The organism is Bradyrhizobium sp. YR681, from assembly GCF_000282615.1.
Taxonomy (GTDB): Bacteria; Pseudomonadota; Alphaproteobacteria; order Rhizobiales; family Xanthobacteraceae; genus Bradyrhizobium.
Window position 1 is genome coordinate 1 of sequence record NZ_AKIY01000208.1, and the last position, 43,974, is coordinate 43,974.

A 43,974-nucleotide genomic window follows, 5' to 3' on the forward strand; every position below is an offset into this window, starting at 1 on the left:
AGGCGGGGGGAGGCGGAGCCGATGTAAAGGATGGGGGTGGAGTCCAGAGCGTTGGTCCGCCCATCATCGATTGAAGAGTTGCCGCAGCACGTCGTTCATCGGCTGGCTGTCCTGCTGCGCCATCGGCGGGTTGTCCTGCGTTTGGGCCGGAGGCTCGGGCGAGGCCTGCGGTGCCGGCGTGGACGGCGCCGCCGGCAGGCTGCGGCTGCGGCCGGTGCCTGTAGCTGCGCCCGTGCCGGTTGCCGCACCGCTGGAAAGCCCCTGCTGGATCAGATTGCCGATCGCCTCGCCCAGCTGGCCGCCGAGCAGATTGTTCTGCCCCGGCTGCTGGGTTTGCGGATTGGCATTGCCGGCTGCATTTCCGCCGCCCGGCGCGGTCGCGCCACCGAGCCCGAGGTTACCAAGGCTGCCCAAAATATTGCCGAGCCCGGCGCCGTCGGGGCCGAACAGGCCTTTGCCCATCTCGCGCAGTTTGGCATAGGCGGCGTCGGGATTGTCGAGCATGCCGGCCATGTCGGGGTAGATCCGCGGCTGCGACCAGCTGCCCGTGATCATCACGGGAATGCCGAAGCCGACCGGCTCGGAGGCGCGGCCCTGGCCTTCGGTCGTCATCACCAGCTTCGGCTCGACGCGAAAGCCCATCATCTTGGTGTCGAGCGCGATGGTGCCGGCGCCGGTCACGCGCACCAGCGGACCGATCAGATTGAGATCGGTCGTCACGGCCTGCCCCTTGTCGATGCGGAAGGACGCCGCGAGCTGCGACAGATCCGTGCTCTGGGCCTCACTGGAATTCTGGTTTTCTTGCCAGCCGGACAGCGTGCCCGACGTCAGCGAGCGGATCATCTGCGCGATATTGATGCCGCGAATGGCGCCGTCCTGGAAATTGACGAAGGCGGTGCCCTGCATGTTCGCCATCAGGGCGCGCTGGCTGGTGCCGGCGCTGCGCAGCGCGAGCTTGGCCTGCAGCTTGCCGTCGATGCGGTCGAATTCGGCGAGGCCCTGGAGCAGCGGCAGCGCGCGCACGCCGACGAGGTCGGAATGCATGGCAAAGCTCGGCGCGCCGGTGGTCGCATCGAGGATCACTTCGCCGGAGACCTGGCCGCCATAGGCGCCGAGATTGGCGGTGCCGGCCTTCAGCACGCCGCCGGCAAGCTTTGCATCGAGCGCGAGCGGCGCCAGTCGTGCATCACCGATCACGGCCTCGTTGGCGGAGATCCTGATTTGCGCATCGACATAATTGAGTCCGGACACGTCGATCGGCGCATTGCTCCAGGGCTGTCCCGACGTGCCTTGCGGCGATTTAGCCAGGGGGATCGCGAGCCGCTGGAAGTCGAGATCGACCTTGACCAGCGGCTTGCTGGCGATGTCGACCGAAGCCCAGCCGTTGAACGCGCCGTCGCCGAGGGTGCCGTTCACGCCGTTGATCATCACGAGATCGCCGCTCAGCCGCATCTCGGCGCGACCTGCGAGCTGGGACTTCAGCACATCGGGCATGTCGATGGCGAAGTCCACCGGAATGGTCGGCCGGTCGGCGGGCGGCGCCGGCGTGGTGGCCTTGATGTCGAATTTGGTCGGGTGATCGCCGACACGCGCGGTCCCGGTGATGCTGACCTTGCGGTCGCGGCCGACGGTTGCGTCGGCGTTGATGGCGCTGATGCGGCCCTCGATGCGATCACGCAGGCGCGAGAAGGCAACCTCGCCGTCGGTGACCTTGACGCGGTCGATGGTCGCCCCCTTCGTATCGAGTGCGGGCGGCTTCGACGAGGTGCCCGCATTCGGCAGGCGCTCGCGCAGCAGCGGCTGGTAGAGCACGGGATGGGTGACGATCAGCTCGTTGATCTTCGGGCTGCCCGACCAGACGCTGGCAAGCGACATGTCGGCCTGCACGCTGTCGACCGTGAGGCGGGTGATGCCGCTGCGGTCCTTGGGGTCCTGCAGCGTGAGATCGTTCAAGGTGACGTTCAGCGTCGGCCACAGGCTGATCTTCGTGGTGCCGTCGATCGACAGGCGATAGCCGGTCGCGCTCTCGACCCGCGAGGCAATCGTCGAGGACAGGAAGCCCGAGGGGATCCCGACCACGAGGAGAAGCGCGATCACGACGATGACAGCGGCGACCGCGGCGCCGGCGAACTTCACTGCTCTCATATCGACTTTCCAACGACGGACGTACGGCGCCGAACCCGGCCGCTCACCCGCCTGTTACGCGTGAGTTTATCCCGGGACGGCAAGCCGCTCCAGCCGGTCAAAAATAGTCAGGGGGTGCTGCAAAGTTATGTGACTTATGACACACTTCTCCGGCGCGGTTTTACGCGATCCTGACGTTGATGGTTCCAAACGATTTGCCGGCGAAATTGACAAGAAAGTTCACAAGGAAGTTGAAATGAGCAAACAGGCCGAATTTGCGGTCATCCTGAAGATGAACCCGATGTTCGCCGATCTCGGCGCGGACGAGCTCCAGCGGCTGTCCAATCTCTGCCACACCCAGCATCTGGGCAATGGCGAGGTGCTGTTCCAGAAGGGCGATGCCGGGGACGCGCTGTTCGGCGTGCGCCGCGGCCAGGTCCGCATCGAGACCGGCGCTTCCGACGGCAGCCGGCTGACACTGAATTTCATGGGCGCGGGCGACCTGTTCGGCGAGGTTGCGGTGCTGGACGGCCAGAGCCGGACCGCGGATGCGACCGCGGGGGAGGCCAGCGAATTGTTCGTGCTGCGGCGCGAAGACTTTCTCGCCTTCCTCGAACGCGAGCCGAAGGTCGCGATCAAGATCATCGCGCTCCTGTGCCAGCGCATCCGCTGGCAGAGCGAGCGCATGGAAGAGTCCATGCTGCAACCGCTGCCGGTTCGCCTCGCGCGACGGCTCTGTGCGCTTGCCGCGGATTTCGGCTCCGAGGTGCACATCTCGCAGGAGCAGCTCGGCGTCTTCGTCGGCGCCGCCCGCGAGAGCGTCAACCGCCAGCTTCAGGCCTGGCGCAAGGAGGCGATCCTGGATCTCCAGCGCGGCCGCATCCTGCTACGGAACATGACGAAACTGACGGCGATCGCGCGGAACGAGTAAAGAAGCTAGTTGATCGGGAGCCTGCGCCGGCGGACGCGATCCCGGTCAATGGTGATGATGCTCTGATGAATCTCGTCCTCGGTCAGGGCGGCTAAGACCTCTGCCAGTCGCGCTCGGACGCTTGCCTCTGTCCAGTCGCCGCCTCGGAAGAGAATGAGACTTGGGCTATCGCTGCGCGCGGCTGCAATGAGACGAGGATAGTCGAGGTCTGCCGTGACGACCGTGCGCGCCTCCTGCCTGGCGCGATTGATTATTTCAACATCGCTCGCAGCATGAAGTCCGATCACGGAAGCATGGACGGCATCATGTCCCATCTCTGTCAGCCAGCGCGACAATGCCGGCGAGAGAGGCATGTCGACGAGGAATTTCACTTCGCCGGGACTATGGGGTGCAGCTCAACGGTTTCATCCTCAGCAAGGAAGGCCGCGTAGCGCAACGCTTCGTCGATGTCTTCACGTTCGAGATACGGATAGTCGCTTAAAACGGATTCACGAGTCTCGCCGGCCGCCAGCAGGCCGAGCAGCCGCGCAACCGGAAAACGCAGCCCGCGAATACAGGGCTTTCCGGTGCAGACCGCAGGGTCGATCGTGATGCGCGTGAACGTCATCGACGTAACATAACGCCTGCGCACGGCTTTCGCCAGTGCACACCCGGGGGGCTTTGCCGGACGCTACTCCGCCGCCGGGTGCACGATGCCCTTCGGCGTTCGCAGGGCGTCCGTAGACGAAGCTCCGTGATGACCATCTGCCTCCGCGTCCTCGCTGTGCACGACCAGCCGCTTGCCGAAGCGCCAGATCAGGGCGCCGAGATCGTCCATCACCATGAACATCGCGGGCACGAACACCAGCGACAGGATGGTCGAGAAGATCAGGCCGCCGATCACCGCGAGCGCCATCGGCGAGCGGAACTCGCCGCCGGCGCCGACTGCGAGGGCGCTCGGCATCATGCCGGCGGCCATCGCGATCGTGGTCATCACGATCGGGCGGGCGCGCTTCATGCCGGCGTCTATCATGGCCTCGTCGCGCGGCTTGCCGGCGTGGATCGCTTCGATGGCGAACTCCACCAGCATGATCGCGTTCTTGGTGACGATGCCCATCAGCATCAGGATGCCGATCCAGACCGGCGTGGTGAGCTGCTTGCCGGTGATGAGCAGGGCCGCGATGGCACCGCCGATCGAGAGCGGCAGCGAGAACAGGATGGTGATCGGCTGGAGGAAGGTGCCGAACAGCAGCACCAGCACCGCGTAGACCATCATTAGGCCCGCCGTGATCGCGGTCGCAAAACCACCCGACAACTCGGCCAGGCTTTCGGCGTCACCTGAGGGATTGACCTTCACGCCGGGGGGCAGACCCTTCTTCACCGGCAGATCGTCGATCATCTTGGTGGCATCGCCGAGCGCGGCCGAGCCGACGAGGTCAGCGGCGACGGTTGCCTGTCGCTCGCGGTCGTAGCGGTTGATGCTGGTCGGACCCTGGTCGAGCTTGACGTCGGCAATGACGGAGAGCGGCACGCCGCCCTTCTCGCCGTGCTCGCCGAGCGGCACGCGCAACTGTTCGAGCGTCTTGAGATTGCCGCGCGCGGCATCCTCGAGCTGCACGCGGATCGGCACCAGGCGGTTGCCGACGTCGAACTTGGCGAGCGCGGGGCCGACGTCGCCGATGGTCGCGACGCGGATGGTCTGTGACAGGCTTTCGGTCGAGACGCCGAGCCGGGCGGCGAGATCGGCGCGCGGCTCGACGCGCAGCTCCGGGCGTTCCAGCGAGGTTTCCGATATCACATTGGAGATCGTCGGAATTCGCTTCATCTGCGTCGCAAGTTCGCTCGCGACATTGTTGACGATGTTGGCATCGGCGCCGGTCACCACGAGTGCGATCGCGCGCAGCCCGTTTTCGTCGAGGAACCAGAAGCGGATGTCGGGAACGTTCTCCATCTCCTTGCTGATCGAGAATTCCAGCTCGCGCTGGGTGATGTCACGCTCGGCCTTGGGGACGTAATTGATGATCAGGGAGGCCCGCCGGACCTCCTGGGTACCCGGCGGGACGCGCCCGCCGTCGACGAAGATGCTCTTCACCTCGGACCGCTTGCGCAGGCGCGCGACGATGTCCTCGGTGACCTTTTCGGTGTAGGCGAGCTGGGTGCCCGGCGGCAGCTCGAGGGCAAGCAGCGAACGCGCGCTGTCCTGCGCCGGCAGGAAGCCCTGCGGCAGCAGCGTGATGCTCCAGATCGAGGCGGCGAAGACGCCGAAGCCGACCAGCACCGTGATGAAGTAGTGCTTCACCGACCACGCCACGATCCGGTGATAGGACCGCAGCACGCGCCCAGGCGGCGGCTCCTCGTGATTGCCGTGCTTGAGGAAGTAGGCCGCCAGCACCGGCGTGACGAAGCGGGCCGCGAGCAGCGAGAAGAACACCTGCACCGACACGGTGATGCCGAACTGCTTGAAGAACTGTCCGGCGATGCCGGACATGAAGCTCGCGGGCGCGAAGATCGCGATGATGGTCAGCGAGATCGCGATGACAGCGAGGCCGATCTCGTCTGCGGCCTCGAGTGCGGCACGGTAGGGCGATTTGCCCATGTTCATGTGCCGGACGATGTTTTCGATCTCGACGATGGCGTCGTCGACGAGGATACCTGTCGACAGCGTGATGGCGAGGAAGCTGACGAGGTTGAGCGAGAAGCCGAGGATGTCCATCGCCCAGAAGGCCGGGAAGATCGACAGCGGCAGCGAGATCGCGGCGATGATGGTCGCGCGCAGATCGCGCAGGAACAGCAGCACGATGACGACGGCGAGGATGGCGCCTTCGAACAGGGTCGAGATCGCCGCCTCGTAATTGCCCTTGGTGTATTCGACCGAGGTGTCGATGAGCTTGAGGTCGACGTCGGGATAGGCGGCCTTGAGCGCGTCGATCCGCTTCTGCACGGCGGCGGCGACCACGACGTCGCTGGCGCCCTTGGATCGCTTGATGCCGAGCGCGACGATCGGCTCGCCGTTGAAGCGGGCGAAGGTGCGGCGGTCGGCGATGGTGTCGGTGACGGTACCGAGATCGTCGAGCCGGACCTCGCCGCCGCCGAACAGCGGGATCATGGTGCCGGCGAGGTCGCTCAGCGTCTTGGCGCCGGCCAGCGTACGGATCGCCTGATCGTTCTTGCCGATCTCGGCGCGGCCGCCGGCGACGTCGACATTGGTGCCGCGCAGGCTCTGGCTGACATTGACGGCGGTCAGCCCCATCGCCTGCAGCCGGTCGGGATCGAGCGAGACCAGAATCTCGCGCTCGACACCGCCGATGCGCTCGACCTGGGCGACGCCGCGCACGCCCTGCAGCGCGCGCTTGACCACGTCGTCGACGAAATAGGAGAGCTGTTCCGGCGTCTTGCCGGGCGAGATCGCGGCATAGGTGACGATCGGCAGGCCGATGACGTCGACACGCTGGATCAGGGGCTCGGTGACGTTCTGCGGCAGGTTGGAGCGCACGCGCGTCACCGCGTCCTTGACGTCGTTGAGCGCGCGGTCGGTGTTGGTCTCCAGCGCGAACTGGATGGTGGTCACGGACAGGCCGTCGGTGATCTGCGAGGTGATGTGCCTGACACCCTCGACGCCCGAGACGGCGTCTTCAACCGTCTTGGTGACCTGGGATTCGAGCTCTGCGGGCGCCGCGCCGAACTGCGACACCGCGACCGAGATCACGGGAATGTCGGCCGAGGGCAGCCGCGTGACCGCGAGCTTGGTGAAGGACACCCAGCCGAGGATCAGGAGGATGATCGAAAAGACGACCGACGGAAGCGGATTGCGGATCGACCATGCCGAGATATTGAGAGCCATCAGCGTACCCGCGTGCGATCGAGTTCATCGGCGAACATGGTCTTGATCTGGTCGCCGTCATGCAGTGAAGAGCCGGCGTCGGCCACGACGATTTCGCCGACGTCGAGGCCTTCCAGGATTTCCGTCGCGGTGTCGGAGGACAATCCGACCCGCACCTTGCGCGTCTCGATCGCGTTGCCTTTGACGACCTGCACGGTGAGATGGTCGATCGCGGTCTTGGGCACGGCGACGCCGCAGCTTCGCTTGGCGTCGATCGAGGCGCGGGCGAACACGCCGACCTTCAGCGAGGGATTGTTGGTGACGGCGATGCGGACGCGGCCGAGCTGGGTGGCGCGGTCGATTTCGGGCGCAACCAGCCGCACCCGGCCGATCAAATCGGGCGCGTCGTCGCGGCTGATGCGCACCGTGGCGCCGGCGCTCAGCTTCGGCATGTGCAGGGCCGGGACCTGAGCGTCGAGCTCGATCTCGTTGTTGACGGCGATGCGGAACATCGGACCGGCCTGCGGCGAGGCGGGTGCGCCGACGATGGTGCGAACCTCGGTGACGAGGCCCGGCGCGGGTGCCTTCAGCGAGACCGGGCCTTGCGGGCCGGGCCGCTGCGGCTGGCCCGGGATCTGCGGCGGTGCCGTCAGGCGCGCCAGCTCCTGGTTGTCGGTGACCATGGTGCCCTCTGTGACGAAGAGGTCGGTGACCCGGGAGCCTTCCTGGTCGGCGAGGACCACGGCCTCGCGGCGCGGCACGAAGAAGCCGGTGACCCGCACCAGGTCGGAGAAGCAGGCATTGGTCGATTTCGTCACGATGACGAGCGCCTCGCCCGGCGTTTCCTTCGCCTCGGGGCGATGCCGATGCTCGAACAGATAATAGCCGACGCCGAGCGCAACGACGAACACGATGGTTCCGGCCGGCTTGAGATATTCGGAGACGTTCATCGCCGGATTGTCCTGGCCTGGCTCACGGCCATCCGCACGAGGCCTGCTGAGAGTGTTTCCCTGAAATGAAGCGGCGTCCCGCAAGGTTGCGGGACGCGCGTTGGCAGCAAGACTTTACACCACATCACGACTTGTCACTTCGAAAGGATTGCGTCGTGCTTACTTCGATGCGGTGGTCTTGTTTTCCATGTTGACGACCTGCACGCGGCGATTGACCTCCGCCATCGGCTGGGCCGGGTCCTTCAGCTTGCTCTTGCCGTAGCCGACGGTGACGAGATCGGTCGCCGAGATGCTGTACTTCTCGACGAGGTAGCGCTTGATCGAATCGGCGCGGCGCTCCGACAGCTCCTGATTGTAGCCTTCGCCGCCGGCGGCGTCGGTGTGGCCGGCGACCACGAAGGTCGAGCCCTTCAGGTCGGAGCTGGTCAGCGCGCGGCCGAGCGCCTGCACCGAGGGCAGCGACTTGGCACTGATATTGGCCGAGTTGTAGTCGAAGGTGATTTCGAGATCGATGTTCGGCTTGTCCTTGGCGACTGAAGCGATTTCCTCGCGCTCGGTCGACGACAGCGAACGCGTCGAGCGGCCGCGCACGGACTGGATCAGCTTGGTCTCAGCCGCGCTCGGCGCGAGATCGGCCTGCGGGGCGATCGAGAGGCCCCGGGTCAGGGGCTTCTTCGCTGGCGGTGCCAGCGCGCGGACAATCTCGTCCTCGGTGACGTTCTTGCTGTTGCCGTCGTCGCCGGCGAATGCGGGCGAGCCTGCCAGCGACAGGGCGACACCGATGGTGATGACGGACAGGATAGCGGTCAGTCCTTTTGCAGCCATTCTCATTGCCAATCCCTCCTGCGCAGCAAGCCTGCGTGGTTCCAAATTTCCTGCAAGTAGCGCCCCCGGAAAGGCCGCCTGCGGCATCCGTTCATTAGTCTTCGCTCGGCCGCCCGGGGTTCGAGGCGTCAGTGGTCTCAACTCAAAAAAATACTAGCGTACTCCGTAACTTGCGAATTCCTGAACGATGTTCGGGTCCATCGCCTTGGCATTGGCGATGTCGAGGGCGCCTTCCTGGGCCGAGCCGTTGCGCTGCTTGGCGATTCCCCGCCCGAAGAGCGAGGAGGTCAGGCGCGGGTTGATCCTCAAGGCCGCGTCGAAATCTGCGATGGCGTTCTTGACCGCACCCGATTTCAGATTGACGAGCCCCCGGCTGTCCAGCGCATCGACGAAGTTCGGCCGCAGCCGCAGCGCCTCGTTGCAATCCTTCAGCGCGCCCTGGAGATCGCCGACCACGGTGCGGGTCCAGCAGCGGTTGTTCAGCGCCTCGACGTCCTTCGAATTGATCCGCAGCGTGTCGTCGAAATCCTTGATGGCAAGGCTGTAGGCACCCTTGCTGGCATAGACCTGGCCGCGCCGGTACAGCGCGTTGACGTCATCCGGATTGGCCGCGATCTTGGCCGTCAGGCCCTTGATGGTGGGGTCCTCCGCCAGCACGGCCGCGTTCGGCCCGCTATCCGCGTTCGGCGCGGGAGCGGGATCGGCCGGTTTCACCGGCGGGGGCGCCGGGGGCAGCGCGGCCTCGACCTGCGGCTTCGGTGACGGGGCGGGCACAGGGGGAGGCGCGGGAGCCGCAACGGTGTCAGCGGGTTTCGCTGCCGGGGGCGGTGATGGCGGCGCGGGCGGCGCCGGCGGCTGGTTGCTGGCGACGGGCGGCGGTGGCGGGGGCGCCGTCGTCGGGCGCGACCCTGCGGCACCCGGAATGAACGAAAAGTCCTCGGCCAATGAAGAGGATATCCACGGCACCTGCTCGCCGCGCGAGGCGCGGGTGACGCCCATCTTGGTACGGTTCAGCGTCTCTTCGGCCATCAGGTCGGGGACGCGGATTTCCTTGAGGAGTTCCTGGACGAACAGGCTGTGCTCGCCGCCGGCGTCCGAGACCACCGAGGCCAGCGCCGCCGAATACATCACCAGCGTGCCGTTCGGCGCGATGATGGGGGTCAGGCCGGCCGAGAAGCTGCGGAACCGGCGCTCGAAGGGGTTGCGCCTGCTAGCGTCGATCAGCGCGATCTTGACGCCGGCGCCGCGGGTATTGAGCTCGCCGAGCACGGTTTCGAGGCTGACACCGTCGCGGCGCACGTCGGATTCGGTCCAGATCTGCGCATCGACCGGCAGCATGTAGCTCTGGCGCGCCGACTGGATGCCGAACCCGCTGAAAAACACCAGCGCCACCGAGCCCGGCTTGATCTTGCCGTAGAGCTTGTCGAAGGCGCGGCGCATGCCGTCGCCGGTCAGGTTCTCGCCGATCTCGACGGAAAAGCCGTCGCGCTTGAGCTCGTCGGCGACGTCGTGCGCATCGTTGATCGGTTCCTTCAGCGGGGCATCCGCATCCGGGTATTTGGCGTTGCCGATGACCAGCGCGAAACGGTCGCCTGCGGCCAGAGAGGGCGCGGCGGGCACGAGCGAAACGAGCAAGGGCAGAAGAAAAAGGAAGCGAATTTTCATAATGAGCGCGGTCCAGCCAAAAAGGCGCCGTTACCAGCTTGCGCCGCGGCGACCTTAACTTACGCAATGTGCATTATCAAACCGGGGAAGGGGGGCGTCAACCGCTTGGAGATTCGGTGTTATCGCGACGATTGACCGCAACGCATGGGCGTGCGGCGAGGGGAATAAACGGACTGTCACGGTTATACTCGACGCCATCTGGTTGGGCATTGCAGTCGCCATGTTGGGGCGATCATGTCTTAGGGCAGTTATGGCGACGATAGTGTGATTGGTCTCACATTGCAGGCTTGCTTTCCGTCGCAACGCGCGCCGTTTGACCTTTAGGGCGGACAATGGCTTGGTTCACCCGATCGTCCCGCAAGATCCAACCATAGAAAAAGCAAGACCATGGGAAACGCCTACGAAATCTACGCCCTGCGCTATGCGACGATGTCGCCGCGCACCCCCAGCATGAATTTTCTGGCGCCCGACCCGCATGACAGCGCGGCGCAGGACCTCGACTATTTCGTCTGGCTGATCCGAGGGCACGGCCGCGATATCCTGGTCGATACCGGTTTCAATGCCGAGGAGGCGAGCGCGCGGGCGCGCAAGCTGACGCTCAATCCGGTCGATGCGCTGGAGGGTTTTGGCGTCGTCGCATCGAGCATTCGCGATATCATCGTGACGCATCTGCATTACGACCACGCCGGCAATCTCGACCGTTTCCCGAACGCGCGCTTCCATCTCCAGGAGCGCGAGATGGCCTACGCGACCGGTCGCTGCATGTGCAGCGGCCTGCTGCGACATCCGTTCTCGGTCGAGCACGTCACGCAGATGGTGCGTCATGTCTACGGCGAGCGCGTCAATTTCTATTCGGGTGACGGCGAGATCGCGCCCGGAATCACCGTGCACCGTGTCGGCGGCCATTCCGACGGCTTGCAGGTGGTCAAGGTCGAGACCGCGCGCGGGCCGGTGGTGCTGGCATCCGACGCCGCGCACTATTACGCCAATCTCCAGCGCAGAAGCCCGTTCCCGATCGTCTACAATGTCGGCGACATGGCGCAGGGCTGGGAGACGATCGAACGTCTCGCGGGGCATCCCGACAGGTTCATTCCCGGCCACGATCCGATCGTGACGGAGATCTATCCGCGCGCCAGTGACAAGGTCGATGCCTGGGCGCTGCATCTGCCGCCGTCGCGGTCGTTTGCGAAGTGACGGCGTAGACAAAGCGAGCTCGATTCCATCACCGTCAGCCTGAGGTGGCCGCTTCTTCAGCGGCCCTCGAAGGGCGACGGCCCGGCTGCATCGGGGGGGCCGCTCATCCTTCGAGGCTCCCCGCACGATGCTTCGCATCGCGCGCCTCGCACCTCAGGATGACGGGGCTGGCACTACGCGCGGGCGACTCGATCAATACGCCTGCTTGGCGTCGGCCTCTGCGCTGGTCTGGATCAGATCGAGACTCTCTTCGATCTTGCCGAGCAGCGCCGAGAGCTGCTTGCGCTCCTGCGCGGAGAGGCAGGCGAGGATTTCGTCCTCCCGCCGCAGCAATTGCGGGAAAAGCTCTTCGTAGAGCGCGCGGCCCTTCTTCGTCAGTTGCAGGCGGAATTCGCGGCGGTCGGCTTCGTTCTCGACGCGCTCGATCAGGCCGTCTTGCAGCAGCGTGGTCACCGCGCGGCTGATGGTGGATTTGTGTGTGCGGGTGCATTGCGAGATGTACTGCGCGCTACAGGCATCATTGCGGAAGCCGAGCGTCGCGATCACGCGCCAGGCCGGAATATCAAGGCCGTGCCGCTCCTGATATTCGACCGCGAGCGCGGAACTCACTTCCGCTGCAAGCCGGTTGAGACGGAACGGCACGAACTTGAACAGATCGAGCCGCGCCTTGGGCCGGGCTGAAGCCTCATGGGTGTCGCGCGTCTTCAGCGCGATGTCGCTGGATGTCCTCGCCAAGGAGAGCGCTCCGAATTCCAGTTGACGGCCGGCCGGCTCCGGTCCAAAATAGTTGCACGTGAGACTATCTAGCAGATCAGTCCTCTCCTGACCAGAGCCGAGGTTAGTGTATGGCGGGCGCCGATACGCATCAGGCCAAAACCCAGTTCGGCTATCGCCGTCACCCCGACCAGGATCGTGCCGGGCACAGCCCGGCCGAGCATCCGGTCGTGGTCGTCGGCGCGGGCCCTGTCGGGCTGTCGCTGGCGATCGATCTGGCCCAGCGCGGCCAGCGCGTCGTCCTTCTGGATGATGCCGACCGCATCGGTGAAGGCTCGCGCGCGATCTGCTTCTCGAAGCGCTCGCTTGAATATTGGGACCGGCTCGGCGTCGGCGACCGCATGGTCGCGAAGGGCGTCGTGTGGAGCGTGGGCCGCATCTTTCACGGCGAGTCGCAACTCTACCAGTTCAACCTGCTGCCTGAGGACGGTCACAAGCGGCCAGCCTTCATCAATCTCCAGCAATATTACGCCGAGGCCTATCTGGTCGACCGCATCGGCGATCTGCCTGATATCGATCTTCGCTGGCGCAACAAGGTGACGGCGCTGGAGAGCCGCAACGACTCCGCCCTGCTGACGATCGAGACGCCGGAGGGCGCCTATCGCCTGCACGCGCAATATGTCGTCGCCTGCGACGGCGCGCGGTCGTCGCTGCGGCAGATGGTCGGCGCCGAGTTTGCCGGCCAGGTGTTCGAGGATCAGTTTTTGATCGCCGACGTCAAGATGACCGCGGAATTCCCGACCGAGCGCTGGTTCTGGTTCGATCCGCCGTTCCATGCCGGGCGCTCGGCGCTGCTGCACCGGCAGCCCGACGACGTCTGGCGCATCGACCTCCAGCTCAATCGTTACGCAGATCCCGTGATCGAGAAGAAACCGGAAAACGTGCGGCCGCGGATCGCGCGCATGCTCGGCCACGACAAGTTCGAGTTCGAGTGGATCTCGCTCTACAAATTCCAATGCCGGCGGATGGACCGTTTTCTCCATGGCCGCGTGATCTTTGCCGGCGATTCCGCGCATCAGGTCTCGCCGTTCGGCGCGCGCGGTGCCAATTCCGGTCTCGAAGACGCCGAAAACCTGTCCTGGAAGCTCGCCCGCGTGCTGCGGGGTTCATCGCCCGCGAGCCTGCTCGAAAGCTACCATGTCGAGCGCAGCCTCGCGGCCGACGAGAACATCCGCGAATCCACGCGCTCGACCGATTTCATGGCACCGAACTCGCACCAGGAAGCGCGGCTGCGCAAGGCGGTGCTGTCGCTGGCCAAGGAGACCGAGTTCGGCAAGCGCATGGTCAATGGCGGCCGGCTCTCGGTGCCGTGCAGCTACGACTCGCCGCTGTCCTCGCCTGATGCCGAGGCATGGCGCGGCGGACCGCCGCCCGGCTGTTCCATGCTCGATGCGCCAATCGCGGGTGAGAATACCTATTTGGCGGACGTATTCCGGAAAGACGGAACGGACTTCACCCTGCTGTCGTTCAGCAATGGCGCAGCGATCGATGCGCCCGACGGCGTCAAGAATATTCGCATCGGCGGTAGGAGCGGGCTTGACGATCCCTCAGGGCTCGTCGCCAGGCGCTATGACGCCGAGCCCGGGGCGGCCTATCTGCTCAGGCCCGATGGCTACGTTGCGGCGCGCTTTCGTCATCCGACGCGGGAGGCGATTGCGGCCGCGCTGTCGCGCGCCGCAGGCGTGAATTGAGGTCCGGCATGCCGCTCTCCACCAGCTCCAATTTCGCACGGCCTGACGATGCCTTTCGTGCCATCGTCGAGGCGCATCGCGGCCTCACGGATGAGCAAAGCGCGGATTTCGACGCGGCTCTGGTCCTGATCCTTGCCAACCATATCGGCGACATCGACGTGCTGCGGGAAGCGCTCGTGCTGGCGAAACGCCGCATGATCGACGGCCAGCAGCAACAACAGCAACAACAATAACCTCGTAAGGATGAATTGATGGCGAAGAACTTCGCATCCACCGGCGATCTCTCCGAAAAGACAATCACCTTCTCCGAGATCGGCACCGATCTCTACGCCTTCACTGCCGAGGGCGATCCGAACACCGCGATCATCGTCGGCGACGACGGCTGCCTCGTGTTCGACGCGCAGTCGACGCCCGCAATGGCGAACAAGGTCATCGAGCGCGTCCGTACCGTCACCGACAAGCCGATCAAATATGTCGTGCTGTCGCACTATCACGCCGTGCGCGTGCTGGGGGCCTCCGCCTACAAGGCGCAGGGCATCGTTGCCTCGCAGGAGACCTATCGTCTCATCGAGGAGCGCGGCCAGCAGGATTGGGATTCCGAATATGGCCGCTTCCCGCGCCTGTTCCAGGATGCGCAGAGCATCCCCGGGCTGACCTGGCCGACGCTGACCTTTGAAGGCGAGATGTCGATCTATCTCGGCAAGCGCGAGGTGCGGCTGATGCAGCTCGGGGCTGGCCATACTTCCGGCGACATCGTCGCCTGGGTGCCGGATGCGGAGGTCATGTTCTCCGGCGATCTCATCGAATATCACTCCGCCTGCTATTGCGGCGATGCGCATTTGCGTGAATGGCCGATGACGCTGAACGAAATCCGCAACTTCAATCCCAAGGCGATCGCGCCGGGCCGCGGCGATGCGCTGAAGGGCGCCGCCACGGTGCGCGAGGCCATCGCGATGACGCGCGATTTCGTCACCTCGCTCTATGGCGCGGCCGAAGTCTCCGTCGCCAAGGGGCGCAGCTTAAAGGAATCGATGGCGGCGACGCGCGAGGTGATGGATCCGAAATTCCACAGCTTTGCCATCTACGAGCACTGCCTGCCGTTCAACGTGTCGCGCGCCTATGACGAGGCGTCGGGGATCGACGACCCCTTGATCTGGACCGACAAGCGCGATCAGGAGATGTGGGCCGCTTTGCAAGGAGGAGGATAGTCATGAACATCAATACCTCGCCTGATCAGATCATCCGCAGTTCGGCGCAGGTGACGCCGGGCTACATGTCCGGCTTCGGCAACAGCTTCGAGACCGAGGCGCTGCCGGGCGCGCTGCCGATCGGGCGCAACTCGCCGCAGCGCTGCGCCTACGGCCTCTATGCCGAGCAGCTCTCCGGCTCGCCCTTCACGGCGCCGCGCGGGACCAACGAGCGCTCCTGGCTCTATCGCATCCGTCCGTCGGTGAAGCATTCCGGCCGCTTCGAGAAGGCCGACGACGGCCTGTGGCGTTCGGCGCCCTGCCATGAATACGACCTGCCGATCGCGCAGCTGCGCTGGGACCCGGCGCCGATCCCGAAGGATGACACGACCTTCCTCCAGGGCGTGCAGACCATGACGACGGCCGGAGACGTCAACACCCAGGCCGGCATGGCCGCGCATGTCTACCTCATCACCAGGTCGATGGTGGACCAGCACTTCTACAATGCCGATGGCGAGCTGATGTTCGTGCTCCAGCAGGGCAACTTACGTCTCGTCACCGAGTTCGGCCGCATCGACGCCGAGCCCGGCGAGATCGTGGTGATCCCGCGCGGCGTCAAATTCCGCGTCGAGATTCCGAATGGTCCGGCGCGCGGCTATCTCTGCGAAAACTATGGCGGCGCCTTCACGCTGCCGGAGCGCGGGCCGATCGGTGCCAACTGCCTCGCCAATGCGCGCGACTTCCTCACACCGGTCGCGCACTACGAGGACAAGGACACACCGTCCGAGCTCTACGTGAAATGGGGCGGATCGCTGTTCAAGACGAATTTGCCGCATTCGCCGATCGATGTGGTCGCCTGGCACGGCAATTACGCGCCCTACAAATACGATCTGCGCACCTTCTCTCCCGTCGGCGCGATCGGCTTCGACCATCCCGATCCCTCGATCTTCACGGTGCTGACCTCGCCGTCGGAGACGGCGGGCACGGCGAATATCGATTTCGTCATCTTTCCCGAGCGCTGGATGGTGGCCGACAACACCTTCCGTCCGCCCTGGTATCACATGAACATCATGAGCGAGTTCATGGGCCTGATCTACGGCGTCTACGACGCCAAGCCCCAGGGCTTCGTTCCCGGCGGCATCTCGCTGCACAATTGCATGCTGCCGCACGGCCCCGATCGCGACGCCTTCGAGCACGCCAGCAATGGCGAATTGAAGCCGGTGAAGCTCACGGGCACCATGGCCTTCATGTTCGAGACCCGCTACCCGCAGCGCGTGACAGCGCATGCCGCGAATGCGTCGACGCTGCAGGACGATTACGCCGATTGCTGGAAGGGCCTGGAGAAGCGGTTCGATCCGAACCGGCCTTGACGTTCCTACCCTCTCCCCTTGCGGGAGAGGGTGGCTCGCCGCGAAGCGGCGAGACGGGTGAGGAGTCTCTCTCCGCGAGCGCCTCTCCTGCAACTGAACTCGCCGATAGAGACCCCTCATCCGGCGCTTCGCGCCACCTTCTCCCGCAAGGGGAGAAGGAAAAAGGACCGAGCTAAAGTGACAACCCACCCCAACGACCCCAGCCTCCGCTCCTTCATCGAAGTCGGTGCCGCCTCCGACTTCCCGATCCAGAACCTGCCCTATGGCGTGTTCTCGACCGCGGCGAACCCGACGCCGCGCGTGGGTGTTGCGATCGGCAATTATGTGCTCGATCTCTGGGAGCTTGAGCAGGACTCCCGGCTCGATGTCGGTCCGCTCGGCGTGTTCTCCGGACCCTCGCTCAATCCCTTCATGGCGCTGGGGCCGAAGGTCTGGGCGAAGACGCGGGCGCGGATCAGCGAACTGTTGCGTCACGATCATCCGGAGCTGCGCGACAACGAGGAGCTGCGCAAGGCGGCGCTGGTGCCGATGCAGGACGCAAAGTTGCATCTGCCGTTCGCCGTCTCGGGCTACACCGATTTCTATTCGTCCAGGGAGCACGCCACCAATGTCGGCGTGATGTTCCGCGGCAAGGACAACGCGCTGCAGCCGAACTGGCTGCATATGCCGATCGCCTATAACGGCCGCGCCTCCACCGTCGTGGTATCAGGCACCAGGGTGAAGCGGCCGCGCGGGCAGCTGAAGCCGCCGAATGTCGAGGTGCCGAGCTTCGCACCCTGCAAGCGGCTCGACTTCGAGCTGGAGATGGGCGTCGTGGTCGGCCAGTCCTCGCCGATGGGCGGCATGCTGAGCGAGAGCCAAGCCGAGGAGATGATCTTCGGCTTCGTGCTGCTCAACGACTGGAGCGCGCGCGATATCCAACAGTGGGAATATGTGCCGCTCGGCCCGTTCCTCGCAAAAGCCTTTGCAACTTCGATCAGCCCGTGGGTGGTGACGCGCGAGGCGCTGGAGCCGTTCCGCCTGAAAGGGCCGGAGCAGGAGCCGGTCCCGCTCGACTATATCAAGCAGGCCAGGCCGCAGAACTATGATCTCGAGCTCGACGTCTCCCTGCGCGCTGCCGGCGCCAACGCGCCCGCGAACATCAGTCGCACCAATTTCAAGTACATGTACTGGTCCTCGGTGCAGCAGCTGATGCACCACGCCTCCTCCGGCTGTGCCATGAATGTCGGCGATCTCCTTGGTAGCGGCACGATCTCCGGCCCGGAGAAGAACCAGCGCGGCAGCTTGCTCGAGATCAGCTGGAACGGCACCGAGCCGGTGGAATTGCCGGGCGGCGTGAAGCGTACGTTCCTCGAAGACGGCGACAGCCTCGTCATGCGCGGCTGGTGCCAGGGCAATGGCTATCGCGTCGGTTTCGGTGAGGTCGAGGGGACGATTTTGGCGGCGGAGTGAATTTCGCTATTGCCACAAACTCCGTCATTGCGAGCGCAGCGAAGCAATCCAGAATCTTTCCACGGCGGCAGTCTGTATTGCTTCGTCGCAAGGGCTCCTCGCAATGACGTGGAGAGGGTTCACCGCTTCTCCGGCGGCATGTCGCGTATCCGCGCGCAATGCGCCGCGACATCTTCAACGCTGTACTTCAAATGCACCCGCTTATCGGACGGCGCCTGCTTGGTCGTGCACACCCCCGGCCGCCATTCCTGCGTCGGCCTGATCGGGCGCTGGGCAAAGCCGCCGCCGCAGTTTGGGCAGACGTTGGAGAGTTTCGTCTCCACGCACTCCGCGCAGAACGTGCATTCATAGGAGCAGATCCGCGCATCAATTGCATCGGGCGGCAGGTCGCGGTCGCAATATTCGCAGTTCGGTCGAAGCTGGAGGGCCATGGTTGAATCTCCACAGATTGGCCGATCATCGCAGACGGCGCGTGCCGCGCGAATGGCGTAGTTCCCTCGATTTCAGCCAGCCTTCAGATCCTTCAGCGGCAGCTTCGAGCTTTCCTTGAGACGGTCGAGCACGATCGAGGAGCGGACATGCGCCACGCTCTGGTGCGGCATCAGCACGTCGTTGACGAGGTTGGAAAGGCCCTTGAGGTCGCGCAGCACGGCCTTGAGCACGTAATCGGCGTCGCCCGTCAAAGAATAGGCTTCCTGGATCTCGTCGATCCGGTTGACCAGCGTGCGAAACCGCTTGGAATTATCAGGCGAGTGGGTCGCAAGTCCCACCTGGATGAACGCGATGACGCCGAAGCCGAGCGCTTCGCTGGAGAGGTCGGCGTGATAGCCCGATATCACCTTCTCCTCCTCCAGCCGCATCCGCCGCCGCGAGCATTGCGAGGCCGAGAGTCCCGCGAGATCGGCGAGCTCCTGGTTGGTGAGGCGGCCGTCGTCCTGAAGCGCGCCCAGAATCTTGAGGTCGAAGGCATCCACCGGAATCATGCGTGTTTTGTCCATTTCATGCACGGATCGTGCATATGATAGCCAAAAGCCGTCCCGTTTGCACGCTCCTTGCGCGCCCGATGAAGGATAGTTCTTTCAGCAGCAATTGGGAGAACACCATGGGTCCGTTTCCGCACGATGCTCCGCCGGCTACGATCAGCGCCGACAATCCGATGGGCACCGACGGGTTCGAGTTCGTCGAATATGCACACCCCAATCCGGCAGAGCTGCACGCGCTGTTCAAGCTGATGGGCTATGCGCCGGTCGCGCGCCACAGGACCAAGAAGATCACGGTTTATCGGCAGGGCGACATCAACTACCTCGTCAACGAAGAGCCCGGCACCCACGGCTACGAGTTCGTCGCCGCACACGGCCCCTGCGCGCCGTCGATGGCGTTCCGCGTCGTCGATGCGAAGGCAGCCTATGACCGCGCGATTTCGCTGGGCGCGGAGCCTGCGGAAGCCTCATCGGCGCAGAAGACGCTCGATGTGCCCGCGATCAAGGGTATCGGCGGCAGCCTGCTCTATTTCGTCGATCGCTACGGCGCCAAGGGCTCGGCCTATGATACCGAGTTCGAATGGCTCGATGCGCGCGATCCGCGCCCCGTCGGCGCCGGCCTGTTCTATCTCGACCATCTCACCCACAACGTCCATCGCGGCCGCATGGACGTGTGGACGGGCTTCTACCAAAAGCTTTTCAATTTCCGCCAGATCCGCTTCTTCGACATCGAGGGCCGTGCCTCGGGCCTGTTCTCGCGCGCGCTGACCAGCCCCGACGGCAAGATCCGGATTCCGATCAACGAGGATGCCGGCGATTCCGGCCAGATCGAGGAATATCTGAATATCTATCGCGGCGAAGGCATCCAGCACATCGCCTGCGGCTGCCGCGACATCTACGGCACCATCGAAGGCCTGCGCGAAGCCGGTCTGCCCTTCATGCCGGCGCCGCCCGCGACCTATTTCGAGCGCATCGATGCGCGCCTGCCCAGGCACGGCGAGGATCTTGCTCGCCTTCAGAAGAACGGCATCCTGATCGACGGCGAAGGCGTGGTCGACGGCGGCCAGACCAAGGTCCTGCTCCAGATCTTCTCGGCCAACGCGATCGGCCCGATCTTCTTCGAGTTCATCCAGCGCAAGGGCGATGACGGCTTTGGCGAGGGCAATTTCAAGGCCCTGTTCGAGTCGATCGAGGAGGATCAGATCCGGCGCGGGGTGTTGAAGGTGGACACGGCGGCGTAAACTCTAGGCCACGCTGCCGTAGGCGCAAGCGTGCCCACCGCTTCCGCCGTGATCGTGGAGAGATGGTGGGCACGGCGCTTCGCGCCTTTGCCCACCCTACGAGGTCTTCGCCGGGGCTGACTCTATCGCTTCCACGCGGCCGTCACCGCACCGATCTCGGCGCCTTCCGGCTCGCGCACCGCCGACGGTGTCCGCGAGAACCGCGGCGCCGGCCCGGGCTGCTTCACCCCGTGGCGTTCGACGAACACCTGTCGGGCGACCATGTGCGGATGCTCGGTCGCTTCCGACATGGTCAGCACCGGCGCAAAGCAGATGTCGGTGCCTTCCATGATCCTGCACCAGTCCTCGCGCGTCTTGCTCTTGAACACGGCCTTGAGCTTTTCCTTCAGCGCCGGCCAGGCCTTGGGGTTCATCTGTGCGTCGAAATCGGCATCGGTGAGGCCCGCATGCTCGCGCAGCAGCGCGTAGAATTGCGGCTCGATCGAGCCGATCGAGACAAAATGGCCGCAGGCGCATTCATAGACGCCGTAGAAATGCGCCCCGCCGTCGAGGAAGTTCTGGTTGCGGCCCTCGGTCCAGCGGCCGAGCGTGGTCATGTCGAAGAAGAACGACATCAGCGATGCCGCGCCATCGCACATCGCGGCGTCCACGACCTGCCCCTTGCCGGATTTTTGCGCTTCGAGAAGGGCGGCGAGCACACCGACGACGAGATAGAGCGCGCCGCCGCCGAAGTCGCCGACCAGGTTGAGCGGCGGCACCGGCGATTCCTTAGGTCCGATCGCGGCGAGCGCGCCGGTGATCGAGATGTAATTGATGTCGTGGCCGGCGGCGTTGGCGAGCGGGCCTTCCTGGCCCCAGCCGGTCATGCGGCCGTAGACGAGCTTTGGATTGCGCGCGAGCACGACATCGGGGCCGAGCCCGAGCCGCTCCATCACGCCGGGACGAAAGCCTTCGACCAGCGCATCGGCGCTGGCGAGCAGGTCGAGCACCTCTGCGATCGCCGCCTTGTTCTTGAGATCGAGCTCGATCACCTTGCGGCCGCGCCCGGCCACCGACTTCATGCTCTTCTTGGCACCGACACGATCGAGCGTGACGACGTCGGCGCCCATGTCGGCCAGCATCATGCAGGCGAACGGGCCGGGTCCGATGCCGGCGAATTCGACGATGCGGAAGCCCGAGAGCGGGCCGGAGGTGCGGACGGAGGCGGAGGGGGCTGATTTATCGAGCACGTTGTTGTTTCCTCGGGTCGCGGGCGGCGTGCCGGTGATCCGGCAAGCCCGGGACGTTCCTCTGTGGGCGAGTTAATTGGCTGATTAACTTTTCTCGCCTTCACGCCAGCGAGGCAAGCGCTTTTCATGCATGGGCGCATAATAAAAGCGGCGCGCATTTCTGCGCGCCGCGGAAAATTTGCGTTGAGTCGCTATCAGCCGGCCGCCGTCACCGCGCGTTGTGCCATCACCTTGATCAGATTGGCGCGGTACTCCGCCGTGCCGTGGATGTCGGCCAGCAGATTGCTTGCCGAGATGCTCACGCCGTCGATCGCTGCCGGCGACCAGTTCGCCTTCAGCGCCGCCTCGATGGCGGGCACGCGCATCACGCCGCTCTGCGATGCTCCGGTCGCGGCGACGCGGACCTCGCCGGACTTCGTCTTGGCGACGAAGACACCGGTCAGGGCGAAGCGCGAGGCCGGATGCCGCATTTTTTCGTAGCCCGCCTTTGCCGGGACAGGGAACGACACGGCGGTGATGATCTCGCCGTCTTCAAGTGCCGTGGTGAACAGGCCCTTGAAGAAATCATCCGCCGTAATCGACCGCTTGTTGGTTTTCACGGTGGCGCCGAGCGCGAGCAGCGCTGCCGGAAAGTCCGCGGCGGGATCGTTGTTGGCGATCGAGCCGCCGATCGTACCGCGATAGCGCACCGCGGGGTCGCCGAGCACCGAGGTGAGATAGGCAATCGCGGGGATCGCCTTCTTCACATCGGCATTCTGCATGATGTCGTAATAGATCGTGCCGGCCTTGATGGTCAGCACGTCGCCCGACAGTTCGACGCCCTGCAGCTCCTTGATCTTGCCGAGGTCGATCACGTCGGACGGGCTGGCGAGGCGCTGCTTCATGACCGGCAGCAAGGTCTGGCCGCCGGCGAGGAATTTCGCCTCGCTGCTTTTTCCGAACAGGCTGACGGCCTCGTCGACCGAGGAGGCGCGATGATAGGTGGTCTGGTACATGTCGTTCCTCCCTTAAGCCGCGTGGATCGTGCGCCACACCCGATCAGGGGTTGCGGGCATTTCCAGGTTGTTCTTGCCGATCGCATCCGTGATCGCGTTGATCACGGCCGCGGAGGCGCCGATCGCGCCAGCCTCACCGCAACCCTTGATGCCCAAGGGATTGCCCGGGCACAGCGTCGTGGTGTGGGAGAGGTTGAACGAGGGCACGTCATCGGCGCGCGGCATGGCGTAGTCCATGAACGAGGCCGTGACCGGCTGGCCGTTGGCGTCGTAGATCGCGTGCTCGAGCAGTGCCTGGCCGATGCCTTGCACGAGGCCGCCATGGACCTGACCTTCAACGATCATCGGGTTGATCAGCCGGCCGAAATCGTCGGCCGCCACGAAGTTGACGAACGACGTCTTGCCCGTACCAGGGTCGACCTCGAGCTCGCAGATATAAGTGCCGGCCGGGAAGGTGAAGTTGGTCGGGTCGTAGAAGGCGCTTTCCTTCAGGCCCGGCTCCATCCCGTCAGGCAGATTGTGCGCGGTGTAGGCCGCGAGCGCGACCATCGGGAAGGCGATGGCCTTGTCGGTGCCTGCCACCTTGAACTCGCCGTTCTCGATCACGATGTCGCCCTCGGAAGCTTCCAGAGCATGCGCCGCGATCTTCTTGGCCTTGGACTCCATCTTCTCCATCGCCTTCAGGATCGCGGTGAGGCCGACGGCCGCCGAGCGCGAGCCGTAGGTGCCCATGCCGAACTGCACCTTGTCGGTGTCGCCATGGACGATCGAGACCTGGCTGATCGGAACGCCGAGGCGCTCCGCGACGAGCTGGCAGAACGTCGTCTCGTGACCCTGGCCGTGGCTGTGCGAGCCCGTGAGAATCTCGATGGTACCGACCGGATTGACGCGCACTTCGGCCGATTCCCACAGACCGACGCCGGCGCCGAGGCTGCCGACCGCCTTCGACGGCGCGATGCCGCAGGCCTCGATGTAACAGGACACGCCGATGCCGCGCAGCTTGCCGTCGGCTTTCGCCTTGGCCTTGCGGCCGGCGAAGCCGGCATAGTCGATCGCCTTCATCGCCGCATCGAGCGAGGCATTAAAGTCGCCGGTGTCATAGGCCATGATCACGGGCGTCTGATGCGGGAACGTGGTGATGAAGTTGGTCCGGCGCAGTGCCGCCGGATCCACCTTGAGCTGCCGCGCCGCCGTCTCCATCAGACGTTCGATCAGGTAGCTGGCCTCGGGACGGCCCGCGCCGCGATAGGCATCCACCGGCGTCGTGTTGGTGTAGACGCCGACCACCTCGGCATGGATCGCCGGGATGTTGTACTGGCCCGACAGCAGCGTCGCGTACAAATAGGTCGGCACGGACGACGAGAACAGCGACATGTAGGCGCCGAAATTGGCGTAGGTCTTCACCTTCAACCCGGTGATCTTGTTGTTGGCGTCGAATGCCATCTCGGCATGGGTGACATGGTCGCGGCCATGCGCGTCGGTGAGGAAGGCCTCGGTGCGGTCGCCGGTCCATTTCACGGGACGGCCGACCTTCTTCGAGGCCCACAGCGCCACCATCTCCTCGGGATAGATGAAGATCTTCGAGCCGAACCCGCCGCCGACGTCGGGGGCGATCACGCGCAGCTTGTGCTCGGGTGCAATGTTGTAGAACGCGGACAGCACGAGGCGGGCGACGTGCGGGTTCTGCGACGTCGTATAGAGCGTGAAGTGCTCCTCCGCCGCGTCGTAGTCCGCGATCGCCGCGCGCGGCTCCATCGCGTTCGGGGCGAGGCGGTTGTTGGTGACGTCGAGCTTGACGACATTGGCGGCCTTGGCGAAGGCGGCATCCGTCGCGCCCTCGTCGCCGATCACCCAGTCATAGACCTGATTGCCGGGAGCTTCGGGGTGAAGCTGCGGCGCGCCTGATTTGATCGCCGCGTGAACATCGGCAACCGCCGGCAGCTCTTCATAGTCCACGACCACGGCCTCGGCCGCGTCGCGCGCCAGATTCTTGCTGTCGGCGATCACGACCGCGACGGCCTGACCGACGAAGCGCACCGTCTCCGGCGCCATCGCCGGCCATGCGCCCATCTTCATCGGGCTGCCGTCCTTGGAGGTGATGGCCCAGCCGCAGATGAGGTTGCCGACCTTGTCGTCGACGATCTGCTGTCCGGTGAGCACCGCGACCACACCCGGCATCTTCAGCGCCTCGGAGGAGTCGATCCCCTTCACCTTGGCATGCGCGTGCGGGCTTCTGACGAAATGGGCATGGGTCATGCCCTGCAATTTGATGTCGTCGACGTAGCGGCCCTTGCCGGTAATGAAACGCTTGTCTTCCTTGCGCACGACGCGCGCGCCGATGCCTTCAACACCCATGTCTGGTCCTCCCGACCGGAATTGTTTCGACTGCGCTTTCCCTCGAAAGCGGCAGCGGTGGTTCTTCTTTCGAGGCGAGCCGCTTTACTCGGCCGCCTGCGAGACCTTCATGCGGCCGGCCGCGTCCAGCACGGCTTTGACGATGTTGTGGTAGCCGGTGCAGCGGCAGATATTGCCTTCGAGCTCGTGGCGGACGGTGGTCTCGTCGAGCTGGTCACCATGGCGGTGCACGATGTCGATCGCCGACATGATCATGCCCGGGGTGCAATAGCCGCACTGCAGGCCGTGATTGTCGCGGAAGGCGGCCTGCATCGGGTGCAGCTCGTCGCCCTTGGCGATGCCTTCGATGGTGGTAACGCTGGCGCCGTCGGCCTGGCCGGCCAGCATGGTGCAGGATTTCACCGCCTTGCCGTCCATATGGACGACGCAGGCGCCGCACTGGCTGGTGTCGCACCCGACATGGGTTCCGGTGAGGTTGAGGTGATCGCGCAGCAGATGGACCAGCAGCGTGCGGTCCTCGACGTCGACAGCAACGGCCTTGCCGTTCACCGTCAGTTTGACTGTAGACACGGTTGAAGTCCTCCCGGGATCGATTTTGATTGTTTCTAATTAGAGACCGCGGCCCCCGGGCTTGGCAACTAGGATTTTGGTCGCCTCGGACCGATCCGGTCGGCCTATGGCCGATCAGGCCGGAAATTGCACAGGCCAGCCGAATTTACCGCCCCTTATTGATTCTGCCCTAGTTTTGCGCATCCGGGTTGGGAGGCGGGGCGCCTCCGGACCACGGCTGAAATGAAAAACGGGGGTTGGGAATGTCCGGGCGTGTCGCGTCGCCGTCTAAGCGCACCATATTTCCGACTCTCAGGTTCCGCGCCAAGATCGTCCTGGGGTTCGCCGCGGTGCTGGTCATCTCCGCCGGCAGCATGGCCTTCGCCTATTTCGGCTTCGAGCGGGTCTCGGCCGGGGTCGGGTCCTACCGCAGCAGCGTTTCGGAGGCCGACCTCGCCCGCAACATCGACCGCGAGCTGCTCGCCTACCGCTCGGCGGTCCGCTATTTCGTTGTCACCGGCAAGGAAGATGACGCCAAGGCGGCCCTGGACGCCGAGGCCAGCCTGAAGAGCGCGATCGACCAGGCCGTCAAGAGCGCCAAGAAGCCGGCCCGACAGGAAAGCCTCGGCAAGCTCGCCAAGGAATTCTCCAACTTCTCTGCGACCTTCGCGAAGGTCCTCCAGGCCAAGCGCGACAGCGCGCTGCTGGTGCAGAACCAGCTCATGCGCAACGCCAACCTCCTGAAATACAAGCTTGACGACATCGGCAACAACGCCTCCGATTCCGAGGCGCAGGCGATCGAGTTCGGCACCAAGCAGGTCAACGCCCAGTTCCAGACCGCCAGCTCTGCGGCGACCAATTTCGTGCTGACATCAGACCAGGCGATTGCGACCAGCGCGTTGGCGCGGCTGAAATTCGTCGAGAACTCGCTCGGCGCGGTCTATTCGATGGACGACAAGATCGTCGCCGGCCTGAAGGACGCCAAGGGGCTGCTGACGGCCTACCGCGAATCGCTAGAGAAGCTGATCGCCAACGCCAAGATGGTCGACGGGCTCGTCACCGAGATGACCGGCTATGCCGGCGCGATCCTCCAGGGCGCCACCGCCCTGAAGGCGGACCTCGTCGCCGAGCAGCAGCGGCTGGATTCCGAATCGGAAGCGACGATCGGGCAGACCGAGCAACTGGTGCTGATGCTGGCCGTCGGCGGTACCCTGCTGGGTGCGATCCTCGCCTTCCTGCTCGGCACCGGCATCTCGCGTCCGATGATCGCGATGTGCAAGGCGATGCGCGAGCTGGCGTCGGGCAATTTCGACGTCGTGCTGCCGGGCCTTGGCCGCAAGGACGAGATCGGCGAAATGGCCGGTGCGGTCGAGGAATTCAAGGTTCAGGCGGTGGCCAAGGCCGAGCGCGATGCCGCCGCCAGCGAAGTCCAGAACAGGGAGGCGAGTGCCGCCCGCCGTTCCGAGCTGATCCGCTTCGCCGATGAGTTCGAGAGCGCCGTCGGCGCCATCGTGTCCAACGTCTCGGCCTCGGCCGTGCAGCTCGAATCATCCGCGTCGACGCTGACGCGCACCGCCGAAACCACGCAGAGCCTGTCGAACCAGGTCGCCGGTGTCTCCGAGCAGGCCTCCAGCAACATGCAGTCGGTCGCGACCGCCACCGAAGAGCTCTCGGCTTCGGTCGAGGAGATTGGCCGTCAGGTCCGTGACTCCAGCCGCATTGCGGAGGCCGCCGTCGTTCAGGCCAAGGAAACCGACGGCCGCATCGGAAAACTCTCGCATGCCGCCCAGCAGATCGGCGAGGTGGTGAAACTGATCACGGCGATCGCCGAGCAGACCAATTTGCTGGCCCTCAACGCCACCATCGAGGCGGCGCGCGCCGGCGACGCCGGCCGCGGCTTTGCGGTGGTTGCAAGTGAAGTGAAGTCGCTGGCGAGCCAGACGGCGAAAGCCACCGACGAGATTTCCTCGCATATCGCAGGCATGCAGGGCGCGACAGCCGAGTCGGTCGCCGCGATCAAGGAGATCGGCGCCACCATCGGCCAGATCTCGTCGATCTCGACCTCGATCGCGAGCGCGGTGGAAGAGCAGGGCGCGGCCACCCAGGAGATCGCCCGCAGCGTTCAGACCGTCGCGCAGGGCACCCAGACCGCCGCCACCGATATCGGCCAGGTCAACCGCGGCGCCGCCGAGACCGGTTCTGCCTCGGAAGAGGTGCTGAACTCGGCAAAGACGCTGTCATCCGAAAGCACCCGTCTCCGCGCCGAACTAGACCGCTTCATGGCGAATATCCGGGCGGCATAAGGCTCGCTGCATCGGAAGTCCTCGCTGCCGCGCCAGCCTCCGCCTGTCCGGGACGACGCGCGGGGATCGGTGCCGGCACTCAATTTGTCATGGCGCGGGAAAGCCCGCTTTAACATTCCCGCGTCACCTAACCGCAAGTTGCGACGCCATAAATTTACTGTGGCTTATCCTTTGCCCCTTACCGTGCGGAGGAGTCGGGGAGCGGGCTGCTCCCGGGCTGCGCCTGGTTTTCCGCGAATGGAATGGGGTGGGGAATGCCCGTCAAGTCGAAGCCGAACACATCGAAGCTGCTCACCTTGCGTTTTCGTGCAAAAATCATCCTGGGCTTCGTGGCGGTGCTGGCCATCCTCGCCGTCAGCATGGCTTTCGCCTATTTCGGCTTCGAACGGATCCAGGCCGCCGTCGCCTCCTACCGGAGCAGCGTGGCGGAAGCGGATCTGGCGCGGACCGTTGACCGCGAGCTGATCGCCTATCAGGGGCTGGCGCGGGCCTATACGTTGACCGGGGCCACGGACGACGAGACAGCAGCCAAGGCCGCCGAAGAAAATCTGAAGGGCGCGATCGCCAAATCATCGGCGGCGACGACCGGCGCCGCGCGCCGCGAGCAGGTTGGCAAGCTCGAAGCCGAATTCCAGCGCTTCACCAAGGTGTTCGGTGAGATCATCACCCTCACGCGCGAGAACAACAAGATTGCGGCCGACGAGCTCAACAGCGTCGGCAACAAGATCCGCTTCAAGTTCGACGATCTCGCCGATACCGCGGCGCTGGCGGGCCTGAACTCGGTCCAGACCACGGCCAAGGACGTGACTTCGCAATATCTCGCGGTTTCCACCTCGGTCAGCGCCTTCGTCGCCAAGCCGGAGCCCAAGACCGCCGACGGCGTGATCGCCCGCATCAAGTTCCTGGAGACCCTGCTGGTCTCGATCTATGCCAACGACCAGAAGATCACCGACCGCGTCACCGAGATCGGCAATCTGCTGAAGCAGTACCGCACCTCGTTCTCGAAGCTGACCGAAAATGTGAAAATCATCGTCAAGTCGAATGGCGAGATGACCAAGACGGCGGCGTCCATCCTGAAGCTCTCGGGTGAGCTGCGCTCGGATCTGACCGCCGATCAGCAGCGCATCGAGACCAGCGCCAATGCGACGATCCTGGATACCGAACGGCTGATGCTGATGCTGGCGCTGGGCGGCCTTGCCGTTGGCGCCGCGCTCGCCTTGATGCTCGGTAACGGCATCTCGCGTCCGATGATCGCGATGTGCAAGGCGATGCGCGAGCTCGCCTCGGGCAATTTCGACGTCGTGCTGCCGGGCCTTGGCCGCAAGGACGAGATCGGCGAGATGGCCGGTGCGGTCGAGGAATTCAAGGTTCAGGCGGTGGCCAAGGCCGAGCGCGATGCCGCCGCCAGCGAAGCCCAGAACCGCGAGCAGGCGGCAAGCCGCCGTTCCGAGTTGATTCGCTTCGCCGACGATTTCGAAAGCGCGGTCGGCGCCATCGTGTCGAATGTCTCGGCTTCCGCCGTGCAGCTCGAATCGGCGGCGTCCACGCTGACCCGTACCGCCGAGACCACGCAGAGCCTGTCGAGCCAGGTCGCCGGCGTCTCCGAGCAGGCCTCCAGCAACATGCAGTCGGTCGCGACCGCGACCGAAGAGCTCTCGGCTTCGGTCGAGGAGATCGGCCGCCAGGTCCGCGATTCCAGCCGAATCGCAGAGAATGCCGTGGTGCAGGCCAAGGAAACCGACGGCCGCATCGGCAAACTCTCGCATGCCGCCCAGCAGATCGGCGAGGTCGTCAAGCTGATCACGGCGATCGCCGAGCAGACCAATTTGCTGGCGCTCAACGCCACCATCGAGGCGGCGCGCGCCGGTGAAGCCGGGCGCGGCTTCGCGGTCGTCGCCAGCGAAGTGAAGTCGCTGGCGAGCCAGACGGCGAAAGCGACGGACGAGATTTCCTCGCATATCGCAGGCATGCAGGGCGCGACGGCCGAGTCGGTTGCCGCGATCAAGGAGATCGGTGCCACCATCGGCCAGATCTCGTCGATCTCGACCTCGATCGCGAGCGCGGTGGAGCAGCAGGGCGCGGCGACCCAGGAGATCGCGCGCAGCGTTCAGACCGTCGCGCAGGGCACCCAGACCGCCGCCACCGACATCGGCCAAGTCAACCGCGGCGCTGCCGAGACCGGTTCTGCCTCGGAAGAGGTCCTGAACTCGGCCAAGACGCTGTCATCCGAAAGCACCCGCCTGCGCGCCGAGCTCGACCGCTTCATGGCGAATATCCGGGCGGCGTAAGAATCACTCCCGCCCGAACGCCCGCTTCAGCTCTATCTTCGCCCGTTCCAGCCGCGTGCGCTGCGTCTTCGGCAGCGTCTTGCCGGCACGGTTGATGTAGAAGGTCAGCATCGACAGCGCCGAGCGATAGGCGCCCGTCTTGCGCCGTGAGCTGTGTTCGGCCGAGCGCTTCAAGGAGGCCGCGATCTTCTTCGCGCTGGTCAGCTTGAAGACGCCTTGCTTGAGATCGAGTGAGTCGCTCTCCTCGGTCACCCGCTGTGACCAGCGTTCAGGCGAGGCGCGCTTGGTGATCTTGCGTGCGGCGGTGCTGCGCCTCGCGCTCGTCTTCCGCGCGCCAGCTTTGCGTGAATGTGTCTTCTTTCTGACATGAGCCATGCGTCAACTCCTTGCGGCTCCACCGGAAACGGCCGGTATTAGCCGCCGTTCCTATGGGAACCTGCCCTTGCCGCAGACGTTGTCGCAGGTGGCAGGCGGATTGCCGCACCCCCATGACCCAGCAACGCGATGGAACTGCAGCAAAGCCCCGTGCTGAATTATGCACCCGCGATCCCGGCGGTGGCCGCGACCGACCGCATCGTCGAGACCAGCATTCCCGCGCGTCTCGACGCATTGCCGTGGAGCGGCTTTCACACCCGCGTTGTGCTCGCGCTCGGCATCACCTGGATTCTCGACGGCCTCGAGGTGACGCTCGCCGGTGCGCTTTCGGGTGCGCTGAAGCAGAGCCCCTCGCTGCACTTCTCCAATCTCGATCTCGGCATCGCCAATTCCGCCTATCTCGCCGGTGCCGTGATCGGCGCGCTCGGCTTCGGCTGGCTCACCGACCGCATCGGCCGCAAGAAACTGTTCTTCATCACGCTTGCGCTCTATCTCTCCGCAACGGCCGCGACGGCGTTCTCCTGGAATGTCGCGAGCTACGCGCTGTTTCGCTTCCTCACCGGCGCCGGCATCGGCGGCGAATACACCGCGATCAACTCGACCATCCAGGAGCTGGTGCCGGCGCGCTATCGTGGCTGGACCGATCTCGTCATCAACGGCAGTTTCTGGATCGGCGCGGCGATGGGCGCGGTCGCGGCCATCGTGCTGCTCGATCCTGCGTTGATCGGTCCCGATCTCGGCTGGCGCCTTGCTTACCTCATCGGCGCGACCATCGGCCTCGTCGTGCTGTTGATGCGGATGTGGATTCCGGAAAGCCCGCGCTGGCTGATGATCCATGGCCGGCCGGACCAGGCCCACGCGATCGTCGACGAGATCGAACGTTCGGTGCTCGGACATGACCAGGATACGAGTGAGGGCCGCTTTACCAAGATCCGCCTGAAGATGCGTGATCACACGCCGATCAGGGAAGTCGTGCACACACTGTTCGTCACCTTTCGCCAGCGCGCGATGGTCGGCCTCGTGCTGATGGTTGCGCAGGCGTTCTTCTATAACGCCATCTTCTTCACCTTCGCGCTGGTGCTGACCGACTTCTACGGCATCAGCGCCGACCATGTCGGCTGGTATCTGCTGCCGTTCGCGGCCGGCAACTTCCTTGGCCCGCTGCTGCTCGGCCGCCTGTTCGATACGCTCGGCCGCCGCATCATGATCATGCTCACCTATGGCATCTCCGGCCTGCTGCTGGCGCTGTCGGGTTATCTGTTCTCGATCGGTGCGCTCAGCGCGCAGGGGCAGACGGTGGCCTGGATGGTGATCTTCTTCTTTGCCTCGCCCGCCGCGAGCGCGGCCTATCTCACCGTCAGCGAGACCTTTCCGCTCGAGGTTCGCGCGCTGGCGATCGCGGTGTTCTATGCGGTCGGCACCGGCATCGGCGGCGTGGCGGGACCCGCGCTGTTCGGCGTGCTGATCGATACGGGGTCGCGCACCAGCGTGTTTGCCGGCTATCTGCTGGGGGCATTCTTGATGATCGCTGCCGCGATCGTGGCGTGGCGTTACGCCGTCTCGGCGGAGCGCAAATCGCTCGAACAAGTCGCGCGGCCGCTTGCCTTTATGGAGTAGACTGATGAAATCGGAACTTGCTGAACTGGATCACAAGCGCCCCATGATCGACGATGAAGCGCCCGACGCGGTGCCTGTGCCGCACGCACTCGTCCCGCATCTCGGTGAAACCGCGATCCTGCTCGATATTGACGGCACGCTGCTCGACCTGATGCCGACGCCGCGCGAAGTGTGGGTGCCGCCGGGCCTCTCGGAGACGCTCAATCGACTGACGGAGCGTACATCCGGCGCGCTGGCGATGGTCAGCGGCCGTTCGCTCAACGACATCGATCTGATCTTTGCGCCCGACGTGTTTCGCGCGGTTGCCGGCCACGGCGCGGAGATGCGCCTGTCGGTGGGCAACGAGGCCGACGACGTGCATGCGCCGCCGATGGACAAGGAGCTGAAGCGGCGCCTGGCTGCGATCGCAAAGCTCTCGCCTGGCATTCTGCTCGAGGACAAGGGCTATTCGCTGGCGCTGCATTATCGCCTCGCGCCGCATGCGGAAAAGGCGATCTACGAGGCCGTCTCGTTGATCCGCGCCGATCTGCCCAACGCGCCGATCGAAATCCTGCCCGGCAAGTTCGTCTGCGAGATCAAGCATTCCGGCTTCACCAAGGCGACCGGTGTGCGCGAACTGATGAAGCACGAACCATTCAGGGGACGCCGTCCGATCTTCATCGGTGATGACGTCACCGATGAAACCGTGTTCGCGATCATGCCCGACATGAACGGGCTCTCGTTCTCCGTCGGCCGCCGCGCCATGGGCGTCAATGGCCACTTCGATGCACCGAGCGATGTGCGTGCGTTCCTTGCGCGTCTGCTCGACGACACAAGGTTGGAATAAGGCACCGACATCTCAGGGCCACATTATCGCTCGTGACGGTTCCGTGGCGCGCGCCATTCATGCTGCGCGTCCCCACCACAAATGCTGTCTTTGTTGAATGAAATCGCCGGGTTCCCTCTGAAGGAAACTGGTTCCAACGCGTGCGCCCGATTTTGGTTTCAATCCGAAGAAATGATGACAGGAACCATATTGATGAACATCAGTTAAACAGGGTGGAATGAACAGGAGGGGACGACCTGTGAACTTAGTCGTCGTTTCGAATCGAGTTGCACGCGGAAAACCCAACGAACCCATGACGGGTGGCTTGGCTGCGGCGTTGCTTCCCGTCGTCGAGAATTCGGGTGCCATCTGGGTGGGATCCTCCGGCCGCGTGCGTGACGGCCATCAGAAGGAGCCTTTCGCCGAGATCGAAGCGCTGGGCTCGGGCGCGATCGCGACGCTGGATCTGCCGGCGGCGCATTACGGCGGCTATTATGAAGGGTTTGCCAATTCGGCGTTGTGGCCGGCGCTGCATTCGCGCAGCGACCTGATCCGCGTCTCGCGCGACGATTACGTCAGCTATCGCGAGGTCAACGCCTTCATGGCGCGGGCCCTGATGCGTTTCCGCAAACCGCAGACTGCATTCTGGGTGCAGGATTATCATTTTCTCGCGCTCGGCGCGGAGCTGCGCGATCTCGGCGTCGACGATCCCATCGGCTTCTTCCTGCATACGCCGTGGCCCGTGGCCGCGGTGATGCAGGGCGTGCCCAATCATCGCGAGCTGGTCACGGCGATGCTGGCCTATGATCTGCTCGGCTTTCAGACCGACGAAGATTGCCTGAATTTTCTTGGCTACGCCGGCGGCGAGCTCGGCCTCACCATCGAGGACGGCGTCGTGGTCTCACAGCATGGTCGCACGCGCTGTGAAGTGTTTCCGATCGGTATCGATGCGGAGAAGTTCGCCGCATACGCTGCCAAATCGGTCTCGCATCCGGACGTGTCGCGGCTGCGCCGCAGCCTCAACGGTGAGCGGCTCGCGATCGGCGTCGACCGGCTCGACTATTCCAAGGGTCTCGTCAACCGCATCAGTGCGTTCGACCGGCTCTGGACCGAGCAGCCGCAGTTTGCGCGCAGCATCTCGCTGCTCCAGATCGCCAATCCCTCGCGCGGCGCCATCGAGGCCTATGGCAATCTCCAGAACGAGGTCGCGCGCCTCGTCACCGACGTCAACGGCCGCCACGGGGAAGTGGACTGGACGCCGATCCGCTATCTCAACAAGGGTTTCAGCCAGGCCGTGCTCGCGGGCCTCTACCGTACCGCGCAGGTCGGCGTGGTGACGCCGCTGCATGACGGCATGAACCTCGTTGCCAAGGAATATGTCGCCGCGCAAAACCCGGCCGATCCCGGCGTGCTGGTGCTGTCGAAATTTGCGGGTGCCGCCAACGAGCTCGACACGGCCTTGCTGGTCAATCCGCACGACATCGACGGCATGGCGCGTGCCATCGCAGTCGCAGCCGCGATGCCGCTCACCGAGCGCAAGATGCGCTGGGAGGCGATGATGAAGAAGCTGCGTGGCCATACCATCCAGCAATGGTCGGCCGATTTCGTCGCCGAGCTCGAAAAGTGCCGCGTCGAGAAGGCCGCCGTCGCGCCACTCGCAGCGCAGCCTCCGCAGGCGTTGCGCTGGCTGAAGTCGGCAATATCAGGTGTCCGGTTGATTTAGCGCGACACTCTTCCCCTCTCCCCTTGCGGGAGAGGGTGGATCGCCGCGCCAGCGGCGAGACGGGTGAGGGGTTGTCTCCACAAGTAAGTGTCTCGCAATTATATTCGCCGATAGAACCCCTCATCCGGCGCTTCGCGCCACCTTCTCCCGCAAGGGGAGAAGGAAGGGCGCACCTCAATAGCAATACGACACGCCATCCAGGATCGCGCACTGCCGCTTGTTCGGCGCATTGGGATCATCCATCGGCACCATGCCCTTGCCCTGGCCGACGAACACGCCGGGCCCGACATGCACCGAGCTCTTGTTGCCGATGATCACGCTTGGATGCGGGGTCGAGCTCGAGCGCGTCCCGTCCGGCCAGAGGATGGCATCACCCGAAAGCATTCCGCGCCGCCCGTCGTCGCAACTGACGTCCACCCCCTGCCGGGTGCAGACCTGCGCCAGGACCGGTACGGCAAAGGCGATGCCAAGGACCGAAATCAGGCCGAGCGCAGAGATGGTCTTGCGGATGGTCATGGCGTCCCTGGTCGCGTTGGATGGGTCTTAAGTGAATCGTCGCGCCAAACCCGCGTCCGGTTCAGCCCGCAGGCGGTTCCAAAGCTTCTGGAAACGCCGGATATTCCTTTGAAAATACAATATCTTACGGAAAATTCACCCGATTTCCCCGCGATCCCTTGCAAAATCATCGGCGCCCCTTCAAGAGAAGGCGCTCCGGAGAGATGGCCGAGTGGCTTAAGGCGCACGCTTGGAAAGCGTGTGTGCGGGAAACCGTACCGTGGGTTCGAATCCCACTCTCTCCGCCAGTGCGCTTTCAGGCCGGGATCAGGCCCGATCCGCGATAACTCTCGATCAGCGCATCGAACAGTTTGAGGTCTGCGCGGCTGCGCGCCATCAGTTGCGCGCCGGCGACGGCGGCGTAAATTGCACGAGCCCTCGTTTCGCGCTTGCTTGTCGGAACTGATGCCGCGGCGAGCATCCTGGTCAGCCACGCCACATTGACATCGGCGAACGCCAGCACCTCTGTCTTCACCGCGTCCGGCAGATCGTCGGATTCGGCTGCCATGAAGCTGCAGAGGCACATGCGATTGTCCTGCTCCAGCGATCGACGAAAAAGCCCTGGATAGGCCCGCAGCGCCTTTTTCGGATCGCTGTTCGCCGCGGAAAGAGCTTCGAGGCTCGCCGCCGCATCCTCCCAGTAGCGTCTCGCCACCGCTGCACCCAGCTCAGCCTTGCCGGGGAAGTGATGGTAGATGCTCGCGGCCTTGATGCCGACTTCGGCCCCGATGTCGCGGAAGTTCAGCCCGCCATAGCCGTGGGCCTGAGCCGTTCTGCGCGCCGCTGCCAGGATCGCTTCTCTCGCGTTTTCGCTCATCGTGATCACCTCATCGTGTCCCTACCAAATGACAGGTAGGGATTGAAGTCCACAAATGCGAGGGACATGTCGAGCCTACCAAATGACAGGTAGGATCACATGACCAATAACATCGTTCAAATGGACGCCACCCGCATCGCCCAGCTGATCGCTCAACGGGAGCTTTCGCCCGTCGAGGTCATGCAGGTGCATCTCGATCGCATCGCGGCGGTCAATCCCCAGCTCAACGCGATCGTGACGCTGGCTGACGGCGCGATGGAAGACGCCAGGAAGGCCGAAGCGGCGGTGATGTCGGGCACCCAGCTTGGCCCTCTCCACGGCGTTCCCTTCACGGTCAAGGATGGGATCGATACGGCGGGCGTGCTGACGCAGCGCGGCTCGCCGATTTTCAGGGGGCGTGTGCCCGATACCGATGCCACCGTCGTGGCCAGGCTGAAGGCCGCCGGCGCGATCCTCATCGCAAAGACGAATCCTCCGGAATTTTCCTACTCGATCGAGACCGACAATTTCCTGACCGGCCGGACCAACAACCCCTGGAATCTCGACTACACGCCGGGCGGATCGAGCGGTGGTGAATCCGCCGCCATCGCCGCGGGCATGTCACCGCTCGGCGTGGGCAGCGATCTCTCGATCTCTTTGCGCGGCCCGGCAGCGCATACCGGCATCGTTGGATTCAAGGCCACGCACGGTCGAATGCCGATGACAGGCCACTGGCCGCGGGTGCCGCGCCGCTTCTGGCACATCGGTCCGATGGCCCGTTCGGTTCGCGACGTAGCGCTCGCCTATTCCTTGATGGCAGGACCCGATGGTGCCGACGGCTTCTCGATCAGTTCGCCCGGATTCGATACCGGCGTAGGCACGAAATCGACCCGTCAGGTTCGGGTAGGCTGGCTGGCTTCACCGGGCATCTTTGGACCAGTCGATCCGGAGGTGGTCGCGACGGTGAACGAAGCGGCCCATGCGCTGAGGAATGCCGGTTGCCACGTCGAGCAGGTCCGGTTGCCCGTGCTGGAGCAGACCGATGCCAACAGCGTCCTCTGGCAGCTCCAGCAGATGGAAAGCCGGCGCGAGTTTGAGGAGGTCACTGCCGGCCACGAGGCCGAGATCTTCAGGCATGCCAAGCTCGTCCTTGATACGCCAGACACGCCGATCGCCGATTTCGTCGCCGCCGAGCAGGCAATAGAGCGCCTTCGCGACAGCTTCGCCGAATACTTCCAGCGCTACGACGCACTGCTCTGTCCGGTGACCCCGTTCCCGGCCACGAAGCACGGTCTCAAGGACCTCGTCGTCGATGGCGTGACGGTTTCACCGTTCCACGTGATGAGCGCGACATCGCCGTTCAGCCTGACGGGAATGCCTGCTCTCTCAATGCGGTTTGGAACGAGCCGTGACGGCCTTCCGATCGGCGTGCAAATCGTCTCCTCCTGGCTGGCGGAATCGACGGTGCTCAACGTCGCCTCGCTCCTCGAAGAGATGAGCCCCGTCCTTAACCTTCACCCAACCCTCTAACGACGAAGGGGCAGGATCTTCCTGCCCCTTCGGTAGGAGCGTCGAATTCGTCGTCCCTAAGCCAGCCTCCACTTCCCGTCCCCTGCGCGCTTCAGCGCGGGATCGCTCACCTGCACATGCTCGGCGAGAAAATCGATGAACGCACGCACGCGTGCGGGCAGGGGCGCGGTGTGGCCGACATAGACGGCATGGATGTCCTCGCGGTCGCCGGGGTTGTAGCTTTGCAGCACGGGCACGAGGCGGCCGGCTTCGATGTCGGGGCCGATGTGGAAGAGGGCGAGGCGGGCAAGGCCAACGCCGCCGAGTGCGAGGCGGCGGGCGGCTTCGCCGTCACTGGCGCGGGCGGCTGGTGGTGGCACGGCCTCTTCGGTGCGGTCGCCGCGCTTGAAGGGCCAACCGCGGATCGAGCGCGGAAAGGTCCAACCGATGCCGCGGTGATCTGCAAGATCCGCCGGCGCCTTCGGTGTACCGAAGCGTGCGAGATAGTTCGGCGCGCCGACCACGACCATGCGGCTGGTCCCGAGCTTTCGTGCGACCAGGCGTGAGGCCCGCAGCGGGCCGACGCGGATGGCGACGTCGGCGCGCTCCTGCATCAGGTCGATCAGCGTGTCGGTCAGCACGAGATCGAGCGTGACGTCGGGGTGCTCTTCCAGGAAGCGCGGGATCAGCGGCATCACATGCAGCATGCCGAAGGGGATGTTGCTGTTCACCGCCAGGCGGCCGCGTGGCGCCGCGCCCGAGGCCGCCTCGCGCTCGGCCTCCTCCATCTCGGCGAGGATGCGCACCGCGCGCTGGTAGAAGGCCTGGCCTTCCTCCGTCAGCGTCAGCTTGCGCGTGGTGCGGGTAATCAGCCGCGAGCCGAGCCTGGCCTCCAGCCGTGAGATCAGCTTGCTGACGCCCGACGGGGTCAGGCGCAGTTTTCGCGCCGCCTGGGTGAAGCCGCCCAAGTCGACGACGCGGACAAAGACCTCCATCTCGGCGGAGCGATTGGTGTCGAAGCGGGCCATATTGAATTCACGTCACAAATGATTGGATTGCGGACATTCTAATGGTTTTGCCGAGCTGCGGCTATCTGCGTGATCAGTCTCATCCATCGGAGCCACGCATGCCTCCCGCCGTCTTCGCGCTCACCGCCGGTGCCTTCGGCATCGGCACCACCGAATTCATCATCATGGGCCTGCTGCTCCAGGTCGCTGCCGACATGCATGTCTCCGTGCCGGTCGCGGGACTGCTCATCTCCGGCTATGCGCTCGGCGTTTTCGTCGGTGCGCCGCTATTGACCTTGGCGACGCGACGGATGCCGCGCAAAACCGTGCTGCTGGCGCTGATGGCGATCTTCACGCTCGGCAATGCCGCCTGTGCGCTGGCACCCAACTACGAATTGCTGATGGCCGCGCGGGTGCTGACCTCGCTCGCCCACGGCACGTTCTTCGGCGTCGGCTCGGTGGTGGCCACCAGCCTCGTCGCCGAGGACAAGCGGGCCTCGGCGATATCCACCATGTTCATCGGCCTGACGGTCGCAACGCTGCTGGGCGTGCCCTTCGGCGCCTGGTTCGGCCTGATGCTCGGCTGGCGCGCGGCGTTCTGGGCGGTGACGGTCATCGGTGTGGTGGCCTTTGCCGTGGTGGCCACGTTCGTGCCCGGCCATGTCGGCAACGGCGACAAGCCGATCTCGCTTGCCGAGGAGGTCGCGGTGCTCGGCCGTCCGCAAGTGCTGCTCGGCCTTGCCATGACCGTGTTCGGCTTTGCGGGCCTGTTCGTCGTCTTCACCTATATCCAGCCGATCCTGACCCGCTTCACCGGCTTTTCGGAAGAAGCGGTCTCACCGATCCTGCTGGTGTTCGGTGCGGGCCTCGCGATCGGCAATGTTGCCGGCGGCAAGCTCGCCGATCGCGGCCTCGGGCGCGCCCTGATCGGCACGCTTGCCGCGCTCGCGATCGTGTTGCTTGGTCTCGCCGCGGTGCTGTCGGTCAAGCTTCTCTCCGTCGCGCTGATTCTGCTGCTCGGCATCGCAGCCTTTGCAACCGTTGCGCCGCTTCAACTGCGCGTTCTGGAAGCCGCCGGCCCCAGCGGCCGCACGCTCGCCTCCAGCCTCAACATCGCCGCGTTCAACCTTGGCAACGCGCTGGGCGCATGGGCTGGCGGCGTCACCATCGATCGCGGGCTCGGCCTTGCCATGCTGCCGCTGGTTGCCGCCGGTATTACGGCGATCGGCCTTGTGCTGGCGCTGTGGAGCCTCCGGCTCGATCGCACGACGGTGGCCGTCGCAGCGTGTCCGGCGGAATAGGAGAGCGATCATGGACTACCGCAATCTCGGCGCCTCCGGCCTCAAGGTCCCCGTCCTCAGCTTCGGCACCGGCACCTTCGGCGGACAGGGCCCGCTGTTCTCCGCCTGGGGCCGCAGCGGCGCCGAGGAAGCGCGCAGGCTGGTGGACATCTGCCTCGATGCCGGCGTCAATTTGTTCGACAGCGCCGATGTCTACTCCAACGGCGCCTCCGAACAGATCCTCGGCGCCGCGATCAAGGGCCGGCGCGACAAGGTGCTGATCTCGACCAAGATGAGCCTGCCGATGGGCGACGGCCCGCTCGACGCCGGCTCGTCGCGGCAGCGGCTGCTGATCTCGGTCGATGCGGCGCTGCGACGGCTCGGCACGGATTATCTCGATCTGCTTCAGCTCCACGCCTTCGATGCGTTCACGCCGATCGAGGAGGTGCTGTCGACCCTCGATACGCTCGTGCGCGCCGGCAAGCTGCGCTATGTCGGCGTCTCCAATTTCGCAGGCTGGCAACTGATGAAGTCGCTCGCCATCGCGGACCGCCACGGCTGGCCGCGTTATGTCGCGCACCAGGTCTATTACTCGCTGCTCGGCCGTGACTATGAGTGGGAGCTGATGCCGCTCGCGCACGACCAGGGAGTCGGCGCGCTGGTCTGGAGCCCGCTCGGCTGGGGCCGGTTGACCGGAAAGATCCGGCGCGGCCAGCCGCTGCCGGAAGCGAGTCGCCTGCACGCCACCGCGCAGTTCGGCCCGCCGGTGGATGAGCAGCGGCTTTACGCCGTGGTTGACGTGCTGGATGTGATTGCCGCCGAGACCGGCCGCACCGTGCCGCAGGTCGCGATCGCCTGGCTGCTGGCGCGCCCCACCGTCTCATCCGTGATCATCGGCGCCCGCGACGAGGCCCAGTTGCGCGACAATCTCGGAGCGGTCGGCTGGTCGCTGAGCGCGGACCAGATCAAGCGCCTCGACGCGGTCAGCGCCGTGATTCCGCCCTATCCCTATTACCCCTATCGCATCCAGGAGGGCTTCGCGCGGCTCAATCCGCCGCTGGTGTGACGGACACCTAATAAAAGGCGGCGATGGCGGCGCCTATTCCCTGGGGAAGGTTGGGTTCGCTCCTCAGCGTGTCCAGGAAGACGGGATCGCCTGCCACGGTGAGGCCATCCAGCTTGATCGGATGCAGCGGCTCGGCGGCCGCTGCGACCGCCGTCAGATCGGGGCCGGTCCGGACGCCGTTATATTCCAGTCGCGGGCGCAATTGGACATTGTTGCCGAACTGCTCATCAAGCGCGAGGCGCCATCCGGTTCGCGACACCGTTCCGCTGGCGATCGCCGCCGACATCGCGATGCTATGCGGCTGCAACGTGCCGAGATTGCCGAGCGCGGCGCGCAAGCGGGTCGTCGCCTCCGCCAGCGTGATCTTCTCGATCCCCGGATCCTGCTCGGGCGAGGTGAAGTCGATCACCCGTGCGCTGCTGCCGATCTTGAGCGCTTCGCCGCTTCCGCCCGCCTTTTGCATGATCGTCTTCGTCCCATAGCGCGGTCGTCCGCCGATGGTGACCAGCGCGATGTCCTGCTCGCGCGATTTGATCAGATGGCCGTAGGGATCGCCAGTGACGCCCTTCACGACCAGAAGATCGGCGAACTTGCCCTTGGCGATCGTCCCCAGCTTCGCCTCCCATTTGAGGATCGCGGCCGGGTTGCGCGTGGCCATCGCGACGATGTCATAGTCGCTGAAGCCGAGATTGAAATGTGCGGACACGACCTTTGCCGCCTTCAACTCGCCGAGCAGGTTCTTGCTGCCGGACGGCGACCAGTCCGAGCCGAGCGCAATGGTGAGGCCGGCCGTTCGCGCAGACGCGACGTCAGTCGTTTTTCCATAGAGCAGCAGATTGCTCAGCGGCGACCAGACGACCTTGGCATGATTTTCAGCCATCGTTCCGAAGTCGGTCGCGTCGAGCGCCGTGCAATGAATGCCGGCAAGCGAAGGTTCGATCGCCCAATCTCCTTCCGGATTGCGCAAGGCGAGGAAGTGGCTATGCGCCTTGGTGTCGATGCCTTCGCTCAAGTGCAGCAGAAAGCACGACGACGATTTCAGCTCCTTGTCGAACTTCGCCCAGTCCTTGGCATCGATATCGGGAATCTTCGAGTGGGCCCGGGGAAGATCGGGCGGGCTGCCGATCTCGGCGGCGCGCAGCGCGCCCTTGTAGTATCTGTGGATCGTGCCGCTCCAGTTCGACAGCGTGATGCCCTGGCTCGTCGTGGTGCCCGCGACCATGCATTTGGCCTCGACATAGCGGACCAGGGCCGGCAGCAGCGAGCCGTCGTCCGCAAGGGCGATCGCGCTCATCGGACCGGTCACGGACGTCTTGTAGGATTTGGCGTTCTGCCACTGGTCGCGATTGCCGTAGAGCTGCGGCACCTGCCAGAGCGGCAATATGTTGTAGCTGAGGTGGTTATGCAGCTCGATCAGGCCGGGATAGATGGTGCCGCCGGTCGCGACTGGAGCGACGGCCTCGAAGCCCGCCGGGGCCGGCTGTCCCTTGGGCACGATCGCGGCGATGCTGTTATCCTCGATGAAGATCGTCCCGCTCTTGATGACGTCGCCCTCGGCCGCCATCGTCACGATCCGCCCGGTCAGGGCCCATCGCTTCGGGCTTGCGGCCGGGCTCATGGGATCACTCCGTCGGGAATGGTGATCGTGATGGTGCGCCGCTTGGCGGCCGCGTCCGCGCCCTGGCGCGCGGCCCATGGCGTATCTCCGCGCATCCAGGCCGGCAATCCCGCGGGAAGATCCTTTGCGATGATGTCGAAGAGCTCGGTTGGCTTGAAGGCGTCGCCATACGGCACGAGCGTCGTTGGCACGTCCGGATGCTGGATGTGTGGAGCGAGAACCGCGAGCGCGGCATTCCACTTGGTCAGCATGATCTTGGTATTCGCGGCTCGCGTCGCATTGTCGTGGGCCGAGCTTTCCGGCCAGGTCGGATGCGTGATGTGCTGATAGGCGAGAGTCTTGTAGGCCGCGCCGTCGGCGGTCTTCAGCCAGGCCTTCCATGCCTCGTCCGCGAGGCCGCCAAGCGAGACGACCGCCTCGATGTTGCCGGAGCCGAGCAGGGCCTTGAACCATTTGTTCCTGTAATCGACGATGCCGGGCTCGTTCTTGTGCTTGGAGCCGCCGCTCTGCCCGTAGACGCTGTAGAGGAAGGTGTTCACCATCACATAGCTCTGCGTGATGCCGAGCTTGGCCAGGAAACCTTGCGTCCGTCGGCCTGCGGTGCCGACCAGGATGCGGCGCAGGATGGTCTCATGCTGGGCGGGATCCTGACCGACGACGAGCACGCGCGCCGATCCGTCGAGCCGGCCGCGATGAAAGATCGGCCCCCATTCAATGCGGAAATCATGGGGATCGTAGGCTTCGGGGCCCGGATAGTTGGCGCACAGATCGCGGAAGGGTTGTTCGCCGTAGCCGGCGTCGAATTCTGTGAGCATGGAAAATGCTCCAATCTGCCGATGTCAAAATGGCAGCGTCAAAAAAAGCCTGATCGCGGTGGCGCAATCTTGGCGGTGGCTTGTTCAACTATTCAACCAGCATATGGGTCAGGAGAGCGTGGCCAAAGGTTCATGCGCGTCTCTCGCGCCGGCCCGTGGCAGAGCGTCGCGGCGACGCGCCATGCAGAAACGCACCTGTACACGCTCGCGTGACCTCCATAACCTCAGTTGCGCAATTTTTTGGAGATGCGACGTGGCGAAGAAGACGGCGAGCAAGAAGAAAAGTGCTGCAAGGAAAGTGACGAAGACCTCCAGCAAGACGAGTACCGCCCGCAAGGGCGCCGTTGCGAAGGCCGCGAAGAAGGCAGCCAAGAAGCCGGTCAAGACATCCGCGCCGCGCCGTCCGAAGGGGCATGCCTGGCAGTGGTCGGCAGTCGAGACCGCCGCCGCGATCCGCAATGGCGCGATCTCCGCCGTTGAGACCGTCGAGGCGCATCTCGAACGGATGCGCGCCGTCAATCCGAAGCTGAACGCGGTTGTCGTCGATCTCAGCGAGGAAGCGCTGAAGGCCGCACATGCGGCCGACAAGCAGCGCGCCAAGGGCGGCGCGCTCGGCCTGCTGCACGGCGTGCCCATCACCATCAAGGAGAACGTCGACTACGAGGGCCGGCCGAATTTCAACGGCGTGCCCGCCAACAAGGATTATATCGCGCCGTCGGATGCACCTGTCGTCCGCAACCTGAAGAAATCAGGTGCCATCGTCATCGGTCTCACCAACACGCCGGAATTCTCCTTCCGTGGCTTCACCGACAACCCGCTGCACGGGCTGACGCTCAATCCCTGGGACCCCGATATCACCTGCGGCGGCTCCTCGGGCGGCGCGGGTTCGGCGGTCGCCGCCGGCAT

37 protein-coding genes and 1 tRNA gene are annotated in these 43,974 nt (G+C 64.6%); 18 read left to right on the top strand and 20 right to left on the bottom strand.

Going from position 1 to position 43,974, the window contains the following annotated elements; genetic code table 11:
- Window positions 1-63: 63 nt before the first annotated feature.
- Window positions 64-2,145, bottom strand: a complete 2,082-nt coding sequence (locus PMI42_RS20630; protein WP_008137634.1) for an AsmA family protein — start codon at window positions 2,143-2,145, stop codon at window positions 64-66.
- A gap of 235 nt (window positions 2,146-2,380) precedes the next feature.
- Here PMI42_RS20630 and PMI42_RS20635 point away from each other — a divergent pair, with 235 nt between their 5' ends.
- Window positions 2,381-3,055: a Crp/Fnr family transcriptional regulator gene (locus tag PMI42_RS20635; RefSeq protein ID WP_008137636.1), complete on the top strand. Its 675-nt coding sequence runs from the start codon at window positions 2,381-2,383 to the stop codon at window positions 3,053-3,055.
- A gap of 5 nt (window positions 3,056-3,060) precedes the next feature.
- On the opposite strand, the gene PMI42_RS20640 is transcribed toward PMI42_RS20635, so the two are convergent.
- The 6 genes from PMI42_RS20640 to PMI42_RS20665 form a co-directional block, all read right to left on the bottom strand.
- Window positions 3,061-3,426, bottom strand: coding sequence for a DUF5615 family PIN-like protein (locus PMI42_RS20640; protein ID WP_035966212.1), 366 nt, complete (start codon window positions 3,424-3,426; stop codon window positions 3,061-3,063).
- Entirely contained in the window at window positions 3,423-3,662 is a 240-nt protein-coding gene (locus PMI42_RS20645) for a DUF433 domain-containing protein (RefSeq protein ID WP_008137637.1), read from the bottom strand. The genes PMI42_RS20640 and PMI42_RS20645 overlap by 4 nt, the downstream gene beginning before the upstream one ends.
- A gap of 63 nt (window positions 3,663-3,725) precedes the next feature.
- A complete protein-coding gene (locus PMI42_RS20650) occupies window positions 3,726-6,875 on the bottom strand; it encodes an efflux RND transporter permease subunit (RefSeq protein WP_008137638.1) in 3,150 nt (1,049 codons plus the stop codon).
- On the bottom strand, window positions 6,875-7,804 hold the full coding sequence (locus PMI42_RS20655; RefSeq protein ID WP_008137639.1) for an efflux RND transporter periplasmic adaptor subunit: 930 nt from the start codon (window positions 7,802-7,804) through the stop codon (window positions 6,875-6,877). The genes PMI42_RS20650 and PMI42_RS20655 overlap by 1 nt, the downstream gene beginning before the upstream one ends.
- A gap of 159 nt (window positions 7,805-7,963) precedes the next feature.
- Window positions 7,964-8,635, bottom strand: a complete 672-nt coding sequence (locus tag PMI42_RS20660; RefSeq protein WP_008137640.1) for an OmpA family protein — start codon at window positions 8,633-8,635, stop codon at window positions 7,964-7,966.
- 147 nt (window positions 8,636-8,782) lie between these two features.
- Window positions 8,783-10,294, bottom strand: coding sequence for a caspase family protein (locus PMI42_RS20665; protein ID WP_008137641.1), 1,512 nt, complete (start codon window positions 10,292-10,294; stop codon window positions 8,783-8,785).
- Window positions 10,295-10,681: 387 nt separating this feature from the next.
- Here PMI42_RS20665 and PMI42_RS20670 point away from each other — a divergent pair, with 387 nt between their 5' ends.
- Window positions 10,682-11,488: an N-acyl homoserine lactonase family protein gene (locus PMI42_RS20670; RefSeq protein WP_008137643.1), complete on the top strand. Its 807-nt coding sequence runs from the start codon at window positions 10,682-10,684 to the stop codon at window positions 11,486-11,488.
- A 192-nt stretch (window positions 11,489-11,680) separates the two neighbouring features.
- Here PMI42_RS20670 and PMI42_RS20675 read toward each other — a convergent pair whose 3' ends face one another.
- Entirely contained in the window at window positions 11,681-12,223 is a 543-nt protein-coding gene (locus PMI42_RS20675) for a MarR family winged helix-turn-helix transcriptional regulator (protein ID WP_008137644.1), read from the bottom strand.
- Window positions 12,224-12,333: 110 nt separating this feature from the next.
- Between PMI42_RS20675 and PMI42_RS20680 the strand changes: the two genes are divergently transcribed.
- The 5 genes from PMI42_RS20680 (at window position 12,334) to fahA (ending at window position 17,962) form a co-directional block, all read left to right on the top strand.
- Window positions 12,334-13,953, top strand: coding sequence for an FAD-dependent oxidoreductase (locus PMI42_RS20680; RefSeq protein WP_008137645.1), 1,620 nt, complete (start codon window positions 12,334-12,336; stop codon window positions 13,951-13,953).
- A gap of 8 nt (window positions 13,954-13,961) precedes the next feature.
- The gene (locus PMI42_RS20685; RefSeq protein ID WP_008137646.1) at window positions 13,962-14,186 is read left to right on the top strand and encodes a DUF2783 domain-containing protein; all 225 of its coding nucleotides are present in this window, start codon (window positions 13,962-13,964) and stop codon (window positions 14,184-14,186) included.
- Between the two features lie 18 nt (window positions 14,187-14,204).
- On the top strand, window positions 14,205-15,161 hold the full coding sequence (locus tag PMI42_RS20690; RefSeq protein WP_008137647.1) for an MBL fold metallo-hydrolase: 957 nt from the start codon (window positions 14,205-14,207) through the stop codon (window positions 15,159-15,161).
- Between the two features lie 2 nt (window positions 15,162-15,163).
- Window positions 15,164-16,510 carry a homogentisate 1,2-dioxygenase gene (gene hmgA / locus PMI42_RS20695; RefSeq protein WP_008137648.1) on the top strand — a complete coding sequence of 449 codons (1,347 nt, stop codon included), beginning with the start codon at window positions 15,164-15,166 and terminating at the stop codon, window positions 16,508-16,510.
- A 177-nt stretch (window positions 16,511-16,687) separates the two neighbouring features.
- Window positions 16,688-17,962, top strand: a complete 1,275-nt coding sequence (fahA, locus tag PMI42_RS20700; RefSeq protein ID WP_008137649.1) for a fumarylacetoacetase — start codon at window positions 16,688-16,690, stop codon at window positions 17,960-17,962.
- Window positions 17,963-18,081: 119 nt separating this feature from the next.
- Here fahA and PMI42_RS20705 read toward each other — a convergent pair whose 3' ends face one another.
- Window positions 18,082-18,393: a DUF1272 domain-containing protein gene (locus PMI42_RS20705; RefSeq protein ID WP_008137650.1), complete on the bottom strand. Its 312-nt coding sequence runs from the start codon at window positions 18,391-18,393 to the stop codon at window positions 18,082-18,084.
- A gap of 72 nt (window positions 18,394-18,465) precedes the next feature.
- Window positions 18,466-18,945 (bottom strand): Lrp/AsnC family transcriptional regulator, encoded by a 480-nt coding sequence (locus PMI42_RS20710; RefSeq protein WP_008137652.1) that lies wholly within the window; start codon window positions 18,943-18,945, stop codon window positions 18,466-18,468.
- A gap of 119 nt (window positions 18,946-19,064) precedes the next feature.
- On the opposite strand from PMI42_RS20710, the gene hppD reads away from it, so the two are divergent.
- Window positions 19,065-20,183 (top strand): 4-hydroxyphenylpyruvate dioxygenase, encoded by a 1,119-nt coding sequence (gene hppD / locus PMI42_RS20715; RefSeq protein WP_008137653.1) that lies wholly within the window; start codon window positions 19,065-19,067, stop codon window positions 20,181-20,183.
- A 122-nt stretch (window positions 20,184-20,305) separates the two neighbouring features.
- Here the strand turns inward: hppD and PMI42_RS20720 are convergent, their stop codons facing one another.
- From PMI42_RS20720 to PMI42_RS20735, 4 genes are all read right to left on the bottom strand, one after another.
- On the bottom strand, window positions 20,306-21,412 hold the full coding sequence (locus tag PMI42_RS20720) for a CaiB/BaiF CoA transferase family protein (protein WP_008137655.1): 1,107 nt from the start codon (window positions 21,410-21,412) through the stop codon (window positions 20,306-20,308).
- A gap of 194 nt (window positions 21,413-21,606) precedes the next feature.
- Window positions 21,607-22,407, bottom strand: coding sequence for an FAD binding domain-containing protein (locus PMI42_RS20725; protein ID WP_008137657.1), 801 nt, complete (start codon window positions 22,405-22,407; stop codon window positions 21,607-21,609).
- A gap of 12 nt (window positions 22,408-22,419) precedes the next feature.
- Complete coding sequence (locus tag PMI42_RS20730) at window positions 22,420-24,762, bottom strand: xanthine dehydrogenase family protein molybdopterin-binding subunit (RefSeq protein ID WP_008137658.1); 2,343 nt, start codon at window positions 24,760-24,762, stop codon at window positions 22,420-22,422.
- 84 nt (window positions 24,763-24,846) lie between these two features.
- Entirely contained in the window at window positions 24,847-25,332 is a 486-nt protein-coding gene (locus PMI42_RS20735) for a (2Fe-2S)-binding protein (protein WP_008137659.1), read from the bottom strand.
- Window positions 25,333-25,574: 242 nt separating this feature from the next.
- Here PMI42_RS20735 and PMI42_RS20740 point away from each other — a divergent pair, with 242 nt between their 5' ends.
- Together PMI42_RS20740 and PMI42_RS20745 are read left to right on the top strand one after the other, a co-directional pair.
- On the top strand, window positions 25,575-27,614 hold the full coding sequence (locus tag PMI42_RS20740; RefSeq protein WP_008137661.1) for a methyl-accepting chemotaxis protein: 2,040 nt from the start codon (window positions 25,575-25,577) through the stop codon (window positions 27,612-27,614).
- Window positions 27,615-27,868: 254 nt separating this feature from the next.
- Complete coding sequence (locus PMI42_RS20745) at window positions 27,869-29,902, top strand: methyl-accepting chemotaxis protein (protein WP_008137663.1); 2,034 nt, start codon at window positions 27,869-27,871, stop codon at window positions 29,900-29,902.
- Window positions 29,903-29,905: 3 nt separating this feature from the next.
- Here the strand turns inward: PMI42_RS20745 and PMI42_RS20750 are convergent, their stop codons facing one another.
- Window positions 29,906-30,277 carry a DUF3175 domain-containing protein gene (locus tag PMI42_RS20750; protein ID WP_008137664.1) on the bottom strand — a complete coding sequence of 124 codons (372 nt, stop codon included), beginning with the start codon at window positions 30,275-30,277 and terminating at the stop codon, window positions 29,906-29,908.
- Between the two features lie 129 nt (window positions 30,278-30,406).
- Here PMI42_RS20750 and PMI42_RS20755 point away from each other — a divergent pair, with 129 nt between their 5' ends.
- The 3 genes from PMI42_RS20755 (at window position 30,407) to PMI42_RS20765 (ending at window position 34,422) form a co-directional block, all read left to right on the top strand.
- Complete coding sequence (locus tag PMI42_RS20755; protein WP_008137666.1) at window positions 30,407-31,894, top strand: MFS transporter; 1,488 nt, start codon at window positions 30,407-30,409, stop codon at window positions 31,892-31,894.
- 4 nt (window positions 31,895-31,898) lie between these two features.
- Complete coding sequence (gene otsB / locus PMI42_RS20760) at window positions 31,899-32,720, top strand: trehalose-phosphatase (protein ID WP_008137668.1); 822 nt, start codon at window positions 31,899-31,901, stop codon at window positions 32,718-32,720.
- 238 nt (window positions 32,721-32,958) lie between these two features.
- Window positions 32,959-34,422 (top strand): trehalose-6-phosphate synthase, encoded by a 1,464-nt coding sequence (locus PMI42_RS20765; RefSeq protein ID WP_008137670.1) that lies wholly within the window; start codon window positions 32,959-32,961, stop codon window positions 34,420-34,422.
- A gap of 174 nt (window positions 34,423-34,596) precedes the next feature.
- On the opposite strand, the gene PMI42_RS20770 is transcribed toward PMI42_RS20765, so the two are convergent.
- Window positions 34,597-34,938 carry a hypothetical protein gene (locus PMI42_RS20770; protein ID WP_008137672.1) on the bottom strand — a complete coding sequence of 114 codons (342 nt, stop codon included), beginning with the start codon at window positions 34,936-34,938 and terminating at the stop codon, window positions 34,597-34,599.
- A gap of 197 nt (window positions 34,939-35,135) precedes the next feature.
- Here PMI42_RS20770 and PMI42_RS20775 point away from each other — a divergent pair.
- Window positions 35,136-35,225 (top strand) — tRNA-Ser (locus tag PMI42_RS20775).
- A gap of 8 nt (window positions 35,226-35,233) precedes the next feature.
- Here the strand turns inward: PMI42_RS20775 and PMI42_RS20780 are convergent.
- Window positions 35,234-35,794, bottom strand: a complete 561-nt coding sequence (locus PMI42_RS20780; RefSeq protein ID WP_008137673.1) for a TetR/AcrR family transcriptional regulator — start codon at window positions 35,792-35,794, stop codon at window positions 35,234-35,236.
- Window positions 35,795-35,893: 99 nt separating this feature from the next.
- Between PMI42_RS20780 and PMI42_RS20785 the strand changes: the two genes are divergently transcribed.
- A complete protein-coding gene (locus PMI42_RS20785) occupies window positions 35,894-37,303 on the top strand; it encodes an amidase (RefSeq protein WP_008137674.1) in 1,410 nt (469 codons plus the stop codon).
- A gap of 56 nt (window positions 37,304-37,359) precedes the next feature.
- Here PMI42_RS20785 and PMI42_RS20790 read toward each other — a convergent pair whose 3' ends face one another.
- Window positions 37,360-38,310 (bottom strand): LysR family transcriptional regulator, encoded by a 951-nt coding sequence (locus PMI42_RS20790; protein ID WP_008137676.1) that lies wholly within the window; start codon window positions 38,308-38,310, stop codon window positions 37,360-37,362.
- Window positions 38,311-38,408: 98 nt separating this feature from the next.
- Between PMI42_RS20790 and PMI42_RS20795 the strand changes: the two genes are divergently transcribed.
- Both PMI42_RS20795 and PMI42_RS20800 read left to right on the top strand, forming a co-directional pair.
- The gene (locus PMI42_RS20795) at window positions 38,409-39,590 is read left to right on the top strand and encodes an MFS transporter (protein ID WP_008137677.1); all 1,182 of its coding nucleotides are present in this window, start codon (window positions 38,409-38,411) and stop codon (window positions 39,588-39,590) included.
- Window positions 39,591-39,600: 10 nt separating this feature from the next.
- Window positions 39,601-40,635, top strand: a complete 1,035-nt coding sequence (locus PMI42_RS20800) for an aldo/keto reductase (protein ID WP_008137678.1) — start codon at window positions 39,601-39,603, stop codon at window positions 40,633-40,635.
- A gap of 7 nt (window positions 40,636-40,642) precedes the next feature.
- Here the strand turns inward: PMI42_RS20800 and PMI42_RS20805 are convergent, their stop codons facing one another.
- Window positions 40,643-42,253, bottom strand: a complete 1,611-nt coding sequence (locus tag PMI42_RS20805; protein ID WP_008137680.1) for an amidohydrolase family protein — start codon at window positions 42,251-42,253, stop codon at window positions 40,643-40,645.
- Window positions 42,250-43,068 carry a uracil-DNA glycosylase family protein gene (locus PMI42_RS20810; protein ID WP_008137682.1) on the bottom strand — a complete coding sequence of 273 codons (819 nt, stop codon included), beginning with the start codon at window positions 43,066-43,068 and terminating at the stop codon, window positions 42,250-42,252. The genes PMI42_RS20805 and PMI42_RS20810 overlap by 4 nt, the downstream gene beginning before the upstream one ends.
- Before the next feature lie 253 nt (window positions 43,069-43,321).
- On the opposite strand from PMI42_RS20810, the gene PMI42_RS20815 reads away from it, so the two are divergent.
- On the top strand, window positions 43,322-43,974 hold a 653-nt coding region (locus tag PMI42_RS20815; RefSeq protein ID WP_008137683.1), incomplete at its 3' end, for an amidase family protein.

Excerpts from the sequence above, each read along its gene's own strand:
- PMI42_RS20725 (WP_008137657.1), bottom strand. The coding sequence starts at position 22,407 with ATGTACCAGACCACCTATCATCGCGCCTCCTCGGTCGACGAGGCCGTC.
- PMI42_RS20790 (WP_008137676.1), bottom strand. The coding sequence starts at position 38,310 with ATGGCCCGCTTCGACACCAATCGCTCCGCCGAGATGGAGGTCTTTGTC.
- PMI42_RS20630 (WP_008137634.1), bottom strand. The coding sequence starts at position 2,145 with ATGAGAGCAGTGAAGTTCGCCGGCGCCGCGGTCGCCGCTGTCATCGTC.
- PMI42_RS20740 (WP_008137661.1), top strand. The coding sequence starts at position 25,575 with ATGTCCGGGCGTGTCGCGTCGCCGTCTAAGCGCACCATATTTCCGACT.
- PMI42_RS20705 (WP_008137650.1), bottom strand. The coding sequence starts at position 18,393 with ATGGCCCTCCAGCTTCGACCGAACTGCGAATATTGCGACCGCGACCTG.
- hmgA (WP_008137648.1), top strand. The coding sequence starts at position 15,164 with ATGAACATCAATACCTCGCCTGATCAGATCATCCGCAGTTCGGCGCAG.
- PMI42_RS20810 (WP_008137682.1), bottom strand. The coding sequence starts at position 43,068 with ATGCTCACAGAATTCGACGCCGGCTACGGCGAACAACCCTTCCGCGAT.
- PMI42_RS20755 (WP_008137666.1), top strand. The coding sequence starts at position 30,407 with ATGGAACTGCAGCAAAGCCCCGTGCTGAATTATGCACCCGCGATCCCG.
- hppD (WP_008137653.1), top strand. The coding sequence starts at position 19,065 with ATGGGTCCGTTTCCGCACGATGCTCCGCCGGCTACGATCAGCGCCGAC.
- PMI42_RS20670 (WP_008137643.1), top strand. The coding sequence starts at position 10,682 with ATGGGAAACGCCTACGAAATCTACGCCCTGCGCTATGCGACGATGTCG.
- PMI42_RS20665 (WP_008137641.1), bottom strand. The coding sequence starts at position 10,294 with ATGAAAATTCGCTTCCTTTTTCTTCTGCCCTTGCTCGTTTCGCTCGTG.
- PMI42_RS20710 (WP_008137652.1), bottom strand. The coding sequence starts at position 18,945 with ATGATTCCGGTGGATGCCTTCGACCTCAAGATTCTGGGCGCGCTTCAG.
- PMI42_RS20805 (WP_008137680.1), bottom strand. The coding sequence starts at position 42,253 with ATGAGCCCGGCCGCAAGCCCGAAGCGATGGGCCCTGACCGGGCGGATC.
- PMI42_RS20690 (WP_008137647.1), top strand. The coding sequence starts at position 14,205 with ATGGCGAAGAACTTCGCATCCACCGGCGATCTCTCCGAAAAGACAATC.
- PMI42_RS20750 (WP_008137664.1), bottom strand. The coding sequence starts at position 30,277 with ATGGCTCATGTCAGAAAGAAGACACATTCACGCAAAGCTGGCGCGCGG.
- PMI42_RS20660 (WP_008137640.1), bottom strand. The coding sequence starts at position 8,635 with ATGAGAATGGCTGCAAAAGGACTGACCGCTATCCTGTCCGTCATCACC.
- PMI42_RS20795 (WP_008137677.1), top strand. The coding sequence starts at position 38,409 with ATGCCTCCCGCCGTCTTCGCGCTCACCGCCGGTGCCTTCGGCATCGGC.
- PMI42_RS20635 (WP_008137636.1), top strand. The coding sequence starts at position 2,381 with ATGAGCAAACAGGCCGAATTTGCGGTCATCCTGAAGATGAACCCGATG.
- PMI42_RS20780 (WP_008137673.1), bottom strand. The coding sequence starts at position 35,794 with ATGAGCGAAAACGCGAGAGAAGCGATCCTGGCAGCGGCGCGCAGAACG.
- PMI42_RS20645 (WP_008137637.1), bottom strand. The coding sequence starts at position 3,662 with ATGACGTTCACGCGCATCACGATCGACCCTGCGGTCTGCACCGGAAAG.
- PMI42_RS20785 (WP_008137674.1), top strand. The coding sequence starts at position 35,894 with ATGACCAATAACATCGTTCAAATGGACGCCACCCGCATCGCCCAGCTG.
- PMI42_RS20650 (WP_008137638.1), bottom strand. The coding sequence starts at position 6,875 with ATGGCTCTCAATATCTCGGCATGGTCGATCCGCAATCCGCTTCCGTCG.
- PMI42_RS20770 (WP_008137672.1), bottom strand. The coding sequence starts at position 34,938 with ATGACCATCCGCAAGACCATCTCTGCGCTCGGCCTGATTTCGGTCCTT.
- PMI42_RS20685 (WP_008137646.1), top strand. The coding sequence starts at position 13,962 with ATGCCGCTCTCCACCAGCTCCAATTTCGCACGGCCTGACGATGCCTTT.
- PMI42_RS20800 (WP_008137678.1), top strand. The coding sequence starts at position 39,601 with ATGGACTACCGCAATCTCGGCGCCTCCGGCCTCAAGGTCCCCGTCCTC.
- otsB (WP_008137668.1), top strand. The coding sequence starts at position 31,899 with ATGAAATCGGAACTTGCTGAACTGGATCACAAGCGCCCCATGATCGAC.
- PMI42_RS20680 (WP_008137645.1), top strand. The coding sequence starts at position 12,334 with ATGGCGGGCGCCGATACGCATCAGGCCAAAACCCAGTTCGGCTATCGC.
- PMI42_RS20745 (WP_008137663.1), top strand. The coding sequence starts at position 27,869 with ATGCCCGTCAAGTCGAAGCCGAACACATCGAAGCTGCTCACCTTGCGT.
- PMI42_RS20730 (WP_008137658.1), bottom strand. The coding sequence starts at position 24,762 with ATGGGTGTTGAAGGCATCGGCGCGCGCGTCGTGCGCAAGGAAGACAAG.
- PMI42_RS20655 (WP_008137639.1), bottom strand. The coding sequence starts at position 7,804 with ATGAACGTCTCCGAATATCTCAAGCCGGCCGGAACCATCGTGTTCGTC.